We start from the raw sequence: 57,671 nt of genomic DNA, 5'->3' as shown, positions 1-57,671 counted from the left end.
TGGCTAAGGGTGGATACATCATCAAAATCAAACCGATTGCGATCGGGAGATTGACTGAATCGACACTCATTTGGTTTAAGCTGACTGAGGCTTGTGGCATAAAAATACCAATGGCAATGCCTACAGCCATGGCGATAAAAATCCAGAGCGTTAGGTTACGATCTAAAAAGGACAGTGTTTTCATGGCATTTTAATCACAACAATTTTTGGGTGCTAAGCTGTGCAGGTCTGGAAATAGGGTCACAGCTTGCATCTCCAAAACCGATAAAATCTCATGCCCCCAAGCTGGTAGTTGTGGATTGATACGGTAATACACCCATTGCCCCTGACGGCGATCTTGCAACAAACCCGAAGCACGTAATAACGCCAAATGACGCGAAATTTTCGGTTGGCTTAATTGTAGTTTTTCAGTCAGATCACAGACGCACAACTCCTGATGCTGGGCTACCAACATCACGATATTTAACCTTGTTTCATCTGATAAGCATTTAAAAAAATCAACAGCTTGCATTTCTCGATCCCCTTTCAATCTGTAATCTCGCGGCACCTATTTACTGAATTCGCTGACCATGTTCATCAATCACCTGTTCGCCATCTTCTTTGCGAAATGCGCCTTTTTGAGGGAATGGTAAAATGTCGAGTACAAGTTCCGATGGTCGACAAAGACGTGTGCCCAACGTGCTAACCACAAAGGGACGATTAATCAGAATGGGATGTTCAAGCATAAACTCGATCAGTTGAGCATCACTCCAATCTTCACGATCAAGTGCCAACGCACGATAAGGCTCAACATTTTGGCGAATTGCATCTCTGACAGTTAATTGTGCATCCCGAATCAATCCAACCAACTCATCATGGCTTGGTGGAGTAATAAGGTATTCAATCACGGTTGGTTCTACCCCAGTATTTCGAATTAAAGCCAATGTATTGCGGGAAGTACCACACGCGGGGTTGTGATAAATGATGATGTCTGACATGACGTGCTAATCTGATAAATTGAATGAAACCAATATATATGTTTTACCATATATATGTAAATCCATATATTAAAGCAAAATGAAGATACCTAAAAATATATGATTAAAGTCATATGAATAAGATTTTATAAATTTTCAATGATTACTGTTTGGCGAAGAGCGCTTTAGATTGATAACGGATGAAAACGCATCCTAAAATGAGCTAAATCGTTCTAACTCATCAATCAGTTGCTTCTTTAGTTCATCATCATAAAGGTTGAATTTTAAGGTTTGGGTATAATTATCAACAAAGATCAGACGACTAAATTCACTGTTGACCAAACCTTTAGCAACTAAGAAGGCCTGATAAGCCGAAAGTAACACATTCAAACGATGATTCAGCGGTTTTTGGTCTCGTATTGTGGGCACTTTATTCTGCATATAAACAACTCCTCAATTTTCTAAGTCCCGCCCCTTTATTTAAAATAATCTAAAGTTCTATGGATAAGTCGTTCTCAATTTTTGTTATTGCAGTTTTTATTATATAAATCACGATAATGTTTTTAGATGACACTTTTATGACAGCTCTAACTTTCAGCAAAAATCAATGAACATCAGCTAGATAAGTTTTCCTGTATAGACTATGCTGCTTAAGCCACTTAAAAGCGATATCTCACAATGAACGATACATGTCTTTTAACAGAATTAGATCTCATCATTAATTATTATGTGACGAGAAATGGCTATCGGCCGACCCGAATTATTTTAGGTTATAAGACCTATGGCACACTAATGCAGGATCAGCGTTTTGCCGATGAGGTCATAAACTCAGCCCTTGATCCCAATAAGCGTAAATATAAGAAACTGAAAATTAAAGTCACCAAGGATGATCACCAACTTGAGTTAGAATAATCTAAATCACCCAGCGTCAGTATCATTTTCCTATCGGCACCAAAGTATAGAAATTCCGAATCAAATAGTAGAAAATTGACAGCTATGAATATTTTAAATGTAGTCACGACATGATTATCAAAGCGTCTCAAGATGACCATCTTACTTTATTAAATATATGGGAAAAATCAGTCCGAGCGACCCATGATTTTTTACCAGAAACCATGATTGCTGAATTAAAACCGTTAATTTTGAATGAATATTTCCATCATGTTCAGCTAAATAAATATGTGATTGATCAACAGATTGTAGGATTTCTAGGTACCAGTGATGACAATATTGAAATGTTGTTTATTCTGCCTGAGTATCGAAGATCAGGGATTGGTAAAGCCTTACTCGATTTTGCAGTCAAACAACTTCAAATCTATAAAGTCGATGTGAATGAGCAAAATCTGCAAGCGGTTAACTTCTATCAGAAAATGGGATTCCATACTGTGAGTCGTTCCGAACTCGATGGTCAAGGTAACCCCTATCCGCTTTTACATCTACAAATTACAGCTTGAACGAACTTGAGCTAAGCTGAGTCTTGCTCAAAAATAAATACTTGCTCAATCCTCAGACCAAATGCATGTGCAATTTTAAAGGCTAATGACAGACTGGGATCATAGCGACCCTTTTCTATGGCATTAATAGTTTGCCTTGACACGCTCACATAATCCCCCAAGTCGCTTTGTGACCAACCTTTGTGCTTTCTTAAATCGGGTAAATTATTCTTCATCTATATTTCCAAGTTCCAACCGCTGTAGCAATAGACCAAAGCATTGCCATCATCGGCCAAATGATAAACATGGTTAATTTTGGAAATCCAACATTTTCTAAAAATCCATAGCTAAAGCTAATGAGAGCAGTGCCAACAAAAGCAAGACCCAAGGCTTGCAATTGTATCTTTTGCTGCAACTCATCAAAACGTTTGAATTGCTTAATAATGATCAATGCAATCATCAGTGCAGGCAATATTGGCATTAATGAAACAACAATTTTAAGCCATTGTATCTCAATAAAATTTAATGCCTTTAATGATCCCACCAAAACCACGATATATAGTGCAATTGCAGCAATCAACTCAAATAAATTCCGATAGTTTTTCATAACCCACCATGTAAAGTAAACTTTACATTAATATATGAGTTCAACTCTTCAATGTAAAGCTTACTTTACATATTTTTCATTCTTAAACAGAAAACTGGTCATCTGGTTCTCGTCGAATTGATCATTTTGAAAGACAAGTTAAGCAAATGAGTCACTGAGCAAATTTACTTTTTCTTCTAATATGCGCCTACTGAATAGTAACCTTCGAGCTTTAGGTTCACATGACTCAATCGCCAAAAGTTAAACGCAGTTTTCTCAAAACACAAACCGCGCAAAAAATGCTGAATAGCCCTGCGAGCCGTCAAGCACGCAAGATCCTCTCTAATGCGCGAGATCGTATTTTACGTGGACAACAGCTTGCGCTCTCAGGCAAAACACCTTTTGATATTGTGTACCAGCGTGAAATCATCAGCCTACGTCACTACACAGCTGCGACTGACAGCACGGTCAAGCATCGTATTCCATTGGTGATCGTGCCACCCTTGGCAGCCAATATGCTGATCTACGATTTGTTCCCAAATCGCAGCTTAGTCCGTTATTTTCTAGCCCAAGGTTTTGATGTTTATCTGATTGACTGGGGCACGCCGAGTCTACGTCAAGCCAAATATAATCTTGGCACTTACGTTAAAACTTTTATGCCAGACTTTATCGAAAAGATTCGAGAGCATAGTGGTCAACAACAGCTGTCACTGTTTGGTTGGAGTTTGGGTGGGGCGTTATCGCTTTGCTATACAGCCTTATCACAAGATAAAAATATTCAGAACCTGATGATTTTAGCCTCACCGATTAACACGCATAAATCAGGTTATATGGGCAAGTTTTATCAGCGTCTCACCGTTCCTGCACAGTGGATTCGCAGTAATACCAAATTCCGTATTCATCAAGTACCTAGTCGTGTCTTTCATATTCATGGCTGGCAAAATACCTTGGGGTTTAAACTCACCGATCCGATTGGAAACTTTAAAAACTATTGGGAGTTGTTAAAGAACCTCGATGATCGCCAATTTGTGATTAACCATGCCACCTCAAGCTCTTTTGTGGACAATATGCTGGCTTATCCTGGTGGTGTCATGCGCGATATTATTTTGCGTTTCTGGATTGATAATGAGTTATCGACAGGTTCTGTTCAATTTGGTGAGCAAAGCGCGAATCTAAAAGACATTGATTGTTCAGTACTGGCAATTGGCGGCAGCAGCGACATTATCGTCACCGCGGAAGCAGTACGCCCACTCATGGATTTAATCAGCAGCAGCGACAAGCTATTTGAAATTGTACCGGGTGGCCATATGGGTCTGGTCTCAGGCAGTCAAGCACCACAGTTGGTCTGGCCTGTGGTCACACAATGGTTAGCACCACGTTCTGATTAAGCGAGTTCATTCTAAAAACAAAAAGCTGCCATCATCGGCAGCTTTTTTAATATCGATCTCGCTTAATCATGCAAAATGCTGATAACGATGCAATACCAAACCTTCAACATTGACAGGTGTACCTAATAAATAACCCTGTAACTGGTTACAGCCGAGACTGGTCAAAATATCTGCTTGCTGTTGAGTCTCTACCCCTTCTGCAGTGACAATTAAACCTAATTTTGCAGCCAAATGGATAATGCTTTCCAGAATCGCTTCTTCTTTTGAATTTGGCTTGAGATCAATTAAGAAGCCTCGATCAATTTTGAGTTCATCGACAGGTAAATCTTTTAAATATAAGAAGCTTGAATATCCAGTACCAAAGTCATCAATCGCAATGCGGATGCCAAGCTTACGCAAACGCTCCAAAGTACGAATACTGGAATCAATATGATGCATAGCCGTGGATTCAGTAATTTCAAGAATGAGATGATGCGGTTGGATTTGGTATTGTTCTAATAATTGTTCGAGGACACTAAATAGCTTTTTATTTTCGAATTGTAATGCAGAGAGATTAACAGCAATTGGATAAAACGGACTATTACTTCGTTCCCATTTCTGGATTTGCTGACAGGCTTGTTCCAGTGCCCAATACCCCATTGGAATGATCAAACCCGTTTTCTCTGCCCCTTCAATAAACATTTGCGGGGTCAGCAGTCCCAGTGTTGGATGCTTCCAGCGAATCAGGGCTTCAACACCACAGACTTCATAATTGCATGTAAATTTAGGTTGATAGAACAGTACAAATTGTTGCTCATCGACGGCTTTGTACAGATCATTGATCAATTTAGACTGACTACGTACATCTTGCTGATCTGACATTGTATGGAACATGGTATAGGTATTACGGCCCTGATCTTTTGAGATCAGCATGGCAACATCAGCATTAATCAGTAAGTCTTGAACATTCGTGCCATGTTCAGGGTACATGGCAATCCCGACACTGGCAGAAATGTTAATATCTTTTGCCGCAATCAAATAGGTTTCTTGGATGCAATGCAAGATATCTTCTGAAAGCTGCATTGCTTCATTGAAATCGGTATCTTCCGAAATTAAAACAAACTCATCACCACCAATACGAAACAGCTTATGATTATCACCAAGCTTAGTGTATAAACGGTTTGCCATCTGAATCAGTAGTTGATCACCAATATGATGCCCAAAAGCATCATTCACGGATTTAAAACGGTCTAAGTCAATATATAAAAATGCTGCTTTCTGGCCATTTAAGCGATGATGATTAAACACCACTTCGGCATGTTCAGTCAGGTATAAACGATTCGGTAGCTTTGTAAGCGCATCATGTAAGGACTGAGTAGCAAGCTCTTTGTTGATGAGTGTAAGTTGCTCATTGCGTTCTTCTAACCGTGCTTCGAGTACGGCAACCGCAAAGCCTGCAACTAACACCAGACTGGTAATAAAGATAATCGTGAATAATAAGACGCTTTGTTCTGTCTGCTCAGAAGTCAGGATTTGCGCTAGGCTTTCATCAAAATAAGTCGCAGCCATACCCGTATAGTGCATGCCAACAATACTTAGCGCCATTAATATGGCAACCACTGCTTTGAGTAAAGTACGATAGGTAACTGCGGTTTTATATTTAAAAATGAAAAAGAAACTTAAGCCTGAACCACTGATTGCAATCAATACAGAACACAACACCAGTAAAGGATCATAATGCATGGCATGATTTTCAATGCTCAACGCGGCCATACCGGTATAGTGCATCCCCGATATACCGAGTCCCATAAATACAGCACCAAGGATTAAGCGTGGTATCGGCAAAGTCGGTCTTGAGGTCAGCCAAACAGCAAAAATGGAAGCAGCTGCGCCAATCAAATAAGAAAGTACAGTTAAATTAACATCAAAGTGATAGCCTTCCGGCAAATGGCTAGCCAGCATTCCCACAAAGTGCATTGACCATATCGCTAACCCCAAGATTAGCCCGCTCGCAATCAAAATGCTTTTTTCAAACTTTTTATAAGCACCTTTAAAAACGAGTTCTTCCATCGAAACTGCAGCGTAACATGTCGCGACTGCAACCAAAATGGAAACGATGACCAATGTGCTATCGTAATCAACGTGAACCATAAAGGACTTCCATGATTATTCAGTACTTTTTTTTATATGATGAGCAAAATGCCCGAAATCCGAACGACGTTTTACACCCAAAGAAGCCATGAATATGGTATTCATAAACTTTCCTTAACAATAACATCATCTAGCATAAGGTCAAGTCTTTTTCACTTTATAAATCAATAGAATAAAAGCACATTTTCATTTCAAACCAATGAAAAATCTTGTTTTTTTATTACATTTTTTTTACCAAAAGACTCATTTTATTTTGCTAAATCATTTTAATTTTTAAGTTATTTCAATTTGTTTGTTTTTAATCGTGCAGATACCCCAAAGCATGCAACACTTTTTAGTTTAAATCAGCGCTGCAAATGAGTAGCAACATGATCAAAACATAAACAATATAAGCTTATTTTTCAAGCTACATTGTTATAACTCTGTTATCACAGCCCATAAAAAAGCCCCTGTACAAACAAGGGCTTTTAAAGATTAAACTAAAACTTAGTTCTTCTCTTTATCTACGATTTTGTTCGCTTGAATCCAAGGCATCATCGCACGTAACTTGTTACCCGTTACTTCGATACCATGCGCTGCGTTTTGACGACGACGAGCAGTCATTGATGGATAGTTCAACGCACCTTCTTGGATGAACATCTTCGCGTATTCACCAGATTGGATACGTTTCAATGCATTACGCATTGCTTCACGAGACTGTTCGTTGATTACTTCAGTACCAGTCACATATTCACCGTACTCAGCATTGTTAGAAACTGAGTAGTTCATGTCTGCGATACCGCCTTCGAACATCAAGTCAACGATTAACTTAAGTTCATGTAAGCATTCGAAGTAAGCCATTTCTGGTGCATAACCAGCTTCAACCAAAGTTTCGAAGCCCATTTTAACCAATTCAACCGCACCACCACAAAGAACTGCTTGCTCACCGAATAAGTCAGTTTCAGTTTCTTCACGGAAAGAAGTTTCGATGATACCCGTACGACCACCACCTACGCCTGAAGCATAAGAAAGTGCAACGTTACGCGCATTACCAGAAGCATCTTGATGGATCGCGATTAAGTCAGGAACACCTGAACCACGTTGGTATTCAGAACGTACTGTGTGACCAGGTGCTTTCGGCGCAACCATGATTACGTCTAAGTCTTTACGTGGAACAACTTGGTTATAAAGAATAGAGAAACCATGAGCAAATGCTAAAGTTGCACCTTCTTTGATGTTTGGTTCAATCACGTCACGATAAAGTTGAGATTGGAACTCATCTGGCGTCAAAATCATGACTAAGTCAGCTTGAGCAACAGCAGCTGGAACTTCAGAAACTTTAAGACCTGAATTTTCAGCTTTTTTCCAAGAAGTAGAACCAGCACGTAAACCAACAGTTACGTCTACGCCAGAATCTTTCAAGTTAAGTGCATGTGCATGGCCTTGTGAACCATAACCAATGATTGCAACTTTCTTGCCTTGGATGATTGATAAGTCACAGTCTTTATCGTAAAAAATTTGCATCTGTTTTCTCCATGAAAACTTTAAAATATGTTGGGTATTTCCCCCTCACCCTAACCCTCTCCCCAAGGAGAGGGAACTCCTTCTCCCTCTGGGAGAAGGTTGGGATGAGGGTTTTTAAAAACTTAAATTGTTAAAACTTTTTCGCCACGCGCGATGCCTGATACACCAGAGCGTACAACTTCAAGAATGGTATTTTCTGCAAGCGCATCAATAAAACCATCAATCTTGTCCGTTGTACCAGCAATCTGAATGGTATAGGTCGTTGGTGTTACATCAACGATTTGGGCACGGAAGATGTCAGCTGTACGTTTAATTTCCGCACGTGCTGCACCCAAGGCTTTCACTTTGATCAACATCAATTCACGTTCAATGTGTGAACCTTCTGACAAATCAACCACTTTTACCACTTCAACCAATTTATTCAGTTGCTTGGTGATTTGTTCAATTTTGTGATCATCGCCATATGTCGTTAATGTTAAACGAGATAAGGTTTCATCTTCGGTTGGCGCAACATTCAGTGTCTCAATGTTGTAATTACGTTGAGAAAACAATCCCACCAAACGAGAAAGCGCACCAGCTTCGTTTTCAACGAGTACAGAAATAATATGTCTCATTATGTACGCTCCCCTTTGCCTAACCACATATCCTTCATGGACTGGCCTGCAATCAACATTGGATAAACATGTTCTGTGCGATCAACCATGACATTAATGAATACACATTTATCATTAATTGCCATCGCTTCAGCTAATTTAGCGTCGAGCTCATCCGCATGGTTAATCTGAATACCAACATGACCATACGCTTCCATTAACTTGGCAAAGTCAGGTAATGAATCTACATAAGAACTTGAATGACGTCCTTCGTAGTTCATATCTTGCCACTGCTTCACCATACCTAAGGCTTGGTTGTTTAAGCAGAGAATTTTTACATTCAAGCCATATTGCTTACATGTCGATAATTCTTGGATACACATCTGAATCGATGCTTCACCAGTAATACAAACCACTTGCTGATCTGGGAATGCTAACTTCGCAGCCATTGCATATGGCAAGCCAACACCCATGGTGCCTAAGCCACCAGAGTTGATCCACTGACGTGGACGTTTGTATTTGTAGTAGTTCGCACCAAACATCTGATGCTGACCAACGTCTGAAGTAATGATGGCTTCACCATTGGTCACACGATCTAATGCCTCAACCACTTGCTGAGGTTTCATTACACCATTTTGACCTGCTTCATAACGTAAGCCGTGTACTTTGCGCCACTCATTAATCTGAGACCACCATGCTGCAATTGCTTCAGGGTTTGGCTTAGATACATTCATTTGTTTCAATTGAGCCAACATTTCTTGAAGTACAGGTTCTACCGCACCCACAATTGGGATATGCGCCATAATCGTCTTCGAAATGGTTGCTGGATCAACATCAATATGAATCACTTTGGCATTGAGACAGAATTTTGCAGGGTTATTGGTTACGCGGTCATCGAAACGCGCACCAATGGCCAAAATCACATCTGCATTATGCATTGCCATGTTGGCTTCATAGGTACCATGCATCCCTAACATTCCCACGAATTGTGGATCGTTACCAGGGAAAGCACCTAAACCCATTAAGGTATTAGTGACTGGATAACCTAATAAATGTGCAAGTTCTGTCAATAAGCCAGATGCATTACCTTGAACAACACCACCGCCCGTATAAATCATTGGGCGTTTAGCCGTAATCAACTCATCAATCGCTTTACGAATTTGACCTGAGTGACCACGTGAAGGTGGTTGATATGAACGCATCTTCACTTTTTCTGGATATTCGTAGGCAAATTTTTCTGCAGGGTTGGTCGCATCTTTCGGAATATCAACAACGACTGGACCCGGACGGCCAGACGAAGCGATATAGAATGCTTTCTTAATAATTGCAGGAATTTCACTCGCGTGACGCACTTGGAAACTGTGTTTTACGATTGGACGAGAAATACCAACCATATCGGTTTCTTGGAACGCATCCTCTCCAATAAGATGGCTTGCAACCTGACCAGACAAAATCACCATTGGGATTGAGTCCATGTAGGCTGTTGCAATTGGAGTGACGGTATTGGTAGCGCCTGGTCCAGAAGTGACCAGTACCACACCTGTTTTACCTGTTACGCGTGAGTATGCATCTGCCATGTGACCAGCAGCTTGCTCATGACGCACGAGGTAATGGTTAATTTTGTCTTGTTGAAATAGCGCATCATAAATATGTAATACAGCGCCGCCTGGATACCCAAAAACATGCTCTACGCCTTCGTCCGCAAGCGCACGAACGAGCATTTCACCACCAGATAAAAGTTCCAACGTGATTCACCCTAGTATTTTGCACAATTTATGGGAGACATAAATTGTGTTCATTCATTAACTTTTGCACTTCTTATAAGTGTGCGTATTCTACTCGTTTTTGCTGCAATAGGAAAAATTTTCTGAGACTCATCAGCCGTATAAACTTGATGACATCTCGAATCAAAATGTGCTGGGATAAGCATATTTCAAAAAATCATTCTCTCGGCTAGAAAGAATGTCCATTGCAAGCCATGACATTTATTCGAAGGGTGATCAAATAAACACATATAAAACTTGAGAAAGCATTCTTGTTTCTTTCATAAGCAATGTCAAGAACAAAGAAAAGGATTTTAACGAATATTTTTTAGCTGCCGTTTTTTTAAACACATTTCACAGAATAATTTGGTCTTGTTAAACGCCCATTTATCAAAAAACTATTTTCTTTTTGCTTTAAAATAGGCATTGTAAACTGCTTATTTAGACACTTTGATCGAATATATTCAGCATTCTCTTGGGGAGATCAAATATGAAGACATCTTATTTAAAAACAATCTTATATACAATTTCAGCCGCTACTTTATTGCTTTGTTCTAGCCAAAACTATGCGCAACAATATTACAAATGGGTCGATGCCAATGGTTCTACTCATTACACCACTACGCCGCCGCCCAAAGGTGCAAAGCGTTTGGACAAAGTTTCAACGTATGGCAATAGCCATCAAAGCACCAATCCAACGAATCAACAAAGCCATCAAGCGAATCCTGAAGTCACACCGAATGTAACACAGCAAACACCGCCGACAGCGCCATCTACTCCAGCGAACTCAGTAAAACCACAAAGCCCTGCACCAGCAACATCAGAACGCTAAATAGCGATCTAAACCTGCAAGGTCATCTTCAACACGGCGGCCTTGCAGATAAAATCCCGATCTAAAAACTGACATTTCCTACAATTTTGCGCTATGCTGTGCAGCAATCTTAACTTTACTTTTTTGTTGTATCGCATATCCCTATGACGACTTCTCACATTGACTCCGAATATCAAGCAAGTGCCATTGAGCCTCAAGTTCAACAAGACTGGGACAATCGCAAAGTTTTTAAAGTTGCAGACACTGTAGAGGGCAAACATCGCTATATCCTGTCGATGTTCCCGTACCCAAGTGGCAAACTGCACATGGGGCATGTGCGTAACTACACCATTGGTGACGTGATCAGCCGTTTCCATCGTTTAAAAGGCGAAACAGTATTACAACCAATGGGTTGGGATGCATTTGGTTTGCCGGCTGAAAATGCAGCGATTGCACACCAAGTTGCACCAGCAAAATGGACTTTTGAAAACATTGCCTACATGCGTGACCAATTAAAAAAATTGGGTCTGTCTGTCGACTGGGATCGTGAATTTGCGACCTGTACACCAGAGTACTACCACTGGGAACAATGGTTATTCGTACAACTTTATAAGAAAGGCTTGATCTATCGTAAGCTATCAACCGTGAACTGGGACCCAGTAGACCAGACCGTGTTAGCCAACGAGCAAGTTGAAAATGGTCGTGGTTGGCGTTCAGGTGCATTGGTTGAAAAACGCGATATTCCAATGTACTACTTCCGCATTACCGACTATGCACAAGAATTATTAGACGATTTAGATACGTTAAAAGATGGCTGGCCACAACAGGTCTTGACCATGCAACGTAACTGGATTGGTCGTTCAACGGGAATGGAAATTACCTTCCCTTCTGCGAATCCAGCAATCTATGCAGATGGCCTAACCGTTTATACCACGCGCGCGGATACCTTGATGGGTGTGACTTATGTTGCTGTTGCAGCAGAACACCCAATGGCGCTGAAAGCGGCTGAAAACAATCCTGAACTTGCAGCATTTATTGAAGAATGCCGTATGGGTTCAGTTGCCGAAGCGGATTTAGCCACGGCTGAAAAGAAAGGTATGGCAACAGGTTTATCTGTTAAGCATCCAGTGACTGGCGCTGAACTTCCTGTCTGGATTGCCAACTATGTATTGATGTCATACGGTTCAGGCGCTGTAATGGCGGTTCCTGCACATGATGAGCGTGATTTTGAATTTGCCAATAAATTCAACTTGCCAATCAAACAAGTGATCGATGCCCAAGGTGCTGATGATGCAGCGTATTCTGCAACTGAATGGCAAGAATGGTATGGCTCGAAAGATGGCAAATTGGTTAATTCGGGCGAGTTTGATGGTTTAGCATTCCAAGCTGCTTTTGATGCCTTCCTTGCAAAATTAGAACCACAAGCTTTAGCAAATTCTAAGGTTCAATTCCGTTTACGTGACTGGGGTGTTTCTCGTCAACGTTACTGGGGTTGCCCAATTCCAATGATCAACTGTAACAGCTGTGGTCAAGTCACTGTTCCAGAAGATCAATTACCTGTGGTATTACCGACCGATGTGGTTCCAGATGGTTCTGGTAACCCATTGAACAAGATGCCTGAATTCTACGAAACCAAATGCCCAAGCTGTGGTGGCGATGCTCGTCGTGAAACCGATACCTTGGACACCTTTGTAGAATCCTCTTGGTACTATGCACGTTATGCATCTCCAGACTTTACTGGCGGTATGGTAAAACCTGAAGCAGCACAAAGCTGGCTTCCTGTGAACCAATATATCGGTGGTGTTGAACATGCAATCTTGCACTTACTTTATGCACGTTTCTTCCATAAATTGATGCGTGATGAAGGTGTGGTACAAGGTAATGAACCATTTACCAACTTGCTCACTCAAGGCATGGTGTTGGCAGATACCTTCTACCGTGAAGCAGAAAACGGCAAGAAAACTTGGTTCAACCCTGCTGACATCGAATTAGAACGTGACGAAAAAGGTCGTATCCTGTCTGCGAAATATTCAGGTGATGGTCAGGAAGTTGTGATTGGCGGACAAGAAAAAATGTCTAAGTCAAAAAACAACGGTATCGACCCACAAGCGATTATTGATCAATACGGCGCAGATACTGCTCGTGTCTTCATGATGTTCGCTGCACCACCAGATCAATCACTAGAATGGTCTGATGCAGGTGTTGAAGGAGCTAACCGCTTCTTGAAACGTGTATGGCGTTTGGCTGCAGGCTTCTTGGAAAAAGGCAATCAAGCAACAGCGATCGATACTGCAAACTTATCAAAAGATGCGCAAGATTTACGTCGTAAAACCCATGAAACCATCCAAAAAGTGGGTGATGACATCGAACGTCGTCATGCGTTCAACACGGCAATTGCCGCATTGATGGAATTACTCAATGCCAGCAATAAGTTCGAAGCAAAAGATGACAATGATGTAGCTGTTGCACGTGAAGCAATCACCACATTGCTCACCTTACTTGCACCATTTGCACCACATTTGAGTCAAACTTTGTTAACTCAGTTTGGTTTGGAATTAACGACGATCGAATTCCCGCAAGTGGATGAGTCAGCGTTAACCCGTAATACACAAACGATTGTTGTACAAGTGAATGGTAAACTTCGTGGTAAGTTAGACGTCGCAGTCGATATCTCAAAAGATGATTTATTGGCATTGGCAAAAGCCTTACCAGAAGTGCAACAATTCTTGACTGGCCCTACCAAGAAAGAAATTGTGGTACCAAATAAACTTGTTAACTTAGTAGTTTAATAATCCTTTCTAACCTCTCTTAAAAAAGAGAGGTTTCCCCCTTCTATAAGAAAAAGGGATTAGAAGAGATTTCATTCGAGGAATAAATATGCACTTAGCGCAACGTGCAGCTGCTATCGTACTCACTTTAGGCCTAAGTGCAGGCTTAGTCGGCTGTGGCTTTCATCTAAAGGGAAGTAATCCAACAGCAGCGCCACTGGTCTATAACAAACTCACGCTCGCCATGCCTGCGAGTACAAGCGAACTTGAAAATAAGCTTAGTATTTATCTCAGCGCGACCGGTGTTCAACTGAGTAATGCCAATGATGCTTATGTACTTCGTATATTGGATTACACCCCTCGCCGCCAATTACTGAATGGTAAATTGACAGAAGTGTTGTTACGTTTAACAGTGACCTTCCAGATTGAAGACCGCCAAGGCAAAAAAATTACCGAACCCCGTACCTTAACCGCTTCTCGTACCTATCAATACGACGTGGCAACGGTCAACACTGATAACCAACAAGAAGCTTATCTAAACCGTATTGTGATTGATGATGTGGCGCAGCAAATTACGCGTCAAATCGCAGCCAATCGTTTACCTAAAGCTCAACCTTAATTTGTCATTATGAAACTAGATTATGTTCAAGCGTTAAAACGTGTTGATGAGGCTCGCGGTGCATGGATTATGCACGGACAAGAGCCTTTGCTTGAACAGAATCTGCTCGACACTTTTCGTAAAAGCTGGCAACAACAAGACGTTGAACGCCAACGTTATGACATTAGTAGTGTCAATGACTGGAAAAATGTTTTTAACGCGCTCAACAGTTTGTCGCTATTTTCGCAACAACTTGCAATTGAAGTACATGGCAATATCAAACCCGATGCCAACGGCTTAAAACTACTTAAGAGTTATATTCAACATAATGAACATAACCTCTTACTGATTGTTTTACCGAAGCAAGACAGCAGCAGTTTAAAATCAGCTTTTTTCCAAGTGGTCGAAGCCAATGGTGTTGTGGTTGCGCTGACGGCGACCTACCCACAAGATCGACAACGCATCTTAAGCATCGAAGCCGAAAAACTGGGGATTCAACTGAATCATGATGCTTGGCAATGGTTGATGCAGCATCATGAACATAACTTGTTGGCTGCTAAAAACAGTTTAATGCGGGTTGCGGATACTTTCCCCGATATCCAACAGATTCAGATTGAACAATTGTATTCCTGCTTACAGGACCAATCGCGTTATACAACTTATGATTTAAGTGATGCCTTGCTTGCTGGAAACTTGGCGCAGTCAGTCAAGATTTACCAATATCTAATCGCTGCGGGTGAGCCTGATAGTCTGATTTTATGGACCCTAAGCAAAGAAATGCGCTTACTGATGCAGCTATTTGAACAGCCACATAATGCGATTCAACTTGGGATCTGGAAAACCAAAGTATCACAATATCAACAAGCTCTACGTCGTTTAAATCCGCGACAATTCCTAACTTGGTCTGATTTATTGTTGCGTATTGATGCTGCGATCAAAGGTATGTCCAAAGAAAATCCAGAACAGCTGATGCTACAAGCCTTAGCTGAACTGTGTGGTACTACACTGTTTGCTCAACCTGCTTAGAGCATTCATCTTCATCACATAATAAAAATAATGGATCAACGCATGTCATTCCATTTAAGCCCCGACCAAATCAAGCAGATCAAAAATCTATTCCAACAAGCCGACAGCCTGATCATCAGTGCAGGTGCTGGTATGGGCGTCGATTCGGGTTTACCTGACTTTCGAGGTAATCAGGGCATGTGGCAAGCCTATCCCGAGCTAGGTAAACAACGCATCGATTTCACCGAAATTGCCAATCCAGCCGCGTTTAAACGGCATCCACATTTGGCTTGGGGATTTTACGGGCATCGCTTGGCACTGTATCGTCAGACCACACCCCATTCAGGCTTTCTACAACTGAAGCAACTGGCAGAAATATTAGAACTCCCTACTTTTGTATTTACCTCGAATGTCGATGGCCAATTTCAAAAAGCGGGATTTAATCCTGATCACATTTATGAATGTCATGGTTCGATTCATCATCTGCAATGTCTGGACGCGTGTACACAGACCATTTGGTCCGCAGATGAATTAAGACCAGAAATCAATCATCAAGACTGTCAATTGCGAGGAGAGTTACCACAATGTCCGCACTGTGGCGGTCTGGCACGACCGAATATCTTAATGTTCAATGATATGCGTTGGTTAAGCCACCAACATGATCTGCAGGCAAAACGCTTAAAAGCTTTTCTAAAAGATTATCAGCGCCCTGTGGTGATAGAAATGGGCGCTGGTACAGCCATTCCAACCGTACGTTATTTTAGTGAGCAATTTGCGCCAGGTCTGATTCGAATTAACCTACGTGAATATACGCTCCCTACATCAGGTGGCATCGCCCTTGCAACAACTGCCGAACAAGGTGTGCGTAGTATTTATCAGATTTTTATAGAATAACTTATCGGCAAAAAAGCAAATAATTCTCATTCTAGATTAAAAATATTCACGCTTTATCCTTATTTCACTTTTATACTAAGTCCAGTTTTTCACTTTTGACCTGCTGCCATGCCAAAAACAAACGCAAAAAAAATCCAACCGCGTAAAATCATTATGATCGCTATCGGGGTGCTGATCATTGCAGCGCTCGGATGGATGTTCTTCAAACCTAAAGCTCAAGCACCACAATATATTAGCGCTGAAGTCTCTCGCGGCGATATCGAAGATTCGGTATTGGCAACTGGGGTACTGGAAGCCACCAAAATGGTAAGTGTCGGTGCGCAGGTATCGGGTCAGGTGAAAAAAATGTATGTGCAATTGGGTGACCAAGTCAAACAAGGTCAGTTGATTGCGCAAATTGACTCGATTCGCCAAGAGAACGAACTCAAAACAGCCGATGCCAGTATTAAAAATCAACAAGCGCAGTTGGCAGTACAGCAAGCCAATTTAGCCAAGGTTGAAGCGGAATATAAACGCCAACAAGCCATGTATAGCCAAGATGCCACTTCGCGTGCTGAACTCGAAAGTGCGTTGGCAAACTTTAAAACAGCTCAGGCACAAATTACCTCGATTAATGCACAAATCGAGCAATCTCGCCTAACCTTGGCTACGGCAAAAGAAAATTTAGGTTATACCCGTATCGTGGCACCGATGGATGGCACCATTGTGGCGATTGTGACGGAAGAAGGTCAAACCGTAAACGCCAACCAAACTGCACCGACCATCGTGAAATTAGCAAAACTCGATACCATGACCATCAAGGCACAGATTTCTGAAGCCGATGTCATGAAAGTTGAACAAGGTCAAACCGTGTATTTCACCACTTTAGGCAATAGCGATAAAAAACATTACGCTAAATTGCGCCAAGTGGAACCTGCACCAAATTCGATTAATACCGAAACCAGCAGTAGCAGCAGTTCATCAACGTCGAATGCTGCGGTGTACTACAACGCTTTATTTGATGTACCGAATGAAGACGGCAAACTTCGTATTGATATGACCGCACAGGTTTATATTGTGTTGGCAGAAGCAAAAAATGCACTGACTGTGCCTGCGGCAGCCATCCAAACTCAACGTGGTAACCGTGCTAAGGGTGGTCAAGCCAATGGTGCTTCATCAGCTGATCAAGCGAAAAAACCGGATGCTGACAAGACACAACGTCCAAAACGCCTAGAGCTCAGTGAAGAAGAAAAAGCGCTGATTGCTCAAGGTAAAGCATCAACAGGTATGGTTCGTGTCTTACAAGCTGATGGTACGGCTCAGCCGCAACCAGTATTGATTGGCCTGAATAACCGTGTCACCGCACAAGTGCTTAAAGGTTTAAAACAAGGTGATCAAGTGGTGATTGCAGATGCCTCAGACAGTTCAAATGAAGCAGCCAAACGTAGCAATCAACGTGCAATGAGAATGTAATATGACTCAAAATCAAACACATTCATCACAACCACTGCTTGAGGTCAGTCAGCTCACCCGTGAATTTCCTGCGGGTGAAGGCACCGTACAGATTCTCAAAGGCATTGATTTAAAAATTTATGCAGGTGAGTTGGTTGCGATTGTCGGGCAATCGGGTTCGGGTAAATCCACCTTGATGAACATCTTGGGTTGTCTTGATAAGCCCAGCGCAGGAAGTTACAAGGTCAATGGTAGAGAAACACGCCAATTAGAACCAGATGAACTGGCACAATTACGCCGTGAATATTTTGGTTTTATTTTCCAGCGTTATCACTTATTGGGTGATCTCAGTGCTTCAGGTAACGTTGAGGTTCCTGCAATTTATGCGGGTGTAGACAGTCATCTTCGCCAAGAACGTTCTGCTGAACTACTATCCGAACTAGGGTTAGAAGAACGTTTGCATCATCGCCCAAGCCAGCTATCTGGTGGTCAGCAACAACGAGTGTCGATTGCACGTGCGTTGATGAATGGTGGTGATGTGATTCTTGCCGATGAACCCACAGGTGCATTGGATAAGAACAGTGGTGTCGAAGTAATGCGCATTTTGCGTGAGCTGAATGCCAAAGGCCATACCATTATTCTGGTCACCCATGATCTCAATGTCGCGAAAAATGCGACCCGAATTATTGAGATCAGCGACGGTAATATTATTTCCGACCACGCCAACACGCCTGAACATAATGACCCCGAACTGGAGCATCAAACCTTAGAGCGTAACCCGCAGAAGAAAACCTCTGCTTGGCGTTCGTTCTTCGACCGTCTTGGTGAAGCCTTCCGTATGGCATTGCTTGCCATGAATGCGCACCGCATGCGTACCTTTTTGACCATGCTCGGGATTATTATCGGTATTGCATCCGTGGTCTCCGTAGTGGCGCTAGGTAATGGCTCGCAGAAGCAAATTTTAGAAAATATTAGTAGTCTGGGCACCAATACCATTACCGTGTATCAAGGTCGTGGCTTTGGTGATAACTCACGGACCTCACAAGTCAAAACACTAGTCCCTGCCGATGCCGAAGCACTGGCAGAACAACCCTATGTCGATGGGGTTAGTCCTTCTGCCAATACCAGTTTAACCCTGCGTTATAAAGATACTGAGGCAGCGGCAACGGTAAATGGCGTCAGTTCTGATTTCTTCTATGTCCGTGGTATGACCTTTAAATCAGGACAGCCTTTCGATAAGGCAAGTGTGACTGAACGTGCCCAAGATGTGGTGATTGATACCAATACTGAAAAGACCTTCTTTGCAGATGGCACCAATCCTGTCGGTCAAGTATTACTGTTAGGTAGTGTTCCAAGTCGAATTATCGGCGTGATTGATGCCCAGCAAGGCTTTATGGGAAATTCAGACAGCCTGAATGTTTACCTGCCCTACTCGACGGTCATGAGCCGTATGCTGGGGCAATCCAATGTACGTAGCATCATCGTGCGTATCAAAGATGAATACCCAAGTAGCGCTGCTGAAAACGCGATTCTAACCTTGCTGGAACAACGTCACGGTGCTCAAGATGTGTTTACCCAAAACTCTGACAGTATTCGTGAAACCATTCAGCAAACCACTGCAACCATGACCCTGTTAATTTCTGCAATCGCTGTGATTTCTTTAGTCGTTGGCGGTATTGGGGTTATGAATATTATGCTGGTTTCTGTGACTGAACGAACCCAAGAGATTGGCGTACGTATGGCGGTTGGTGCTCGACAAAGTGATATTTTGCAGCAATTCCTGATTGAAGCAATTCTGGTCTGTTTACTAGGCGGTATCTTGGGTGTACTGCTCTCTTTAGGGATTGGACAAATCATCGGACACTTTGCCAAAGGCATCATTGAAATGAGTTATTCGACCACTTCAATTGTTGCAGCCTTTGTCTGCTCAAGCATGATTGGTATTGTATTTGGCTTCTTGCCAGCACGAAATGCGGCACAACTCGATCCAGTTGCTGCTTTAGCGAGAGAATAACCAGCAAAAATTGATCTCAGAAATAAGATACTCGGGAATGTCATCCGCAACCTGCGTGGTATCAACAAGATATTGTTTCTGCGAGAAGTTAGATAAATGAAAAAAATAGAACAGGTTTTGCGGATGACGATGGTTTTGCCTACTTTTCCCGAAATGAGAAACATCGTTTCGTAAGGTAGGTCGAGCCGAAGGCTTAAACTGGAAATGGATGAGAACTCGATAAGACACTGTCTCGATAATCATGCTCTTTCAAATTATTAAGGGAATGACGATCAATGTTATTCAAACAACATAAAATCGCACTTGCACTTTGTCTCAGCACATCCTTAGCTGGCTGTTCTGCTGTGGTTAAAACACCCTATAACGCACCAACTGTCCAAGTGCCACAGCAGTTCCAGTACGATGCACAGAAAAGTAAAAATGTGAATCTAACTGATCAATGGTGGACGCTATTTAACGATGCCCAATTGAATCAATTGGTCGATCAAGTGCTCGCTAAAAATAGTGACTTAAGTGTCGCAGGCATTACTCTGCAACAAGCCCGACTACAAGCAGGTCTGGCTGAAAATAAACAAGGGATTAGAACCAGTTCTAGCGTTTCCGCAGGTCATAATTATGATCTGCGTTCTGGCGATGGCTCTGGTCGTGGTTTATCGACTAGCGTTGGCGTTAGCTATGAACTCGATTTATTTGGCAAGCTTGCCAGTCAAACTGAAGCAAGCCGATGGGAAGCCTTAGCCTCTGAGCAAGATTTACAAGCGACTGCACAAAGCTTGGTTGGCACGACAGCAAAACTGTATTGGCAGTTGGGCTATCTGAATGAACGCTATCAAACTATTCAGCAGAATCTCACCTCAACTCAAAAAACCTACTCTTTGGTACAGTCGCAATATAAAGCAGGTGCAGTATCTGGTTTGGACCTCACCCAAGCTGAACAATCGGTACAAAGCCAAAAAGCCAGTCTCAGTCAGATTGAACAACAGCGTGTTGAAGCACGAACTGCGCTTGCAGTCCTGCTGCATGAACCAGTACAACAACTGAATATTCAAGAGCCTGCGCAGTTACCTCGCAATGCCCTACCGAATATCGCGGTCGGACTCCCTGCTGATATTTTATCGCGCCGCCCAGACCTACAAGCATCTGAGTTACGCTTGCGTAAGACCTTAGCAAATAAAGATGCGACTAAAGCCAGCTATTACCCTTCAATCAATTTGACTGGGAATGTTGGTTCTTCAAGCACGTCTTTGACTCAACTGTTAAAGAATCCAGCTTTGACACTCGGTGCAAGTCTCAGCCTACCCTTTCTTCAATATAATGATATGAAAAAAGATATTGCGATCAGTGATCTTGAGTATGAAAAAGCTATTACTCAATACCGTCAAACGCTGTATCAAGCTTTTGCCGATGTTGAAAATGCGCTATCTAATCGCACTCAACTCAATCAGCAAGTGCAGTTGCAGCAACGTAATGTCGAGCTGGCAGATAAGACAGAACGTTTAACCGAAGTGCGTTATCGCAATGGTGCGATTGCATTAAAGAACTTATTGGATGCGCAGGAAACCACACGTAATGCACGACTCAGCTTGGTGGAAACCAAGCAGAATCAATACAATGCCTATGTGACCTTAATGCAAGCCATGGGTGGAAGTCCTGTTAAAGAGTAATCCCATCTAAACGTGTAAAGCCGATATTTTAAATACTCAATATCGGCTTTATATTCTTCATAAGCGTTCTAATTGCTGTATCGCTTTTTCAAAACCTTGAGATGCGGCTTGCTGATAATAGCTTTTCGCCTTTTCTTGGTCTGCTAAAACCCCACGACCATAGTAATAAAGATTGCCAAGATTAAAACTACTGTCGATATTGCCTTTCTTATTTGCTTGCTCGAATAAGGTAAAAGCTTCTGAATAATTCTGCTCTACTCCATATCCATTTTCATACATTTCTCCCATATTATTGATTGCAGAAGCATCCCCTTTTTGCATTGCTTGTATGAACCAATAACAGGCTTGTTCATAATCCTGAGTTACACCACGCCCTAAAGCATAGAATGCCCCTAGATTATTTTGTGCTTCGATCACACCAGCATGCGCTGCTTTTTGATACCAGAAAAATGCTTTGTCATCATTTTGATGAACATCTACGCCTTCTGCATAAAGTGTTGCGAGTCGATATTGTGATGAAGGATGATTGAATTGCGCGGCTCTTTCAAAATAGTCCAGTGCTTTATGGATATCTTTGTCAAAAACTTTTCCTTCAATATATACCAACCCCAATAAATTCAGTATCGATTGTTGAGAAATATCAGAACTTTGGAACTGTTCTAAATCAAGCAATGTTTTCTGAATATATCCTTGTGCTTTTTGGATATTCTCGGGGCTAGGCTCAAGTTCAACCAAACATACTGCATAGCCAACAGAACCAGCCAAGCTACTTAACTCAGCACTTTGCTGTAAATAAGGGAACGCCTTATGTGCATTTGGTTGAATGCTTTGACAACCATATAAATATAATAAACCTAAGTTATCTATAACTTGCTGATGACCTTCTGTGTCAAGCATGCTCTCCCATAATACAATTGCACGTTGAACATTTTCCCTATCCAAGTCATTTTCCATTAGCAATGCACTACCTAGATCAATTGTGGCTTGTATATGCCCTTGATCAACAGCCTTTTGTAGCCAATGCTGAGCTTGCGAAAAATCAACAGAGGTTCCTAAGCCATACATATACAACATACCTAGATTTGCAATTGCCTCAAGGTTATTACTTTCAGCTGCACGCTTGATCCAATAAAATGCTTGTTCAAAATTTTGGTTTGTGCCATGCCCCGTAAAATAACAACAGATTCCAACTAATCGCTGTGCATCTACATGTCCATTCTCGGCTAATGCCAACCATTTAATAAACGCCCTAACCTGATTTTTAGTAACGCCCAACCCGACGTAAAAAGCCCACGCCAACTGATTTTCAGCATCTACATTACCTAGATCAGCTGCTTTTTGATACAACTGAAAAGCGTATTGGTTGTCTTGAACAACATCTTCTCCGAGCTCATACAATCGAGCAATTTGAAACATCGCTTCATGACATTCTTCATTTAATTCCAACGCTTTATGAAAATATTCCAAGGCAAGTTTAGGATTTCTCTCAGCGACTAAACCATCCAGTGACATCGTACCCATTAACACATTCGACAAGGGAAAAATTTCAGCGACCTCAGACCAGAGTTCATAAGCTTTTTTATAATCTTGTGGCACGCCATCACCATCAAAATAGGCAAATGCGCTGTGATAAATTTGATAATTCTGCGTTAGAGCCTGTAACGATTCCTCGGTATATTCAATATCAGCATCTATAAGTTGTTGTCGAAGTTCATGTTCCAAACTTGATTGAGTATTTTGTTTTCGCTTTTCTGATTTTTCAATTCGGTCTACTCCCCAATAAATCATAATTGCAACAACAAAAACGACGATTAACCAAAACATTATTCCCCCTAAGTATTAATAATTATTCATTTTATTCCACCTAAATATTACATTATCAGAAACTTAGAACAATAACATTTCATCTAATTTATTTTCATTCTAAAGCTATTTAAATAGGTAGCATGAGATATTAAATTAAAATTAAACAATCCCCAATGAAATTGACTTCCCTATATAATTTAAATGCAACAATGGTTTAACAGTATAGAAAAACATAATAAATGAGTTCAAAAGATGAGTTATAGTTTTAGAATTCTACTATGTTGCTAAAAAACAAAGCCGCTATAAAAGCGGCTTTTTTAAATAAATTAGAGCAATCTAATTATTCATCATCCATCATGCTTTGGCTCATACCAACCGTATTAAAGCCACCATCAACATACATGATTTCACCCGTAATACCCGAAGCCCACGGCGAGCAAAGGAATAATGCTGCGTTGCCCACTTCTTCAATCGTCACATTACGTTTTAGTGGTGCAATCTTTTCATTGGCATCTAACATTTTACGGAAAGACTTGATGCCTGAAGCTGCCAAAGTACGGATTGGACCCGCAGAAATTGCATTGACACGAATACCATCTACACCCAAGCTTGATGCTAAATAACGAACACCCGCTTCAAGTGATGCTTTTGCCATCCCCATCACGTTATAGTTCGGCATCACACGCTCAGAACCTTGATAAGTCAAAGTCAACAAACAACCTTGGCGCGCTTGTAATAATGGCTTCGCTGCACGAGCCATCGCGATAAAGCTATAGGCACTAATGTCATGCGCAATTTTAAAACCTTCACGATCCGTTACATCAGTAAAGTCACCATCAAGCGTATGTGCAGGTGCAAAACCGATTGAATGTACCACACCGTCTAAACCATCCCAGTGTTTTGCCAATTCAACAAAAGCATTGTCAATTTCTGCGTCAACAGCAACATCACAAGGAAAAACCAGTGTTGAACCAAACTGTGCTGCAAAATCATCGACACGTTTTTTCAGCTTTTCATTTGGATAAGTAAACGCAAGCTCCGCACCTTCACGGTGTAATGCAGAAGCAATACCGAAAGCAATCGATAATTTACTTGCAATACCGGCAATTAAAAAACGTTTACCAGCTAAAAGTCCTTGTGACATCTTATTCTCACTCGAAAAATTTTCACCACATGATGCCAATAATCAGCGCATTGCGGAATTGCATAAACCATCTTTTTTACAATCTTGCATAAAAAAATCGCCTTCACTTGAAGACGATTTGTATTTTTACTTGAATCAGAACTTAATCATCACCGCGTAACAAACTCAATAAACGCAAGAATGAATAATACATCCACACCAAAGTTGCCAATAAGGCGATGGCACAGATCCATTCAAATGCTTTTGGTGCGCGTTGTGCAGCCGCATTTTCAATCAAGTCAAAGTCCAAGATTAGATTTAATGAAGCAATCACCGCAACAAAGGCAGCAAAGCCAATACCCAACCAGTTGCTTTCAAAGATATAAGGAATACTTGAACCAAAAGCCAAACGTAAAATGATTTGCACCACAAATACCAAAGCAATCGCAATCGAGGCAGAAATCACAACCGCTTTAAACTTTTCAGTGGCACGAATCACTTGGAATTTATATAAGGCAAATAAAACCAATGTGGTCACGAAAGTCGCAAGTAATGCTTGTAAAGGAACACCTGGATATTTCAACTGGAAAATAAACGATACTCCACCTAAAAATGCCCCTTCAAATAAAGCATAAGGAATCGCTAAAGCAGGTGCAGTATTGGATTTAAATGTGGTAATCAAGGCAAGGATTAAACCACCGACTGCGCCAATAATTGTTGCAGCATAGGCAATCGAAAGATTTGCTGTCATCGCACAGTAGAAAAATAAGGCCATGCCTAAAACAGCTGCAATCACCGTCAACAGGACGGATTTTTGAATCGCACCCTGAATGGTCATTGGCTCAGCCAAATCTTGATAGGTTTCTACCCGTGTTAAAATAGGGTTAGTACTTTGCATGTACGCTCTCTTTTTTATAGTTTGCAATTAAACATCGAGTTTAAGCGATTTTTTGAGCAAGCCCAAATTTTTTCACGCATTAAAAAAGGAGCCTCAGCTCCTTTTATGTATTACCCAATAATCGATTACTTATCGTTATTCATGATAAAAAAGTATTCGCGGTAGTATTTCAATTCTGCAATCGAATCACGGATGTCATCCATCGCCAAGTGAGATGCATTTTTCTTTAAACCACTCATAATTTCAGGTCTCCAGCGTTTCGCTAACTCTTTCACCGAAGACACATCTAAATTACGATAATGGAAGAATTGTTCCAATTCAGGCATCAAACGATGCAAGAAACGGCGATCTTGGCAAATCGAGTTACCACACATTGGTGATGATTTTGGACTCACCCATTTCTTTAAGAACTCAAGGGTTTGCTGTTCAGCATCTTGAGCCTTAAGTTTACTACGGCGTACCCGCTCAATCAGACCCGACTGGCCATGTTGCTTGGTATTCCACTCATCCATCGCATTTAGAATCAAATCAGATTGATGTACCGCTAAAACAGGTCCTTCAGCCAAGATATTCAAATGGTCATCTGTAATAATTGTTGCAATTTCAATAATCTTGTCGTTATCGGTATCAAGACCTGTCATTTCCAGATCGATCCAAATTAATCGTGTATCAGGGGTGCTACTCATGGATGGCGATTCTAAAGTGCTTAAAAACATCAATAGTAGCAAATTAATTACATCTTGGCTGTAATTCTATAGTGGCTTCGTGCTATTTTTGCGGTCTTCAAAGTGTGGATTTTTTGGGATATGAATGGCTTTAATTCGTAAGCGTCGTTTAACCGAACAACAGCAGCGTCGTATTGAGAAACAGCATAAATCACGTCAAGACGACATTGACACATCGCAAGATCTGGATGGACTGGTTGTTCAGCATTATGGTCGTCAACTCGAAGTACAAGCTTTATCTGTGCCTGAACAGCACCCTGAAAAACCACAAGTGGCTGAAGGTGAGCCAGAACCGTTCTGGAAACCGATTGAACTCGACAGTGTTTGGCGTTGTCATACCCGTACCAACCTAGAACTTTTGGTCACAGGCGATCGAGTTAAATGGCAGGCTGATCCAATTACGGGCTTGGGCATTATCACGGCGATTTATCCAAGACAATCTTTACTGACTCGCCCCGACCGTTATCACAAAGTGAAACCCGTCGCAGCCAATATCAGTTTAATTGTGATTGTATTTGCACCTTTACCAGAACCAGCGCCAACATTAATTGACCGTTATCTGGTGGCCTGTGCCGATGCCAATATTCCAGCATTACTGGTGCTGAATAAATCCGACTTACTCACTGAAAATGACCCGATTCTCACCTTGCTCAGTGAATATGAATCTTTAGGCTATGAAACCTTGATTTGTCATTCGCAAGGTGATTTATCTGAGCTTTCAAATCGCATTGACAATGAAACCGTTGCCTTCGTTGGACAATCAGGTGTCGGAAAAAGCTCACTGATTAATACCATCGTTCCCGATGCAGCACAGAAAACCAATATCATTTCTGAGAACTCAGCACTGGGTCAGCACACAACAACATCGACACGTTTGATTAAATTTGGAACAAACGGTGCGTTGATTGATTCCCCAGGAATCCGTGAATTTGGGCTGTGGCATCTCAGTTTAGAAAAGGTTCGTACCGGTTTTCCAGAGATTGAAGCGCATTTAGGGCTATGCCAGTTCCGTAACTGCACCCATACCCATGAGAAAAATTGTGCGCTGAAACAAGCGGTTGATGCTGGCGAAATTTTGCCGCGCCGTTTAGACAGCTATTTACGTTTACTGGATGAAATTCAGGAAGCACAGCAAAAAAGTTAATTTTCTTCGCTGCTTGCCCTTGAACTAAAGATTTTGATCACCATTGAGATAAGTTATACTCAGGGTCAATTTTGATTTTAACTTTAGGTGACTTGTGGAACGCTGGTTAGAGTTTATGGGGAATCACCCCTTCTTATTTGGTACGCTCGGCGTGTTAATCGTGTTGTTCTTTATTTTAGAAGGGCAACGCAATGGTCGTAAAATTTCACCACAATCTCTAGGTATTTTGGTCAAGGCAAAAAATGCCATCTTGATCGACTTACGTGATGGAAAAGATTTCCGTGATGGACACATCAGTGGCAGTCGTAACATTCCATACAGCCAGATTACAAGTCATATCGATGAATTAAAAGCAAGTGATCGTCCACTGGTCTTCATTTGTAACTTAGGTCAGGTTGCAGGCTCAGCATTGCAGAAAGTTGGTCATACCGACAGCTACCGCTTAGACGGCGGTATTAGCAACTGGAAAGCTCAAGGCTTACCTTTAGTGAAAAGCAAAACCAAAGCTTAAGGAGAGATAAAATGACTACGCAAAACGTCACCATTTATTCAACGCTTTCTTGCCCATATTGCGTACGCGCAAAACAATTACTTGAGCGTAAAGGCGTTGCTTATAAAGAAATTAATCTTTCTAATGAAGCACCAGAAGTTCGTCTTGAGTTAATGCAACGTACCAATCACCGTACTGTGCCTCAAATTTTTATCAAAGACCAATTTATTGGCGGTTTTGATCAACTTTATGCTTTAGAGCGTGAAGGGAAACTCGACCAATTATTAGCTTAACAACATCTAAATCCAAGATTTAAGGAAAAACAATGAGCGAAGAACAAGTTCAACCACAACTCGCGTTAGAACGTATCTATACCAAAGACATTTCTTTTGAAGTTCCAGGTGCACAAGTTTTTACCAAGCAATGGCAACCTGAACTGAACATCAATTTATCTTCTGCAGCAGAAAAAATTGATCCAACTCACTATGAAGTGTCTTTAAAAGTTGTGGTTCAAGCAAACAACGAAAATGAAACTGCGTTCATCGTTGATGTAACTCAATCAGGGATTTTCTTGGTTGATGGTGTAGAAGAAGATCGCCTCCCATACATCTTAGGTGCTTACTGCCCAAATATCTTGTTCCCGTTCTTACGTGAAGCAGTGAATGATTTAGTGACTAAAGGTAGCTTCCCGCAATTGCTGCTTACACCAATCAACTTTGATGCTGAATTTGAAGCAAACATGCAACGCCTACAAGCGGATGCAGATGCGCAAGGTCAAGCATAAGGCTTTAGCCGTGAATCAAAAAAACCACAGCAACTGCTGTGGTTTTTTTATCATAATAAAAAAGATCCGAATAAAACGAGAATAAACCATGACCACAACACTTTATCCGCTATGCCAACAGGTCTTTCCTGAACTAACACAGGTTCCTCATCCTGCTCATGCACACGATTTTCATCAATTTATCAATTGGGCCAACACCTTACATTCCAACATTCAATATGTTGAGTTAAAAGAATACTATGACAATGACACCGACAAGTGCTATCAACTACAACAAGCCCAAGTCGATATTGAACAACTGAATAATCGTATTGAAGCTGAGGTTGAACAAATCTTTGCTGAATATGCAGAGAGCGCCCCAGAACAGCAGAATGAAATTGATTTTGCTGAACATATCTATGCGATTTTATTTGACAATATCTATGCGGTTGCAGAACAACATGGTCTGGCCTTGCTGCTGATCTCGAATGAAAATCCTTATTGGATGCTGGTTCCCGACCAAACTGAGCAGATTAATGGCTTGATTGAGGCTTTTAATGCAACGTTTTCAGATGTTGAGCTCTATCACTATGTTTAATATTGAGTAGCCTTATTCCACAATGGTTCTAAAGGTCAGATTCACCCGTGCCGTACTGACTTTTTTGGTCGGTGGTAAACGATGCAGCCAATAGGTCTGCGTGGTGTCTTTCATCACCAATAAGCTACCATGTTCTAAATAAAGTTCGACTTTTTCTTTGCTCTGCTTATGTTTAAATGCGAATTTACGCTCGGCACCAAAACTAAATGAGGCAATCGCGCCATCTTTTTTTAAATCCGTTTCACCATCGCTATGCCACGCCATCCCCTCTTCACCGCTATGGTAAAGATTGAGCAAACAAGAGTTGAATGTCTCCCTCGTTAAACTTTCGGCCAGTTGTTTTAACTCCAGTAATTCCTGTGTCCACGGCAAAGCATATTTATTCATATTGGAATAGGTATATTCAAAGCGTCGATCTCCATACCACGCTACTTTACGTTTAGTCGTCAATAACTTTCCAAAGATCAGTGCCTGATCATTTTCCCATGCAATGGTCTGCATCAGTTGATCAAAATAATGATCTGCCGCTGCGGTCTGCACCACTTTGCCGTAGTACTGTACCGTGCCGTCATAAGGCAAATGATTCTGACTTGGATCAGCTTCAATATCAAATAGTTGCATCTTTCCACTTCTTATAGGCTTGCTGCATACAATGTCCACATGGTCGGAAACCTTGTGCAATTGCTTCTTGCTCATCGACAAAAAATACCCGATTGTTTTTCAGCATGCGCTTCCCTGAAGCACAGGTCAAACGGCCATAAATTTTAAGCTGTGCATTGCCTGCAAATACAATCTGGTGCTGTTTCAGTTTCTGATGTAACTCGGTCTGCGTTAACTCATAATGTCTCCACATCAGACTAACTCACCGCATCATGGAAAATGATGCCTAAGCTATAGCGCTCCCCTTGGTGAATTGGGCTGACACCATGCTTCATCTGCACCCGATAATAGCCTTGACTGCCTTTTTCAGGTTTAAATTGGGTGGTGAAAATCAGCAGATCACCCTGCTGTGGTTGCATCACCATAGCTTTGGATTGCGCTCTAGGAATTTGTTGGGTAAAAACCAATTCTCCGCCACTAAAATCCACATTCGGCTGACTCAATACAATCACTAGCTGTATCGGGAAATACACCTCACCATATAAGTCCTGATGAAGCGTATTAAAGCCGCCTTGTCCATATTTCAAAATCAGTGGTGTTGCCAACGTTTGTCCCTGTTGATGGCACTGCTGTAGAAATTCAGGATGAAAGGATGGAAAGGAGTGTTCTAACTTCAGCACCCGAAACCATGCATTGGCAATTGGTACCAAATAGGGATAGATCTCATGCCGTATCCGCTCAATCAGATTCGGCAATGGGTAGGTAAAATATTTATATTCACCTCGACCAAAACGATAACGCTGCATTTCTACGGTCTTACGATACAGTTCGGTTTGCGGATATGCCTGTTTCAGCATTTCACATAGCTCGGTCGATAGAACCTGCTCAATCAGGGCAAAGCCCTGTTGGTGCATTTGCTCAGTAATATCATCCCAATCCGCTGTTTGAATCTTATCAATCACGGTTTGGATTTGTGTCAATTCAGATGGCTGCATGAGTTTGCACACCTTCCCAACCGATCAATGCTGTTTTACGCAATGTTCCCCACTCATAGCCACCAAAAGCCCCTGTAGACTGAATCACCCGATGACACGGGATCAGAAATGCTACAGGATTACTGCCAATGGCTGTGCCGACCGCTCGTGCGGCTTTGGGATGTTCAATCGCCTTTGCCAACTCACCATAGGTAGAGAGCTGCCCCATCGGAATCTTGAGCAGACTTTGCCATACTTTAAGCTGAAACTCGGTGCCTTTTAAATGCAGTTTAATCTCTGCCAATTGTGGTTGCTCTTTTTGAAACAAGGCTAACGCACTTTGTTGAAATGCATCGATCTGTTCAATAATCACGGCCTGAGGAAATTGTGCTGTTAACTGCTGCAAAGCATCAGCCTGATTGTCCACAAAACTCAGCGCACAAATGCCTTTATGTGTAGATGCAATCAGCACTTCACCAAACAAGGTCTCTGCGAATTGATAATGAATCGTCAGGCTCTGTCCACCATGTTTATATTCGGCCGGGGTCATACCTTCAATCTGAATAAATAGATCGTGCAATCGACTGGTACTGGACAGTCCTGTGGCAAAGGTTGCATCAAAAATACTGCCCTGCTCTTGTTTTAAAATTTTCTTGGCATGTTCAACACTAATATATTGCAAAAACTTTTTCGGACTGGTGCCGACCCACTCAGTAAATAAGCGCTGAAAATGTGCTGGACTTAAATGAATATGTGCAGCGACCTCATCCAATTGTGGCTGTTGCTGAAAGTTCTGTTGAATATAGTCAATCGCTTGAGCAATACGCTCATAATTACGTTGTTGTGAGGACATATCATCACCTCTCATCATTCATGTTTTCACTGTAGCAACTTTGCCATTCCATGAAAATCTGAATCATGCTCAGTCTCACCTTTGTCTTTCTATCCACTCCAAGATCAATAAAAAAGCCGTACTTCTTGGAAGTACAGCTCTATCATGTCGATGAACGACCTTTATCGCTTAATGGGTGTAATATTTATGCCCTTGGTCACGTAATTCAGCAATCTTTTTGCCTTGCTTTTTGGCGTCATCCAGCTTGCCCGCTTGAACCAGCAATTTGGCTTTATCAATTTCTACAATAATTTGGTCAAATAAAGCGGTAGAGGCTGGCACTTTTTCAGTGGTATTCGGCGCCAATTTATACTGTTTTGAATGAGTCGCAGCAGCACGCATATTATCCAAAGCTGTGGTTGCAGCCTGTGGCGTTGCAGCTTGGTTAAACGCTTTATAATTCTTGCCCAGCGTTTTCATGTCATCTTCTAAACCCGCAGCCATTGCCGTATGGCTAAATGCAAACGCGGATAACATCACAACGGTGGCTAAAGTTTTTTTAATCATTCGGATATCCTATCAAAAACTGTGGCTATGCTTAATTTATTGACGCAAAACATCGTGCTTTGACTTTAGAGCATCAATGGCAATTGCTGATTTAGCATACATAAAAAATGCAACGAAATCGTTGCATTTTGATAAAAAAGATCGCGTTCAGGCTTTATAGGCGACGGCGTAAAGCATCGGCAATCGACTCAACCAACTGCTGCGAAATCTCTTGTTTTGATGCCTTTTCCAACTCACGCTTTTTCATATGATAAGACTGGGCAAAAAACACGGTCATCGCATTTTCGTCTGAGGCAAAACCGATATCTGGACGTGACACATCATTGCAGGCAATCATGTCCAATTTTTTCGCCACTAACTTACCAGCAGCGTATTCTTCAACATTTTGCGTTTCAGCAGCAAAGCCAACCATGAATGGACGTTGTTCCTGCTGTGCAATGGTCGCTACGATATCCGGATTTTTGACCAAAGCCACCGCAAGCTCATCACCGGCTTTCTTAATCTTATGCTCAGCCACTTGTGCCACACGATAATCCGCCACTGCTGCCGTTGCGATAAAGATGTCACAACCATCTTTCAGTTGGTTCATGCTGACATCAAGCATCTGCATCGCAGAACTGACATTCATACGTTGCACACCATTCGGCGTATCCAAACTGACAGGTCCTGCCACCAAGGTGACTTTTGCCCCTGCTGCATAACAAGCTGCTGCCAAGGCAAAACCCATTTTGCCAGTACTATGGTTGGAAATATAACGTACAGGGTCAATCGCTTCACGCGTTGGTCCAGCGGTAATGGTGACGCGCTTGCCTGCCAACAAACCAAATTTTTCGGCCAAGGCACGTTGTGCCTTATGGAAATAGGCAGCAACTTGACGCGCTAAATCTTCGGGCTCAGGCATACGACCTAAACCGACATCACCACAGGCTTGCTCGCCTGCATCTGGCATGATCACATGAACGCCATCTTCGACCAAGGTTTGCAAATTGCGTTGTGTGGCTTTTGCTGCCCACATTTGCTGATTCATAGCTGGTGCAACCCAAACAGGTGCTTTGGTTGCCAGATATAAAGTGCTGAGCAGATCATCTGCCAAGCCATTGGCAAATTTTGCAATCGTGTCACAGCTGGCAGGTGCCACCAGAACCAAATCGGCCCAACGTGCCAATTCGATATGTCCCATGCCTGCTTCGGCTTCAGGATCAAGCAATTCGGTATGCACAGGATTGCCTGAAAGTGCTTGAAAAGTGAGTGGGGTAATAAATGCTTGTGCGCCATGGGTCATGACCACACGGACATCAAAACCGAAATCTTTTAAACGGCGCACCAAGATGGCACTTTTATAGGCAGCAATACCACCTGTAACCGCTAATATAATGTTTTTATGGGGAATAACACTTAGATCGAAGCTCACAAACAGGATACCTTACTGTTGCAGTGGCGCTCACAATAGCATTAAATAAGTCGATACCCAAGTAGCACCCTCAACATTTCAGCACTGACGATAATCGAAAATCGTGCTGACATGATGCAATCTAAAAGCAAAAGACGTGCAATTATCTTTGCCCGTTAAAAAAATAATCACAATAAAATCAAAAGGAAATTAACGATTGAATCAATCTATTAAAACTTGGCCCGAGCAAGAGCGCCCAAGAGAACGACTTTTGTCCCAAGGTCCGCAAAGCTTATCCGATGCTGAACTGTTGGCGATTTTTCTGCGTTCAGGCTCAAAACAGCACTCTGCGGTGGAATTGGCGCGTATTTTGATTCAACATTTTGGCGGACTTAATTTGATATTTGATGCCAATTTTGAAGATTTATCACAATTTAATGGCATAGCCTCCACCAAATATGCGCAGCTGATGGCGGTAAAAGAATTAGGACGTCGTTATCTGAATAATCATTTCCAGCAACAACGGCTTTGTCTGGATACGTCAACCCTGGTGCTCGACTATTTACGCTATGAACTGCAAGGTGAAAAACAGGAAGTTTTTGCGGTGCTGTGCTTAGATGCCGAACTCAGAAAATTGCATTTTAAAAAGCTGTTCTTTGGCTCCCTTCATTCCTGCACGGTTTCACTGAATCAAACCCTACGCTATGCCCTGCAACAACAGGCCTGCCAAATCGTGGTGGCACACAATCATCCTTATGGCACTGCTCAACCATCGACCGAAGATATTTATCTAACCCAACAGCTCAAACAAGCCTGTAAACTGCTGGAAATTCACTTGATCGATCATTTTATTATTTCGCCAGAAGGCTATTTTTCATTTTCTGAACAACAACTACTCAACCCTATTAAAACCAAGCAATCTCGCCTTGACAAAGCTTAAATCAAACAGGAATATCAAGACATAAAATTAATGATTCAAATAACATGATTGTCCGTGACCAGCCGAGTATTTTTAAAGTTTTATTCTCATGGCGAGGGACAATTTTACCCAAAATTTTGCCCTCTCTCGGTTTCGTGATGCTGATCTCTGCCATCATTGGCGGGGTCGAGTATGTCAATCTATATCGTTTCCCGGAAATTCCATTAGTCGGCTTCACGTTGATTGGTGTGGTACTGTCCATTTTCTTGGGATTCAAGAATACCGCTTGTTATGACCGCTGGTGGGAAGCGCGTAAACTCTGGGGCGTGTTGATTGCCACGGCACGCCATTTTGACCGTGATTGCCGCGTGCTGACTCAAGCACGTCGTGAACGTATCATTCAAAATGTGATTGTATTTGCCAATGTGCTGCGCGATCGCCTGCGTCATCAAACCGCCAATCCAACCGAGCTGACTGAAACCAGTGGTCTGAGCCAACAAGCCTTGACCCAACTCTATCAGCAGCATAATGCGCCGCAGTACACCTTGAGTCTAATTCAATGGGAACTGTTACAGGCCATGAAAGAAGGCGAAATCTCGGATATTATTTATACCCAGATGAACCGCCATGTGGCCGCGTTAAGTGAAATGCAAACTGGCTGTGACCGGATCGCGAATACCCCAATTCCATTCGCCTATTCGGTTTTACTAAATCGTACTGTGTATTTCTTCTGCTTTATGCTGCCATTCAGTCTTGGCTCTTTATTGGGCTTGGTGACACCGCTATTGGTCGGTATTTTGGCCTATACCTTTTTAGGTCTGGATGCTTTAAGCACTGAAATAGAAGAGCCTTTCGGCACACAAAGCAATGACTTACCGCTGGATGCGATGGTCCGTTCAATTGAAATTGAATTATTGGGAACTTTAGGTCGACCAACCCCACCGCCAATTCAGGCGCATGACCATAACCTACTCTAATTTCAATGCCCTCCAATGAGGGCATTTTTATGCGGCTTAACATCAGTTAAATAAATTGGGACGGGACGATAGACTTAAAGCGTTCGGTAAACTGTCCATTCCAATAAGGATAATAAGGATAAGGCGGATAGACCGCACTGACCTGATTTAAACGTTCAATCTGTTCAATCGATAACTGAATATCTTTGGCAACAAGATTATCTTGCAGTTGAGTTTGATTACGCGCACCAATCAATACACTGGATACCGTTGGGCGCTGTAATAACCAATTTAAGGCAATTTGCGGAATCGTATAGCCAGTTTCTGCTGCAATCTGTTTGAGCACATCAATCACAGCATAGAGATGTGCTTCATTCACTGGCGGCGCAAATTGCGCGGTATCATGTAAGCGACTCTGTGCTGGAATCGGATTCTCCCGATCAAATTTACCCGTCAATCTGCCCCAGCCTAGAGGGCTCCATACCACCGCACCAATCTGCTGGTCATCATTTAAGGGCATCAGCTCCCATTCATAATCACGACCGATCAATGAGTAATAGACCTGATTCACCACAAACTTTTCATAGCCATATTGTTCAGCAATTGCTTGGGCTTTCATCAGTTGCCAGCCTGCAAAATTTGAAGCGCCGATATAACGGACTTTACCACTACGCACTAACTCATCTAAAGTTTTCATTAGCTGAGGTAATGCGGTGAAGCTATCGAACTGATGCAGCTGTAATACATCAATATAATCCGTTCCCAATCGAGTTAATGACTGTTCAACTGCGGACAATAAATAATGCCGACTAAATCCTGCATCATTGAGATGTTCTGAGCTACGAATACCGATTTTGGTCGAAATAATAGTATGCTGCCGTTCTGATGCAAGTGCCTTACCCAACATTCGTTCAGACTCTCCATCTGAATAAACATCTGCTGTATCAAAGTAATTAATGCCCGCATCTAAAGCAGCGCGAATCATCTGATTGGCTTCAGTCTGACTGGCTTGTCCCCAAGCAGCAAAGATTTGTCCTTGCCCACCTAGAGTCCCTGCACCAAATCCCAACTCTGACACTTTTAAACCCGAGTTTCCTAAAAAATGATATTTCATGATCTGTCTCTTCAAGCTGTGATTGCTTCAGTACAAAAATAGCGCTAGGGATCTATTGGAAAAACCACGATAATCAAAAAATACTTTTCTGATTTTACTGATAATGAATACCGAAGATTTTCAGTTTTTTATTCGAGTGGCTGACTTAGGCTCAATCAGTAAAGCCGCTCAGGACGCCAATATTTCGGTGTCAGTTGCCAGTCAAAAATTACAGCGCTTAGAACAAAACCTACAATTGCGCTTGTTTCATCGCACCACGCGGAAACTGACTTTAACCGAGGAAGGCCGTGCTTTACTTGAACATGGTCGGCATTGGATTGCTGATTTTATTCACTTGCAAGAATCATTAAGGCTTAAAGATCAGCCGCTCACAGGTACACTTCGAATTAGCACCTCAGCCACTTTTGGTACTCAGGTGTTAATGCCTGTGATTGCCACATTTTCCCACTTACATCCTGAGCTGAAGATTTACTTAGATTTAAATGATCAAAACATCGACCTGATTCAGCAAGGTATGGACTTGGCCATTCGCATTGGCCAGTTAAAAAGTTCCAGCTTGGTTGCCAAACGCTTGAGTACCAATCAACGTTTACTCTGTGCTTCACCTAGCTATCTGGAAAAATATGGTCAGCCCCATAGCTTGGAAGAGCTCAAATTACATCGCTGTATCTTGCAACAGCATGGTCAGGGTCTGACCGATCACTGGCATTTGATCAATGCAGAAGGTCAGGTTGAACAGGTTCATGTCGAGGGATATTTTGCAACCAACTCCGGTGAAGGCGTTCGGCAAGCGGCCTTAGCAGGTCTTGGCATTTCCAATCATTCGATCTGGCATGTGGCTGAAGATCTCGCTTCAGGAAGATTAGTACAAGTTCTACCTGACTATCCTGTTGAAACAACGGCAATTTATGCAGTATTTCCTCATCGAGAGCTGATCGCGCCTAAAGTTCAACGCTTTTTGGATTATTTAATCGATTACTTTGAGCAGCGTGAATAATAAAACTTTAGTACGTCAGACTAATTTTCACCTTGCAATATTGATTATGACATTCCTGCAAAACCATGAAACATCCATTGCGCACCCCATGCAAGCAGCATGAAAAAAACAAGGATAAGGCAAAGTTCTAATTTTTTCATATCACCGATGGTTTAAAGCTTTCCCAAATCCCTTTCTGCCCCTCTTTAAGACGTGGTGTCTGTCCCAATTTAATCCACGGCATATTCTCGCCATGAAAATCACTGCCGATCGAAACAGCTAAATCAAACTGTTGAATCATACGATCGACCATTTGACGTGTCGAAGCAGGTTCAATACTTGGTGGTAGTTCCACTGCATCGCCACCCGACTCGGCAAATAATTCAATCAAATAACGGATATTGGTGGCAGACAGGTCATATCGTGTCGGATGTGCAAGTACGGCGAATCCCTGACTGGCATGAATCACATCAATGGTTTCTTTTAAACCCATTCCCTCAAATTTCACAAAGGCTTTTTTACCTTCTTTCAGAAAACGGTCAAAAGCCTGCTGTGGGCGACTGACAATATTCTTTTCGACTAAAGCTTTGGCAATATGGGTTCGAGTGACACGATCTGCTTCCCCATCCACTTGGGCAATCACATCAGGATAGATATCAAAATCGATACATTTTTCTAAGAGCTGACAAATCACTTTTGCCCGTTCGGCACGGACTTTTTTCTGTTGCTCCAGCATCGCCTTGATCGGCGCTTCATCTTGCATATTCAGGGCAACAATATGTACACCATAACTCTTCTTGGTATTTGGTCGAGACCATTGACTAGAAATTTCAACCCCAGAAATGATGTGAATATCATGTGCTTGTGCATAGTCTTGCGCACGCAACAAACCATCCATAGTGTCATGATCTGTAACGGCTAAGGTATGTATTTTTAAATCAACAGCAGCCTGTACCAGTTGCTCAGGAGAGAAGGTACCATCGGAAATGAGTGTATGTGTGTGTAAATCGACACCGAACATGGTTTGTATTATGCTATCTGACCTATTTCATCATCGTACTGTAACATGAAAGCGTTGCTCGACTATCTTCCAATTATTATCTTCTTTTATTTCTATAAAACCACTGATCCTAAAGATAGTCATCATCCTTTGCTACAGTTGGTGGGTAGCTCTGGAAATCTCGATCAAAATCACATCCTTGTTGCAACATGTGCGCTACTCATTTCGACCTTAGTGGTTTATGGCTGCTTGTTCTTTTTCCAAAAATTTAAATTGGAAAAAATGCAGTGGTTTATTGTCGTCATGTCGGTCGTTTTTGGTGGAATCACCCTGATCTTTAGTGATGTGACCTATATTAAAATGAAGGCGATCATCATCAATATCGGTATCGGATTAGGCTTTCTGGTTACGCCACTATTCAATAAAGAACGTATGCCAATTATCCAAAAACTTTTAGGCTCGTTGTTAGAGCTCAGCCCTAAAGGTTGGTTAAAGTTGAACTGGGCGTGGTGTGGTCAATTCTTTTTACTTGCGGCTTTGCATTTCTTCTTTGGTTTTGTCTATATGCAAGGAAAATATTGGGGCGAATTCACTGCTTTTGGCGATATTATCGTTTCTATCAGTTACCTAGCTGCTATACTCTTTTTCTTACGAAAGCATTTTAAAACCACTGAATAGATTTTAAATCATCGAGCTACTGCCATGCCATATTTTGTGCTGACTTGTACTGATCGCGAAGGTACTTTGGAAAAACGTTTAGCCACCCGCCCACAACATATTGAACGTCTACAAAAGTTAGATGATGAAGGACGTTTAATTGCGGCAGGTGCGCATCCGAAAGATCCAAATGATCCACAAGCTGGTTTTTTTGGCAGTACCATCATTGTCGAGTTTGATAGTCGTGAATCCTTAGATGCTTGGATTCAGGAAGAGCCATTTTTAAAAGAAGGGATTTACTCAAATATTGACGTAAAACCTTTCAACAAAGCTTTTCCAAAAGGGTAAATCATGCAAGTTGTCTTAAAAAGCGTATTGGCTTTATGTTTATTTAGTTCTACTGCATGGGCAGTTGAGCCAGCAACACCTGCGGCTCCAGCAGCTAACACAACTCCAGTGCAACCCAATGCCACAACTGCTGCGCCAACCAATGCAACCACCGCAGTAGCCAAACCTTTGACCGCTGAACAAATTGCCAAAGCCAAACAGCAGCAAGATGCAAAAGTCAAAGCCATGATTCAAGATCAAGCCAGCCGCTTGAAACAACTGGAACATGCCAATTTAGAAGCACTTTCGCAGAACCAAGAATTACAGTTAAAAAATGACAACCTGACCGTACAAGTTCAAGTATTACAAAGTGAACGCAGTGCGCAAATGTTTTTATATGGCGCAATGACCATTGCTGTGGGCGTCATTCTCGGCTTCTTAATTGCCAGTTATGTTCACACTAAACGTCGTCGTCAGTGGTAAATCCCAACATTTTATTTATGTCTCAATCTGCAAAATTACAAACAGCCGAATTAGACTGGGAACTGGTCGATGGTATCGAAGTTCCCATTTCTAAACAATTTGGCGATGTCTACTTTTCCAAAGATAACGGTTTACTTGAAACACGCCATGTGTTTTTAAATGGTAATGACCTAACTGAACGCCTATCAGAACTAAAAGATTTTCAATACTTTTGTGTTGGCGAAACAGGTTTTGGTACGGGCTTAAACATTCTGACCCTGTGGCAACTTTGGCAGCAGGTTCGTCCAGATAATCACAGTCACTTACATGCCATCAGTGTTGAAAAATTCCCATTGAATAAAGCGGATCTAATCCGCGCACTGAATGTCTGGCCTGAACTTAAGCCACTTGCAGAACAGCTGATTCAACAATATCCCCTGCCTATCGCAGGCTGCCACCGCTTAAGTTTTCCTGAAGAACGTTTTAGTATTGATTTATGGTTGGGTGATGCTCAGGATATTTTTCCAAGTATCCCAAAGACTCAAGCCGTGAATGCATGGTTTCTCGATGGTTTTGCTCCATCATGCAATCCAGATATGTGGCAGGAAAATGTACTCAATCACATGGTACGTTTATCTGAGTTTGGAACGACCTTTGCGTCCTTTAGTGTTGCTGGTGTGCTGAAACGTGGACTGAAACAGCATGGTGTGCACATTAGCCGCCCACGAGGTTTTGGTCATAAACGTGAAATGTTAAAAGCTATTTGGTTAGATACGTCATTCGAAACATCCACTCTGGCTGATTCAGAACCAAACCGTACAAGCTCACAAGCTACATTGAAAACGATACAACGCCAGATCGCCATTATTGGCGCTGGAATCGCAGGTTTAAGCACAGCATGGGCATTTGCTCAACGTGGTCATCAAGTCACGATCTACGAGCAAAATGAGCCTCTCTCCGGGGCATCAGGCAATCCCCTTGCGCTACTCAATCCCAAGCTGTGTCCAATTGAACAAGCACATGAACATTTGATGACCCTAAGCTGGCAACATGCATTGAATTTTTATCCTAGATTCAAAGCATTTAGATCCATTCAAGTCCAACAAATGGCTTTAAAAAATGCGGATGAATTACTCAGCTTAGCGGAACAGTATCCTTCGGGCGTGTTATCCACTCAAGATCAGCAGGATGCAATACCTGAAACTGATTATCCAAGCTTGACGCTACATCAGGCTGGTGCTGTTTCTCCACAGCAACTGCGTGATGAAATTCTGCAGCATCCGAATATCAAAATCGAAAAGGCAAAAATTTCTCGCTTAAATAGCGCAGACAACCAAACAAAGCTTTGGCAAGATCAACAGCTCATCACAACAGCCGATGATGTGATTGTGTGTTGTGCCAAACAAAGTGCTGAGCTGTTTGAAAACTACCCCGTGTTAAAACCAATTCGTGGACAAGTCAGCTGGGTTGAGAATCGCGAACAAGCTTTAGCTCTAGATCAAGCCTATAGTTATGGCGGTTATTGTATGCAACTGGATGCCGCTCAATTGATTCTAGGTGCATCTTTTTATCCCAATCGAGACGATGTTGAAGTTTTAGCAGAAGATCATGTGCATAACTACGAACTTATCCACAGTGTCTTCCCTGAATATGCGCAACAGCTTCCATCCACTGAAACATGGCAAGGCCGTGCATCTGTGCGTGCACAAAGTCTGGATTACTTTCCTCTAGTTGGAAAAATGCAAAATCACCAGCAAATCTATACTTTTGCAGGTTTAGGTTCAAAGGGATTCTTGTTTGCGCCGTTGTGTAGCGAAGTATTAGCGGCTTTAGTACTCGGAGAACTTTGTCCAATTCCACAATCATTATTGGATAAACTCAATCCACAGCGTTTTCAAAAGAAGATTAAAGCAAAGAAACCGTATTATTCTGGTTAAATATCTTTTAATTTTAGAATAACTGACATCTAAAATTTTGAATTGGCCAAAATACAGCTGTATTTTGGCCAATCTTTTGAGTGCTTTAAGCGCCTTGTTCTAAAGGCAAGCCTGCATCACGCGCTGCGCGTGTGCCACCCATTAACACAACATATTCACGAGAACCATCCATACCGTCTAACAGTTCTGCTGCACGCGGAGCTTTACTTCCGCCACCACATAAAATATAAATCGGCTGATCCGCTGCAACTTGAGTCAAACTATCCGCAGTGATATCAGTAATTGGACGATTCACCGCCCCTTTAACATGAGCCTCTGTATACGCTTTGGTATCTCGGACATCCCAGATGACAGCGCCTTCTGGGAACTCAAATGTTGTAATTTCTTGTTTACGGATCATTGTGCACTCCTTTGATGTAAACAACACTTGGCAAATGAAGAAAACCCCCTTAGCATCTCAAATATTCTTTCCCTTTGTAAAGGTCTAACCATGCCTTCTTTTGATATTGTTTCTGAATTAGAGTTATTTGAAGTTAATCACGCTGTACAAAATACAGAAAAAGAGATCGCAACACGTTTTGACTTTCGTGGACAAGACGTTTCAATTGAGTTAAATGAGAAAAATAAAGAAATCAAAATCTCAACTGAAAGCGATTTCCAATGTGAGCAAGTTTATACCATGCTCGAAAATCACTTCTATAAACGTAAAATTGATGTACAAGCTTTAGATCCGCAAAAAGCCACAGCTTCTGGTAAAAATGTGGTGCAAGTGATCAAGCTGAAAGATGGACTTGACTCAGATACTGCAAAAAAAATTAATAAAGCCATTAAAGAAAGTGGCATCAAAGCGCAATCTTCTATCCAAGGAGACAAAATCCGTGTCACGGATAAAAAGCGCGATACTTTGCAACAAGTCATGAACTTTTTACGTGAACAACAATTTGGTCTGCCGCTGCAATTTAATAATTTCAAAGATTAAGCAATAGGTTCACTATGGCAAAAGATAACCGCCTTTATAAGCTGGTTAAAACCACGTCTAAATTTCCGAAAGGAATCCGTAGCACGCTCTGGAGCAAAGCTTTTGGTCGTGTGGTTCCGATGGTTGGAACAGCAAATATTCGCTATTTAGAAGTGGATAAAGACCACGTCACTGTTCGCATTGAAAACCAACGCAATATGCAAAATCATATTAAAGGCGTTCATGCGGCTGCGATGGCTTTATTGTCTGAAACGGCAACGGGCTTTTTAACCGGTTTACATGTACCAGATGATCGGATTTTGTTGATCAAATCATTGCATGTTGACTATTTAAAAGTTGCTCAAGGCGGTTTAACAGCAACTGCAACATTATCAGCAGATCAACAAAAGTTTATTGCGGATAATGATAAAGGCGAGTTATTGGTGCCAGTGACCGTGATTGATGATGCAGGCAATCAACCAATCCAATGCCAAATGCTTTGGGCTTGGTTACCAAAACGTAAAAAATAATAACTGACCTAGACTATTCTAGTGACAGTATTAGCATCAGGATGCAAAGATCACTTTTTGTGTTCTGATGCTAAAAATGAAAAAAATACGTCTGCTTTCTCATTTTTTTATTGCGCTCAACCTCGCGACTTATTCTGCTCAAGTGCTCGCCGCTGATGCTTCGGCTTCGATCCCTTCCAAACAGATCCCATCTTTAGCTGAACAAAACAAGAAAATCGTGGTCGATTTTTATGAAGGTGTTTTCTTAAAACACCAAGTGAAACAATATGCCGATCGTTATATTGGGGATCAATATATTCAACATAATCCGAATGTACCTGACGGTAAGGCACCATTTGTAAACTTCTTTAGCCAAAAATTTAGCAATAACCCTCAGGCAAAAAATGTCATCAAGAAAGCAATTGCGGAAAGAGATTTAGTCGTTCTGCATGTGCATTCTACAGAGAATGACAGCGACCGAGGCCGAGCGATTATTGACATATTCCGTGTAGAAAATGGAAAAATTGTAGAGCATTGGGATGTGATACAAAATATTCCTGAAAAAAGTCAGAACTCCAACAGCATGTTCTAAGCAGCACACAAAAATAAAGCCCAAACGAATTTGGGCTTTATTTTCTAAAGACTTAAATAAATTTTTCAATCATAGTCATCAACTGCTGCAAATATGCTGCATCGACCTCATCAAATTGATTCAGTTCATCACTATCGACATCCAATACGCCAACACACTGACCATTTTTCATCATGGGCAAGACGATCTCAGAGCGAGAGGCAGAACTACAGGCAATATGCCCTGGAAACTGATCTACATCTGGCACCACAATCACTTGCTGCTGTTGCCATGCAGCGCCACATACGCCGCGACCTTTGCCAATACGGGTACAGGCGATTGGGCCTTGAAATGGGCCTAACACCAACTCATTCTCTTTGACCAAATAAAAGCCAATCCAAAACCAGCCAAATTGCTGTTTTAACGCCGCGCAGATATTGGCGAGATTGGCAATCACATCGCTTTCATCTTCAACAATTGCCTGAATCTGAGGAAGGATACTTTGATATTGCTCGGCCTTATGACCATGTTGCAAAACTAATTCTTCTGCCATGCTTCATTCCAAATCAAAAATAGTCTTGGCTTCATTCACTCGATAAAAGAGAACTTAGCTTGCTGCAAATGCCTGTTTAATCTCTTCTGAGATTAAACGTTTCTTGCCATTCACATCCACCGCAACAAAGGTAAATACGCCTTCGGTAATGCGCACTGGCTCACGAGAATCATCATGACTGTTCCATACCTCAATTTGAACTTGTACTGAACTACTGCCAACTTTCAAAATTTTGGTATAACAGCTAATCACATTCCCGACCTTTACAGGCACCAGAAAAGTCATCTGATTGATCGCAATCGTTGCACAACGACCTTTACTAAAACGTTCAACATGAATCGCTCCTGCGAGATCCATCTGAGAGACAATCCAGCCGCCAAAAACATCACCACTCCAATTGGTATCTGCTGGCATGGCAATGTTTTGTAGTGATAAAGTCCCTTCTGGATGAGTTGGGCGTTCGCTCATGTTAATGTCCTTGGTGTTGCTGTAATTGCTGGTCTAGCCATTGTTGTAACTCGGGTGCGCGTAAGGCTCCGCTGATTCTCGCCAATTCCGTGGTCTTATTCATCAAGACCAAAGTCGGAATACTACGCACATTAAATGCAGCACTTAAACGTGGATTAGCTTCAGTATCAATTTTGGCAAAAACCACATATGGATTTTGCTTTGCCACTTGAGCAAAATGTGGTGCCATCATCTTGCAAGGACCACACCATTCAGCCCACAAGTCAATCAATACAGGCAGATCTGAATTGCTGATGAAGTTACTGAAATTTTGTTCATTGAGTTCTATCGGCTCTAAAGGCAATAACGCTTTATGGCATTGTCCACAGTTAGGATGAACTGCTAATTTTTCTTCGGGTACACGATTTTTTGCACCACATGATGCACAGACAATAATCATCTACATCACTCCAATATGTTGATGTAAAAATTCTAATTGGGTTGTGACTGCTTTTTCAAACCAAGAACCATGATAAACATCAAAATGTTTCATTTCCCACTCATGATAACTCACAAATGGCGCAATATTGGTCGCAGCTTCTCGACTCGATTCGATTGGAATCAAAGTATCATGCTTTGCTGCAATAAATAAAACAGGGATATTAATTTTACGAACAAACTGGATCGGTCGATAACGCATTAAATTAAAGAAGACCCGCGCAGGAACTTCCCCACTCCAGTAATAATCTGGATTTACAATCGAGTGATATCCGTAGTAACTATCTGAGGTCGGTAGGAAACACAGCCGAAATTGATCGACCACAGGTAAGGTTTTAGGTACCAAGCCCATCTTAGAACCCATATAATCCTGACTGGAACGCTTTAATGCTTCAGGATAACGTTGCAAAGGGTAAAGCTTGGCTGTCTCAGCCCCATCAACATAGGGGACTTGTACCATGACCGCCTGAATGTTTTTCAGGTCTGTTGCTAGACTTAAGGCATATCCACCACTGAGTGAGGTTCCCCATAAAATAATCCGTCGACTATCAATCAGCTTGCAATTCGAAGCATATTGAACAATGGTTTTCCAGTCATCAAGCTGGGCACTGAGTGAAACCAATTCACGTGGTTTCCCTGTACTGCCGCCCCAATAACGATAATCAAATAAAATGACTGCATAACCTGCTTGGGCAAAACGCTGTGCATATTGAACCAGTTTAAATTGACGCAAACCTGCAAAGCCGTGCGCCATGATAATCACAGCAGCTTTGGTATTGGCTTTAGGTAAATAGAAATCCGCAGCGATGGTTTCATCACCACTTGCAACATACAACGGCTCAACGGTATAGGTATGCATGCGCGCTCCATTGCCTTATCTTTTAATTATCATCACTTATTTACTATAGACATTTAAACTCAAGATCGAGCTTAATGCTATGATAGAGCATAAAATGTTTTGTTTGTTTTTGGAGTGACAAGATGACAGAGAATGTTGGTTTTGCAGGTCAAATCGGCCCTGAGCATGTTGAGCAAGTGGTTGAAAAAGGATTTAAATCGATTATTAATAACCGTCCAGATCTGGAAGGTGGTCCTGAACAACCTACAAGTGCCCAAATCGAAGAATCTGCGCGCAGTGCAGGCCTAGACTATGTCTATCAACCAGTTGTTGCTGGGCAAATCACTGAACTCGATGTCCGTACATTCGCCAATCATTATAATGAACTGCCAAAACCAATTTTAATGTTCTGCCGTACAGGTAACCGTTCAAATAATTTATATCAAATTGCTAAACAAATGGATTTACTGGACGATTAAATTCATTACATTTTTTTACCTGATCCAAATAGTTAAACCTTTGTTTTTATAAGATGATGGTTCTTTTTCAATAGATCAAGAACCATGTCAAAACTCGCCATTGTCCTGTTATGTATTCTCTCTATCTCAGCTTGTAGCTCTTTCCAAGTTCGCCCGACAGCGACGGTGAGTGTGGGTACAAGTTTATAAAAAAACAGCACCGAAGTGCTGTTTTTTTATTCTTATTTTTTTAGTCAGAACATGTCATTGACTGAGTATTGTAAGGACTGATTTCATTAGGTGCATAACTACCATCCGTAGCAAAATCAGACTTCAATGCAGGTAAAGTAAAATTGGTATAGCCACGAACTGGGGTTTGCGCAAGAGTTGCTTTTGCACCAATTTGGACATTCAACCAATGTGCATTTGCTTTAGGGTATTCAATTTGGAAGTCAAAACGCCCATAGTTATCTGTGCGGTAAGTAGCTGTTGCAGGATGATTTGCGTCACTACCTATCAAACGGACAACACGTAAAGCTTTACCATTTGCTACCCATGAAGTAGAAGCTGGATTAATTGCACAACCGTATACTGTATTATTTGTTGTACCTAAATCTGGAGTAGCTCCACTTAATGCATAGTAATCATCTCCAGGCTTAACCCAAGCTTTTAAATCATTAAATGGATATTCACCTTTTAGTTTGAATGGCGTTACTGTTCGATCCCAAGGATCTTTTTGAATAGCAAACAACCATTTACCTAATGAATATGATGTCGGACGAGTGTCTAATACAACATCCTGATTTGCGACAGGTTTACCATCTACATCTAATAATTGAACCGAACCTTCTAAGGTATAATAAATACCATTATTGGTTGAACCTATTTGTGTTGGATTCACATTAACATCAATTGAGCCAATCGTTACAGGAACCTCTGATGGGACAACATCTACTGTATAACTTTGACGACGTTCAGTATTCTGAGTATCTTTTACTACAGCTTCAACAACTAGATCATTCGTTACAAAATCATAACCAGTTGCACGTAAAGACTCGTCTATTACTACAGTAAATTTCACCCAACCATTTGTATCACTCTCAAGCGTCGAGGCTCCCTTAATATACGCTCCATTTTGTTGGTAAGCTGGAATTGTTAAGGTAACCGCCTTGCCTGATTGGCTTGAGCCATTCATATCAGTAACAAGGACTGAAACATCTACAGCATCACCACGAACATTTAACTTATCTTTAGATGCCTTAATTTTTAAATCAAGTTGTGGCGCTAGGGCTGTCGGTGTATGAACTTGAAGCTGTGAATTCTGTGAAACCGCCACACCATTCTCATTAGTATGAGTTGCCGTCAGTACAATATTTGGAATTGGAGACACTAAACCAGCAACTGCTTTCATTGAAAGTTCAAATACAGCCTCACCAAACTCATTCGTCACAATCTGTGATGATCCTTTAATTGAAGTAGCCGTTCTAGGGTCAGCAATAGATAAAGTTACAGGTTGATTTGCAACCCCACCCTGATTGCTATCTAATAATTTCACCGTGACTAATGCAGTATCTCCTGCAGAGCTAAGTGACACGCGATTACTATCAATTGTTAAATGATATGGATTGATTGCATCCTGAACAGTGAACGTTAAATTCGTTGGGATTTCATTACCACGAGGGTCGCGAATTATTCCTGTCACTACAATGGAGCTTAATGTTGCTGAACTTACCCCTTTAGGGATAATCAAATCTACTGCAACTGAACCATTTGCTTGTATAACTACAGCTTCGCTGGATAATTTTACGCCAGCGGCAGTCGCTTCTGAATTGAGACTTAAACGCATTGGAATGCCTGCTGCAGTATTAAGCCCCATTTCATCTTTAACAGAAGCATAAACTTTTACAGTTTGTCCCGCAGTTACTGTTTTTACATCAGCTACCAAACGTGGATTTAATGCATTTGCAGGCGCAGTAATACCAATTGAACTAGTTTGTTGTAGGCGATCACCATTATTCAAGTTGGTACCAACAATGGCAAAAATAATGCCATTTTTGATCAGGCTCTCATCATATTTACCTTCAGAAACAGTGACAGTAAATTCAGCTTCGCCTTTACTATTAGTTGTTGTTGGTACGCCACTTAATGACACACGACTAGAAACTAGAGAAGATAAAGCAACTGTGATTGGTGTATTCGGAATTGCATTACCTGCCGCATCTTTTGCGATTACTTTAACTCGCGTTTCACCACCTAAAACTGAAAGATTCGGATTTACAGAAGTAATTTCTAGATTGGCCAAATCTTGAAGTACTACAGTAGGTTTAGATAACTCAATTTTCTGTACAGCGGAATATTGTGTACCATCTGGACGTTTCCCCACAATTGCAACTGTCAAATCATTTGCATCTAAATTATCTATTTGAGTTGCTGTTTTTGGATCAATATTAATCTGGAATGTTGCCTTACCATTGCTATCAGTGACCTTTGAAGTCGGTGTGAGAAGTGTCACGCCATTTGGCAAAGCTGCTTCATTTAAGCCAATTCCAACGACTTGGCCTGGCAATACATTACCATCTATATCTTTAGCATCTACTGTAATGGTAATTACTTTTGCCGTACCATTTAAAGTTACAGCATAATTAGATATAGCTACATTCAAGTAATCCAATACTTTTGGCAATGAAGTAAACTTAATCCCAACTTTATCTATTTTATTTGTAATTGCTGAACTCACAGTAAATTCCACACCAGAGTGTGCTAATACTGCCTGCTCTGGCGTGCCATCATATTTATAACTATATGTAAAGGTCACATAACCTTCTGCATCTGTTATCTGCTCAGCTTGGCTCACTAAGCTCAACTGCAACGTTTTCATGTCAGCGTTCGATAGTGATGGCGTAATATTTACACGTGCGTTAACTAAAGGATTACCTTTATTGTCTAATGCCTTGGTTCTAACCACGATATTTTGATTCTGTACAGAACTATATGCATTTACAATTGGATCAATCATCAACTGTTCAACTTTGCTATCCACTTCAGCATCAACAGTTAAAGCAGATAACTCAATATGTCTCGAAACAGATTTCGTATCTGCTCCAGTAGGAGTAATCTTTATATCAATACCTTGCATTAAAGTATTAAAATCGCTTTGATTTTGAGGTTTAACTTTTAAATTGAATATAGCAGTACCATTACTGTCAGTTGTAACCTTTGTTGGCGATCCATATGACACTCCTTTTGTGAGTGAAATACTATCTGTTACGCTTAAACCAACTTCTTGATTAGTTAAGGCATTACCTTGTTTATTAACTGCTTTTACTCTTACTGTAATTAATTTTTCAACACCTAAAACAATAGATTTAACACCATCCGTATCAACTGATAGATAATCAAGTTCTGGTAAATCACGTGTAGCAAAATTTAACTTAACTGCTTGCGTCTTTGCTGAATCAGAAATAGAAGAAAACGTTAAAAGAATCCCTTCATTTGCAGCATTTTGTTGCTCTGGTTTTGTATTATATTTATATTCAAAAGTATAAGTAGTATAACCTGTATCATCAGTTTGTTTCTCAGCCTGATCCTTCAAGCTCAAACCTAAACTTTGTAACTGTTCGTTTGAGGAGTTGAAAAGAATTTTCTCATTCTTTAAAGGGCTACCTTTAATACCAATAGCTTTTACCTTAACTGTAATTGTTTGATCTTTTTTTGGATCAAATGATTCAAGAATAGGATCTATCTGCAAATATTGTAGGGCCTCTGTCGAAATTGCTGCATCCTCTACAGAAATTTCTATTTTATTCTCAACATTATTACCAGCCTTAAATGTTGCAATAATTCCAGCATTCACTAGCGCATCGATTGTCTTTTGCGTCGGTTTTGGGACTGAAGTAATTGTTTTTAATTTAAAGGTAACAAAGCCATTTTCATTTATATCTCGAGTTGCAGCGCCTTCAAATGTTACCCCATTCGATTGAGCTTCCGAATTTAAACTTAGTGTTATTTTACCCTTTGAAGCTCCTAATCCTTTAAAGTTAACTGCTTTGACTTTAACTTCAACAACACCATCAACGGCATTAACTTTATATGATGACGCAACTTCTAACCGTTGAATCGCCTCTTGATCTTCTACTGTTTCGTCTGCAGTTACAACTTGAACGGTTGCCTTACCATTAATATTCTGACTATTTTCAGTATAAGTAGCTGTAAGCTCAATTCCATGTTGAGCCAAGGCGATTGGGTAATCTGAATTACTAGTTAGCGTAAATTCTGCATAACCCTGTGTATTGGTTATAGCTTCTATCTTATCAAGTTTCACACCATAAGAATCTGCAATAGCATCAACAGCTAACTTTACTTTAGTATTTGATAAAACATCACCATTACTATTTTTAGCAAAGACACGAACTTTGGCCGTACCTGCTTTTGCTTTAATTGAAGCTTCTGGCGTAATAACCTCTAAAACATTAACAATTTTAGAAGTATCTTTAAAAGTTAAAGAAGTCACCTCTTGCTTTTCGGCACGATTTTCATCAATCAGTTTAAACGTGAGTTTCTGTGAACTTCCAATAAATGCTGAAATATCACCAGCTGTAAGTCCCGCATTTGGAATTATTTTGAAAGTTGCTTTACCTTGCGAATCAGTTGTAATAGATGAACCAGGCTCTATAGCAAACTTACCATTCATTTCCTGAGGAAGGCTTAACTCAATTGTCTGTCCTGCTTTTGCTCCACCTTTAGTATCCGTAACCACTACAGGAAGATCAACAGAACCATTTGGTAAATTTAGGGTCGCTCCCTGCGGAACACTTAGATTATAATCACTTACGATTGTAGTCGTTTTTTTAATATTTAAAGTATATGGAATAGAAATCTTGGTGCCATCAACAACAGCTGTGAGTTGAACCTTACCTGAGTCCGCTTGTAATACAGGAATATTCAGAGTAAAGACTGCAACACCGTTTGCATCAGATGTTACTTTAGAATTTGTGCTAGCTACACCTAATTTGTCAGAATCAGCAATGCTTAAACGAACATCTTTGCCAGCAACACCACCTTTATCGACATTCAGAACTTTAACGGCAACTTTAACCTGACTATTGTCCTGTGCAATTTGTAAAGTCTTGCCTTCTGTATCTTGCAATATAATATTAAGACTATCTGCTACTTTCGAAGTATCAGTTTCCGACTGATTGCCCCCTGTATTATTTCCATTACTATTATTATCCCCAGATGAATTATTATTTCCATAATATCCACCCCCTCCACAAGCAACCAATGCAACTGATGTTGCTAATACTGTTGTATTTACCCCGATTTTTTTTAAACCCTTGAAATATGTCATAACAATAATTTCCATCTTATTTAATATTTAGCCTTACAATACGATTAAGACTTTTGTACAAAAATTTACTCGAAATAATATATTTTATCAATTCGTAATACCAGCTTTATTCCTTAGGAAAGTGAACTGCTTAACATTAATATCTGTTATTTTTGTCTGAAAATTCCGCGCAATAAAAAACACCCCCAACGGTTGGTTGGGGGTGTTTAGATTTAAAAGCTGGCGATGACTTACTCTCACATGGCAAGTGCCACACTACCATCAGCGCTAAGAGGTTTCACTTCTGAGTTCGGGAAGGGATCAGGTGGTTCACTCTTGCTATTGTCGCCAGCAAACTGTTGTGGTGCTTTCGGGTCTTAATCACGATGTATTCATCGTATGCCTTACTTACGGTCCAAAGAGTTATTAACGGATTAGATTATTGAGTCGGTATTGTAACTAGTTTATTCACTAAATCAAGTTATGTATTGAATTTATCTTGAATACAACAACTGTTTGGGTGTTGTATAGTCAAGCCTCACGAGCAATTAGTATTGGTCAGCTTCACACGTCACCGTGCTTCCACACCCAACCTATCAACGTCCTAGTCTCGAACGGCTCTTTAGAGGAATAAATTCCTAGGGAAATCTTATCTTGAGGTAGGCTTCCCGCTTAGATGCTTTCAGCGGTTATCCCTTCCGAACATAGCTACCCGGCGATGCGACTGGCGTCACAACCGGTACACCAGAGGTTCGTCCACTCTGGTCCTCTCGTACTAGGAGCAGATCCTCTCAAATTTCCAGCGCCCACGGTAGATAGGGACCGAACTGTCTCACGACGTTCTAAACCCAGCTCGCGTACCTCTTTAAATGGCGAACAGCCATACCCTTGGGACCTGCTTCAGCCCCAGGATGAGATGAGCCGACATCGAGGTGCCAAACACCGCCGTCGATATGAACTCTTGGGCGGTATCAGCCTGTTATCCCCAGAGTACCTTTTATCCGTTGAGCGATGGCCCTTCCATACAGAACCACCGGATCACTAAGACCTACTTTCGTACCTGCTCGACTTGTGGGTCTCGCAGTTAAGCGCGCTTTTGCCTTTATACTCTACGCGTGATTTCCGACCACGCTGAGCGCACCTTCGTACTCCTCCGTTACTCTTTAGGAGGAGACCGCCCCAGTCAAACTACCCACCAGACATGGTCCTCGCCCCGGATTACGGGGCAGAGTTAGAACCTCAACATTACCAGGGTGGTATTTCAAGGACGGCTCCATTAGAACTAGCGTTCTAACTTCAAAGCCTCCCACCTATCCTACACAAGTAAGGTCAAAGTTCAATGTCAAGCTGCAGTAAAGGTTCACGGGGTCTTTCCGTCTAGCCGCGGGTACACTGCATCTTCACAGCGATTTCGATTTCACTGAGCCTCTGCTGGAGACAGCGCCGCCATCATTATGCCATTCGTGCAGGTCGGAACTTACCCGACAAGGAATTTCGCTACCTTAGGACCGTTATAGTTACGGCCGCCGTTTACTGGGGCTTCGATCAAGAGCTTCGCTTACGCTAACCCCATCAATTAACCTTCCAGCACCGGGCAGGCATCACACCCTATACGTCCACTTTCGTGTTTGCAGAGTGCTATGTTTTTAATAAACAGTTGCAGCGGCCTGGTTTCTGTGGCTGCCAATAGCTCAGGGAGCAAGTCCCATCACCGTCAGCAGCGTACCTTCTCCCGAAGTTACGGTACCATTTTGCCTAGTTCCTTCAGCAGAGTTCTCTCAAGCGCTTTGGTCTACTCGACCTGACCACCTGTGTCGGTTTCGGGTACGATTCCTGTGTAACTGAAGCTTAGAGACTTTTCCTGGAAGCATGGTATCAGCCACTTCACTGTACAAGTACAGCTTGCTATCAGTTCTCAGCATAGAGTACCCCGGATTTGCCTAAGATACATGCCTACAACCTTCCACCTGGACAACCAACGCCAGGCTGACTTAACCTTCTCCGTCCTCTCATCGCATTACACAGAAGTATTGGAATATTAACCAATTTCCCATCGACTACGCCTCTCGGCCTCGCCTTAGGGGTCGACTCACCCAGCCCCGATTAACGTTGGACTGGAACCCTTGGTCTTTCAGCGAACGGGTTTTTCACCCGTTTTGTCGTTACTCACGTCAGCATTCGCACTTCTGATACCTCCAGCATACTTCTCAATACACCTTCATCGGCTTACAGAACGCTCCCCTACCACTTGACTAATGTCAAATCCGCAGCTTCGGCACATAGTTTTAGCCCCGTTACATCTTCCGCGCAGGCCGACTCGACTAGTGAGCTATTACGCTTTCTTTAAAGGGTGGCTGCTTCTAAGCCAACCTCCTAGCTGTCTATGCCTTCCCACATCGTTTCCCACTTAACTATGATTTTGGGGCCTTAGCTGGCGGTCTGGATTGTTTTCCTCTTGACTACGGACGTTAGCACCCGCAGTCTGTCTCCCGGATAGTACTCATTGGTATTCGGAGTTTGCATCGGTTTGGTAAGTCGGGATGACCCCCTAGCCGAAACAGTGCTCTACCCCCAATGGTATTCGTCCGAGGCGCTACCTAAATAGCTTTCGGGGAGAACCAGCTATCACCAGGCTTGATTAGCCTTTCACCCCTATCCACAAGTCATCCCCTGGCTTTTCAACGACAGTGGGTTCGGTCCTCCAGTTAGTGTTACCCAACCTTCAACCTGCTCATGGATAGATCGCCTGGTTTCGGGTCTATACCCAGCAACTAAACGCCCTATTAAGACTCGATTTCTCTACGGCTCCCCTATTCGGTTAACCTTGCTACTGAATATAAGTCGCTGACCCATTATACAAAAGGTACGCAGTCACCGAACAAGTCGGCTCCCACTGCTTGTATGCATGCGGTTTCAGGATCTATTTCACTCCCCTCACAGGGGTTCTTTTCGCCTTTCCCTCACGGTACTGGTTCACTATCGGTCAGTCAGGAGTATTTAGCCTTGGAGGATGGTCCCCCCATATTCAGACAAGGTTTCACGTGCCTCGCCCTACTCGTCATCATTGTGTGTGCCCTTTCGTGTACGGGAATATCACCCTCTACGTTCGCACTTCCCAGAGCGTTCCACTAGAACACACACAACTTAATGGGCTGCTCCCCGTTCGCTCGCCGCTACTAAGGGAATCTCAATTGATTTCTTTTCCTAAGGGTACTGAGATGTTTCACTTCCCCTCGTTCGCTTCATAAGCCTATGTATTCAGCTTATGATACCCGCCTTATAGCGGGTGGGTTCCCCCATTCAGAAATCTCCGGATCAAAGGATATTTGCCGCCTCCCCGGAGCTTTTCGCAGGCTATCACGTCTTTCATCGCCTCTGACTGCCAAGGCATCCACCACATGCACTTAATTACTTGACTATACAACCCCAAACAGTCGTTAACACATACAAGTGAGTGTTATCGTTGCAAACTTAATTACTACTATTCGTTGTCTGTGAACTTAATCACCATACAGCTTCAATCTAAATTCATATACCAAAACGCTTGATTCAGTGTTTTTGCTAGTTCTCAATCTCATTCTTTCGAATGAATTGAGTGAACAATTTATTTCAGACTCAATTTTCTAATCTGTTAATGATTAACTACCACCTCGTCGGTGAGTAGTAAACTGTGATAAATCACAGAAGTTAATAAGCTAACTGCTTACTAAATTCTGTAATCTTTAGCTCGTACTCCGTAAAGTACATGGTGGAGACTAGGAGAGTCGAACTCCTGACCTCCTGCGTGCAAAGCAGGCGCTCTACCAACTAAGCTAAGTCCCCAGCTTATCACTTAATGAACGACATATCTTTCAATCCAAGCTACTGCAATCAGATTTGGTGGGTCTGACAAGACTTGAACTTGTGACCCCACGCTTATCAAGCGTGTGCTCTAACCAACTGAGCTACAGACCCTCAGATACATCTTCGAAGAACAACTTGTTGTGGATTCTTACCAGTCACCAATCTTTCGTTAAGGAGGTGATCCAGCCGCAGGTTCCCCTACGGCTACCTTGTTACGACTTCACCCCAGTCATCGGCCACACCGTGGTAAGCGTCCTCCTTGCGGTTAGACTACCTACTTCTGGTGCAACAAACTCCCATGGTGTGACGGGCGGTGTGTACAAGGCCCGGGAACGTATTCACCGCGGCATTCTGATCCGCGATTACTAGCGATTCCGACTTCATGGAGTCGAGTTGCAGACTCCAATCCGGACTACGATCGGCTTTTTGAGATTAGCATCCTATCGCTAGGTAGCAACCCTTTGTACCGACCATTGTAGCACGTGTGTAGCCCTGGTCGTAAGGGCCATGATGACTTGACGTCGTCCCCGCCTTCCTCCAGTTTGTCACTGGCAGTATCCTTAAAGTTCCCGGCTTAACCCGCTGGCAAATAAGGAAAAGGGTTGCGCTCGTTGCGGGACTTAACCCAACATCTCACGACACGAGCTGACGACAGCCATGCAGCACCTGTATGTAAGTTCCCGAAGGCACCAATCCATCTCTGGAAAGTTCTTACTATGTCAAGACCAGGTAAGGTTCTTCGCGTTGCATCGAATTAAACCACATGCTCCACCGCTTGTGCGGGCCCCCGTCAATTCATTTGAGTTTTAGTCTTGCGACCGTACTCCCCAGGCGGTCTACTTATCGCGTTAGCTGCGCCACTAAAGCCTCAAAGGCCCCAACGGCTAGTAGACATCGTTTACGGCATGGACTACCAGGGTATCTAATCCTGTTTGCTCCCCATGCTTTCGTACCTCAGCGTCAGTATTAGGCCAGATGGCTGCCTTCGCCATCGGTATTCCTCCAGATCTCTACGCATTTCACCGCTACACCTGGAATTCTACCATCCTCTCCCATACTCTAGCTGACCAGTATCGAATGCAATTCCTAAGTTAAGCTCAGGGATTTCACATCCGACTTAATCAGCCGCCTACGCACGCTTTACGCCCAGTAAATCCGATTAACGCTCGCACCCTCTGTATTACCGCGGCTGCTGGCACAGAGTTAGCCGGTGCTTATTCTGCGAGTAACGTCCACTATCCAGTAGTATTAGTACTAGTAGCCTCCTCCTCGCTTAAAGTGCTTTACAACCAAAAGGCCTTCTTCACACACGCGGCATGGCTGGATCAGGCTTTCGCCCATTGTCCAATATTCCCCACTGCTGCCTCCCGTAGGAGTCTGGGCCGTGTCTCAGTCCCAGTGTGGCGGATCATCCTCTCAGACCCGCTACAGATCGTCGCCTTGGTAGGCCTTTACCCCACCAACTAGCTAATCCGACTTAGGCTCATCATTTAGCGCAAGGTCCGAAGATCCCCTGCTTTCTCCCGTAGGACGTATGCGGTATTAGCATTCCTTTCGGAATGTTGTCCCCCACTAAATGGCAGATTCCTAAGCATTACTCACCCGTCCGCCGCTAAGTGATAGTGCAAGCACCATCACTCCGCTCGACTTGCATGTGTTAAGCCTGCCGCCAGCGTTCAATCTGAGCCATGATCAAACTCTTCAGTTTAAAATCATTAGTAGCTTATGGCTACAAATCTTGGCTCATCAATTTTCTGACTAAAAATTCGCTCAAATAAACTTCGAGAAATTTTTACCATTCAATCAATGAAATATTTTCGATCGATCAACCAGTAAAAATCCACACAAGTTGTTCTTCTATTCTCTTAATGATCT

At 42.0% G+C, this 57,671-nt stretch carries 55 protein-coding genes, 2 tRNA genes and 3 rRNA genes (1 of these 60 running past the window's edge); 27 read left to right on the top strand and 33 right to left on the bottom strand.

Features of this window, described 5'->3' with window-relative positions; genetic code table 11:
* The 4 genes from arsB to F902_RS20770 form a co-directional block, all read right to left on the bottom strand.
* Positions 1-184 carry the 5' end (the start) of an ACR3 family arsenite efflux transporter gene (gene arsB / locus F902_RS20785; protein WP_005206843.1) on the bottom strand. Its footprint begins 842 nt before the window's first position, so 184 of the gene's 1,026 nt are visible here — the first part of the coding sequence; its start codon is at positions 182-184; the stop codon falls past the left edge of the window.
* A 6-nt stretch (positions 185-190) separates the two neighbouring features.
* A complete protein-coding gene (locus tag F902_RS20780; protein WP_005206842.1) occupies positions 191-511 on the bottom strand; it encodes a metalloregulator ArsR/SmtB family transcription factor in 321 nt (106 codons plus the stop codon).
* Positions 512-551: 40 nt separating this feature from the next.
* Entirely contained in the window at positions 552-977 is a 426-nt protein-coding gene (gene arsC, locus F902_RS20775) for an arsenate reductase (glutaredoxin) (RefSeq protein WP_005206840.1), read from the bottom strand.
* A gap of 192 nt (positions 978-1,169) precedes the next feature.
* A complete protein-coding gene (locus F902_RS20770) occupies positions 1,170-1,397 on the bottom strand; it encodes a hypothetical protein (RefSeq protein ID WP_005206838.1) in 228 nt (75 codons plus the stop codon).
* Positions 1,398-1,634: 237 nt separating this feature from the next.
* Here F902_RS20770 and F902_RS22820 point away from each other — a divergent pair, with 237 nt between their 5' ends.
* Together F902_RS22820 and F902_RS20760 are read left to right on the top strand one after the other, a co-directional pair.
* On the top strand, positions 1,635-1,868 hold the full coding sequence (locus F902_RS22820; RefSeq protein WP_004804338.1) for a hypothetical protein: 234 nt from the start codon (positions 1,635-1,637) through the stop codon (positions 1,866-1,868).
* Positions 1,869-1,978: 110 nt separating this feature from the next.
* On the top strand, positions 1,979-2,410 hold the full coding sequence (locus F902_RS20760) for a GNAT family N-acetyltransferase (RefSeq protein ID WP_005206836.1): 432 nt from the start codon (positions 1,979-1,981) through the stop codon (positions 2,408-2,410).
* 11 nt (positions 2,411-2,421) lie between these two features.
* Here F902_RS20760 and F902_RS20755 read toward each other — a convergent pair whose 3' ends face one another.
* Together F902_RS20755 and F902_RS20750 are read right to left on the bottom strand one after the other, a co-directional pair.
* The gene (locus tag F902_RS20755; RefSeq protein ID WP_005206827.1) at positions 2,422-2,625 is read right to left on the bottom strand and encodes a helix-turn-helix transcriptional regulator; all 204 of its coding nucleotides are present in this window, start codon (positions 2,623-2,625) and stop codon (positions 2,422-2,424) included.
* On the bottom strand, positions 2,622-2,996 hold the full coding sequence (locus F902_RS20750; RefSeq protein ID WP_005184912.1) for a hypothetical protein: 375 nt from the start codon (positions 2,994-2,996) through the stop codon (positions 2,622-2,624). The genes F902_RS20755 and F902_RS20750 overlap by 4 nt, the downstream gene beginning before the upstream one ends.
* A 221-nt stretch (positions 2,997-3,217) precedes the next feature.
* Between F902_RS20750 and F902_RS20745 the strand changes: the two genes are divergently transcribed.
* On the top strand, positions 3,218-4,363 hold the full coding sequence (locus tag F902_RS20745; RefSeq protein WP_005206825.1) for an alpha/beta fold hydrolase: 1,146 nt from the start codon (positions 3,218-3,220) through the stop codon (positions 4,361-4,363).
* Between the two features lie 66 nt (positions 4,364-4,429).
* On the opposite strand, the gene F902_RS20740 is transcribed toward F902_RS20745, so the two are convergent.
* The 4 genes from F902_RS20740 to F902_RS20725 form a co-directional block, all read right to left on the bottom strand.
* Positions 4,430-6,493, bottom strand: a complete 2,064-nt coding sequence (locus tag F902_RS20740; RefSeq protein ID WP_005206824.1) for a putative bifunctional diguanylate cyclase/phosphodiesterase — start codon at positions 6,491-6,493, stop codon at positions 4,430-4,432.
* A gap of 486 nt (positions 6,494-6,979) precedes the next feature.
* Complete coding sequence (ilvC, locus tag F902_RS20735; RefSeq protein ID WP_004655853.1) at positions 6,980-7,996, bottom strand: ketol-acid reductoisomerase; 1,017 nt, start codon at positions 7,994-7,996, stop codon at positions 6,980-6,982.
* A gap of 122 nt (positions 7,997-8,118) precedes the next feature.
* The gene (gene ilvN / locus F902_RS20730; RefSeq protein ID WP_004804329.1) at positions 8,119-8,610 is read right to left on the bottom strand and encodes an acetolactate synthase small subunit; all 492 of its coding nucleotides are present in this window, start codon (positions 8,608-8,610) and stop codon (positions 8,119-8,121) included.
* Positions 8,610-10,334, bottom strand: a complete 1,725-nt coding sequence (locus tag F902_RS20725) for an acetolactate synthase 3 large subunit (RefSeq protein ID WP_005206822.1) — start codon at positions 10,332-10,334, stop codon at positions 8,610-8,612. Before F902_RS20725 ends, ilvN begins: the two co-directional genes overlap by 1 nt.
* Before the next feature lie 508 nt (positions 10,335-10,842).
* Here F902_RS20725 and F902_RS20720 point away from each other — a divergent pair.
* The 8 genes from F902_RS20720 to F902_RS20685 all read left to right on the top strand — a co-directional run bounded on the left by F902_RS20720 (position 10,843) and on the right by F902_RS20685 (position 21,537).
* Positions 10,843-11,184, top strand: coding sequence for a DUF4124 domain-containing protein (locus F902_RS20720; protein WP_005206820.1), 342 nt, complete (start codon positions 10,843-10,845; stop codon positions 11,182-11,184).
* 143 nt (positions 11,185-11,327) lie between these two features.
* Positions 11,328-13,952, top strand: coding sequence for a leucine--tRNA ligase (leuS, locus tag F902_RS20715; protein WP_005206817.1), 2,625 nt, complete (start codon positions 11,328-11,330; stop codon positions 13,950-13,952).
* An 88-nt stretch (positions 13,953-14,040) separates the two neighbouring features.
* A complete protein-coding gene (locus tag F902_RS20710) occupies positions 14,041-14,550 on the top strand; it encodes an LPS-assembly lipoprotein LptE (protein ID WP_004804322.1) in 510 nt (169 codons plus the stop codon).
* Between the two features lie 9 nt (positions 14,551-14,559).
* On the top strand, positions 14,560-15,555 hold the full coding sequence (gene holA, locus F902_RS20705) for a DNA polymerase III subunit delta (RefSeq protein WP_005206815.1): 996 nt from the start codon (positions 14,560-14,562) through the stop codon (positions 15,553-15,555).
* Between the two features lie 42 nt (positions 15,556-15,597).
* On the top strand, positions 15,598-16,428 hold the full coding sequence (locus tag F902_RS20700; RefSeq protein WP_005206814.1) for an SIR2 family NAD-dependent protein deacylase: 831 nt from the start codon (positions 15,598-15,600) through the stop codon (positions 16,426-16,428).
* A gap of 108 nt (positions 16,429-16,536) precedes the next feature.
* On the top strand, positions 16,537-17,880 hold the full coding sequence (locus F902_RS20695; RefSeq protein WP_005206813.1) for a MacA family efflux pump subunit: 1,344 nt from the start codon (positions 16,537-16,539) through the stop codon (positions 17,878-17,880).
* Position 17,881: 1 nt separating this feature from the next.
* Positions 17,882-19,873 (top strand): MacB family efflux pump subunit, encoded by a 1,992-nt coding sequence (locus F902_RS20690; RefSeq protein WP_005206812.1) that lies wholly within the window; start codon positions 17,882-17,884, stop codon positions 19,871-19,873.
* Positions 19,874-20,148: 275 nt separating this feature from the next.
* Positions 20,149-21,537, top strand: a complete 1,389-nt coding sequence (locus F902_RS20685; protein WP_005206811.1) for an efflux transporter outer membrane subunit — start codon at positions 20,149-20,151, stop codon at positions 21,535-21,537.
* 57 nt (positions 21,538-21,594) lie between these two features.
* Here F902_RS20685 and F902_RS20680 read toward each other — a convergent pair whose 3' ends face one another.
* The 4 genes from F902_RS20680 to orn form a co-directional block, all read right to left on the bottom strand.
* Positions 21,595-23,361: a tetratricopeptide repeat protein gene (locus F902_RS20680; RefSeq protein WP_005206810.1), complete on the bottom strand. Its 1,767-nt coding sequence runs from the start codon at positions 23,359-23,361 to the stop codon at positions 21,595-21,597.
* Between the two features lie 322 nt (positions 23,362-23,683).
* Positions 23,684-24,487: an enoyl-ACP reductase FabI gene (locus F902_RS20675; protein ID WP_005184938.1), complete on the bottom strand. Its 804-nt coding sequence runs from the start codon at positions 24,485-24,487 to the stop codon at positions 23,684-23,686.
* A gap of 142 nt (positions 24,488-24,629) precedes the next feature.
* The gene (locus F902_RS20670; RefSeq protein ID WP_004804311.1) at positions 24,630-25,364 is read right to left on the bottom strand and encodes a Bax inhibitor-1/YccA family protein; all 735 of its coding nucleotides are present in this window, start codon (positions 25,362-25,364) and stop codon (positions 24,630-24,632) included.
* A gap of 125 nt (positions 25,365-25,489) precedes the next feature.
* Positions 25,490-26,050: an oligoribonuclease gene (gene orn, locus F902_RS20665; protein ID WP_005184949.1), complete on the bottom strand. Its 561-nt coding sequence runs from the start codon at positions 26,048-26,050 to the stop codon at positions 25,490-25,492.
* A gap of 124 nt (positions 26,051-26,174) precedes the next feature.
* On the opposite strand from orn, the gene rsgA reads away from it, so the two are divergent.
* The 5 genes from rsgA to F902_RS20640 all read left to right on the top strand — a co-directional run bounded on the left by rsgA (position 26,175) and on the right by F902_RS20640 (position 29,084).
* A complete protein-coding gene (rsgA, locus tag F902_RS20660) occupies positions 26,175-27,233 on the top strand; it encodes a ribosome small subunit-dependent GTPase A (protein WP_004804309.1) in 1,059 nt (352 codons plus the stop codon).
* A gap of 94 nt (positions 27,234-27,327) precedes the next feature.
* Positions 27,328-27,744: a rhodanese-like domain-containing protein gene (locus tag F902_RS20655; RefSeq protein WP_005206809.1), complete on the top strand. Its 417-nt coding sequence runs from the start codon at positions 27,328-27,330 to the stop codon at positions 27,742-27,744.
* A gap of 11 nt (positions 27,745-27,755) precedes the next feature.
* Complete coding sequence (gene grxC, locus F902_RS20650) at positions 27,756-28,016, top strand: glutaredoxin 3 (RefSeq protein WP_004804307.1); 261 nt, start codon at positions 27,756-27,758, stop codon at positions 28,014-28,016.
* A 32-nt stretch (positions 28,017-28,048) separates the two neighbouring features.
* The gene (secB, locus tag F902_RS20645) at positions 28,049-28,507 is read left to right on the top strand and encodes a protein-export chaperone SecB (RefSeq protein WP_004655889.1); all 459 of its coding nucleotides are present in this window, start codon (positions 28,049-28,051) and stop codon (positions 28,505-28,507) included.
* Positions 28,508-28,595: 88 nt separating this feature from the next.
* Positions 28,596-29,084, top strand: a complete 489-nt coding sequence (locus F902_RS20640; RefSeq protein ID WP_005206808.1) for a hypothetical protein — start codon at positions 28,596-28,598, stop codon at positions 29,082-29,084.
* A 12-nt stretch (positions 29,085-29,096) separates the two neighbouring features.
* On the opposite strand, the gene F902_RS20635 is transcribed toward F902_RS20640, so the two are convergent.
* From F902_RS20635 to coaBC, 6 genes are all read right to left on the bottom strand, one after another.
* Entirely contained in the window at positions 29,097-29,705 is a 609-nt protein-coding gene (locus tag F902_RS20635; RefSeq protein WP_005206807.1) for an alpha-ketoglutarate-dependent dioxygenase AlkB family protein, read from the bottom strand.
* Positions 29,692-29,937: an Ada metal-binding domain-containing protein gene (locus tag F902_RS20630; RefSeq protein ID WP_005206806.1), complete on the bottom strand. Its 246-nt coding sequence runs from the start codon at positions 29,935-29,937 to the stop codon at positions 29,692-29,694. Before F902_RS20630 ends, F902_RS20635 begins: the two co-directional genes overlap by 14 nt.
* Positions 29,938-29,941: 4 nt before the next feature.
* Positions 29,942-30,679 carry a 2OG-Fe(II) oxygenase gene (locus tag F902_RS20625; protein WP_005206805.1) on the bottom strand — a complete coding sequence of 246 codons (738 nt, stop codon included), beginning with the start codon at positions 30,677-30,679 and terminating at the stop codon, positions 29,942-29,944.
* Positions 30,666-31,511, bottom strand: coding sequence for a methylated-DNA--[protein]-cysteine S-methyltransferase (locus F902_RS20620; RefSeq protein WP_005206804.1), 846 nt, complete (start codon positions 31,509-31,511; stop codon positions 30,666-30,668). The genes F902_RS20625 and F902_RS20620 overlap by 14 nt, the downstream gene beginning before the upstream one ends.
* Before the next feature lie 168 nt (positions 31,512-31,679).
* Entirely contained in the window at positions 31,680-32,057 is a 378-nt protein-coding gene (locus F902_RS20615) for a cytochrome b562 (protein WP_005206803.1), read from the bottom strand.
* Between the two features lie 154 nt (positions 32,058-32,211).
* On the bottom strand, positions 32,212-33,468 hold the full coding sequence (coaBC, locus tag F902_RS20610; RefSeq protein ID WP_005206802.1) for a bifunctional phosphopantothenoylcysteine decarboxylase/phosphopantothenate--cysteine ligase CoaBC: 1,257 nt from the start codon (positions 33,466-33,468) through the stop codon (positions 32,212-32,214).
* 196 nt (positions 33,469-33,664) lie between these two features.
* Between coaBC and radC the strand changes: the two genes are divergently transcribed.
* Both radC and F902_RS20600 read left to right on the top strand, forming a co-directional pair.
* A complete protein-coding gene (gene radC / locus F902_RS20605; protein ID WP_005206800.1) occupies positions 33,665-34,387 on the top strand; it encodes a RadC family protein in 723 nt (240 codons plus the stop codon).
* Positions 34,388-34,431: 44 nt separating this feature from the next.
* The gene (locus tag F902_RS20600) at positions 34,432-35,343 is read left to right on the top strand and encodes a bestrophin family protein (RefSeq protein ID WP_004655906.1); all 912 of its coding nucleotides are present in this window, start codon (positions 34,432-34,434) and stop codon (positions 35,341-35,343) included.
* A 46-nt stretch (positions 35,344-35,389) separates the two neighbouring features.
* Here the strand turns inward: F902_RS20600 and F902_RS20595 are convergent, their stop codons facing one another.
* Positions 35,390-36,436: an aldo/keto reductase gene (locus tag F902_RS20595; protein ID WP_005206799.1), complete on the bottom strand. Its 1,047-nt coding sequence runs from the start codon at positions 36,434-36,436 to the stop codon at positions 35,390-35,392.
* 103 nt (positions 36,437-36,539) lie between these two features.
* On the opposite strand from F902_RS20595, the gene F902_RS20590 reads away from it, so the two are divergent.
* Positions 36,540-37,433: a LysR family transcriptional regulator gene (locus F902_RS20590; protein ID WP_005206797.1), complete on the top strand. Its 894-nt coding sequence runs from the start codon at positions 36,540-36,542 to the stop codon at positions 37,431-37,433.
* A gap of 136 nt (positions 37,434-37,569) precedes the next feature.
* Here the strand turns inward: F902_RS20590 and F902_RS20585 are convergent, their stop codons facing one another.
* Complete coding sequence (locus F902_RS20585; protein WP_005206796.1) at positions 37,570-38,433, bottom strand: PHP domain-containing protein; 864 nt, start codon at positions 38,431-38,433, stop codon at positions 37,570-37,572.
* A gap of 45 nt (positions 38,434-38,478) precedes the next feature.
* On the opposite strand from F902_RS20585, the gene F902_RS20580 reads away from it, so the two are divergent.
* Genes F902_RS20580 through mnmC form a run of 4 tightly spaced genes read left to right on the top strand, consistent with a single transcriptional unit; the run spans position 38,479 to position 41,795 of the window.
* On the top strand, positions 38,479-39,090 hold the full coding sequence (locus tag F902_RS20580; protein ID WP_004804291.1) for a septation protein IspZ: 612 nt from the start codon (positions 38,479-38,481) through the stop codon (positions 39,088-39,090).
* A 24-nt stretch (positions 39,091-39,114) separates the two neighbouring features.
* Complete coding sequence (locus F902_RS20575; RefSeq protein ID WP_005206794.1) at positions 39,115-39,417, top strand: YciI family protein; 303 nt, start codon at positions 39,115-39,117, stop codon at positions 39,415-39,417.
* A gap of 3 nt (positions 39,418-39,420) precedes the next feature.
* Entirely contained in the window at positions 39,421-39,879 is a 459-nt protein-coding gene (locus tag F902_RS20570) for an SH3 domain-containing protein (protein ID WP_005206793.1), read from the top strand.
* Between the two features lie 17 nt (positions 39,880-39,896).
* The gene (mnmC, locus tag F902_RS20565; RefSeq protein ID WP_005206792.1) at positions 39,897-41,795 is read left to right on the top strand and encodes a bifunctional tRNA (5-methylaminomethyl-2-thiouridine)(34)-methyltransferase MnmC2/FAD-dependent 5-carboxymethylaminomethyl-2-thiouridine(34) oxidoreductase MnmC1; all 1,899 of its coding nucleotides are present in this window, start codon (positions 39,897-39,899) and stop codon (positions 41,793-41,795) included.
* A gap of 85 nt (positions 41,796-41,880) precedes the next feature.
* Here the strand turns inward: mnmC and F902_RS20560 are convergent, their stop codons facing one another.
* Complete coding sequence (locus F902_RS20560) at positions 41,881-42,195, bottom strand: rhodanese-like domain-containing protein (RefSeq protein WP_004804287.1); 315 nt, start codon at positions 42,193-42,195, stop codon at positions 41,881-41,883.
* 90 nt (positions 42,196-42,285) lie between these two features.
* On the opposite strand from F902_RS20560, the gene F902_RS20555 reads away from it, so the two are divergent.
* The 3 genes from F902_RS20555 (at position 42,286) to F902_RS20545 (ending at position 43,854) form a co-directional block, all read left to right on the top strand.
* Positions 42,286-42,774, top strand: coding sequence for a YajQ family cyclic di-GMP-binding protein (locus F902_RS20555; protein ID WP_004655922.1), 489 nt, complete (start codon positions 42,286-42,288; stop codon positions 42,772-42,774).
* 14 nt (positions 42,775-42,788) lie between these two features.
* Positions 42,789-43,283: a DUF4442 domain-containing protein gene (locus tag F902_RS20550; protein WP_005206791.1), complete on the top strand. Its 495-nt coding sequence runs from the start codon at positions 42,789-42,791 to the stop codon at positions 43,281-43,283.
* A 67-nt stretch (positions 43,284-43,350) separates the two neighbouring features.
* Positions 43,351-43,854 carry a nuclear transport factor 2 family protein gene (locus tag F902_RS20545; RefSeq protein WP_005206790.1) on the top strand — a complete coding sequence of 168 codons (504 nt, stop codon included), beginning with the start codon at positions 43,351-43,353 and terminating at the stop codon, positions 43,852-43,854.
* Positions 43,855-43,906: 52 nt separating this feature from the next.
* Here F902_RS20545 and F902_RS20540 read toward each other — a convergent pair whose 3' ends face one another.
* Genes F902_RS20540 through F902_RS20525 form a run of 4 tightly spaced genes read right to left on the bottom strand, consistent with a single transcriptional unit; the run spans position 43,907 to position 46,190 of the window.
* The gene (locus F902_RS20540) at positions 43,907-44,386 is read right to left on the bottom strand and encodes a GAF domain-containing protein (protein WP_005206789.1); all 480 of its coding nucleotides are present in this window, start codon (positions 44,384-44,386) and stop codon (positions 43,907-43,909) included.
* 54 nt (positions 44,387-44,440) lie between these two features.
* The gene (locus F902_RS20535; protein WP_004655929.1) at positions 44,441-44,854 is read right to left on the bottom strand and encodes an acyl-CoA thioesterase; all 414 of its coding nucleotides are present in this window, start codon (positions 44,852-44,854) and stop codon (positions 44,441-44,443) included.
* A gap of 1 nt (position 44,855) precedes the next feature.
* On the bottom strand, positions 44,856-45,293 hold the full coding sequence (gene trxC, locus F902_RS20530) for a thioredoxin TrxC (protein WP_004655931.1): 438 nt from the start codon (positions 45,291-45,293) through the stop codon (positions 44,856-44,858).
* On the bottom strand, positions 45,294-46,190 hold the full coding sequence (locus tag F902_RS20525; protein ID WP_005206784.1) for an alpha/beta hydrolase: 897 nt from the start codon (positions 46,188-46,190) through the stop codon (positions 45,294-45,296).
* Positions 46,191-46,312: 122 nt separating this feature from the next.
* On the opposite strand from F902_RS20525, the gene F902_RS20520 reads away from it, so the two are divergent.
* Positions 46,313-46,648 (top strand): protein tyrosine phosphatase family protein, encoded by a 336-nt coding sequence (locus F902_RS20520; RefSeq protein ID WP_004804274.1) that lies wholly within the window; start codon positions 46,313-46,315, stop codon positions 46,646-46,648.
* Positions 46,649-46,877: 229 nt separating this feature from the next.
* Here the strand turns inward: F902_RS20520 and F902_RS20515 are convergent, their stop codons facing one another.
* The 6 genes from F902_RS20515 to F902_RS20490 form a co-directional block, all read right to left on the bottom strand.
* Positions 46,878-51,974: an Ig-like domain-containing protein gene (locus F902_RS20515; RefSeq protein WP_005206782.1), complete on the bottom strand. Its 5,097-nt coding sequence runs from the start codon at positions 51,972-51,974 to the stop codon at positions 46,878-46,880.
* 217 nt (positions 51,975-52,191) lie between these two features.
* A 5S ribosomal RNA gene (rrf, locus tag F902_RS20510) occupies positions 52,192-52,306 on the bottom strand.
* A 174-nt stretch (positions 52,307-52,480) separates the two neighbouring features.
* Positions 52,481-55,371: ribosomal RNA gene (locus tag F902_RS20505) — 23S ribosomal RNA — on the bottom strand.
* A 328-nt stretch (positions 55,372-55,699) separates the two neighbouring features.
* A tRNA-Ala gene (locus F902_RS20500) sits at positions 55,700-55,775 on the bottom strand.
* A gap of 55 nt (positions 55,776-55,830) precedes the next feature.
* Positions 55,831-55,907: transfer RNA gene (locus F902_RS20495), tRNA-Ile, on the bottom strand.
* Positions 55,908-55,966: 59 nt separating this feature from the next.
* Positions 55,967-57,504: ribosomal RNA gene (locus F902_RS20490) — 16S ribosomal RNA — on the bottom strand.
* The 16S, 23S and 5S rRNA genes sit together here with 2 tRNA genes alongside, the layout of an rRNA operon.
* Positions 57,505-57,671 lie beyond the last annotated feature (167 nt).

Source organism: Acinetobacter higginsii, assembly GCF_000369525.1.
GTDB lineage: Bacteria > Pseudomonadota > Gammaproteobacteria > Pseudomonadales > Moraxellaceae > Acinetobacter > Acinetobacter higginsii.
This window is presented reverse-complemented; position numbering and strand designations above follow the sequence as displayed.

Coding starts and splice junctions, on each gene's coding strand:
- F902_RS20710 (WP_004804322.1), top strand. CDS start 14,041: ATGCACTTAGCGCAACGTGCAGCTGCTATCGTACTCACTTTAGGCCTA.
- F902_RS20745 (WP_005206825.1), top strand. CDS start 3,218: ATGACTCAATCGCCAAAAGTTAAACGCAGTTTTCTCAAAACACAAACC.
- secB (WP_004655889.1), top strand. CDS start 28,049: ATGAGCGAAGAACAAGTTCAACCACAACTCGCGTTAGAACGTATCTAT.
- F902_RS20555 (WP_004655922.1), top strand. CDS start 42,286: ATGCCTTCTTTTGATATTGTTTCTGAATTAGAGTTATTTGAAGTTAAT.
- F902_RS20570 (WP_005206793.1), top strand. CDS start 39,421: ATGCAAGTTGTCTTAAAAAGCGTATTGGCTTTATGTTTATTTAGTTCT.
- F902_RS20580 (WP_004804291.1), top strand. CDS start 38,479: ATGAAAGCGTTGCTCGACTATCTTCCAATTATTATCTTCTTTTATTTC.
- F902_RS20545 (WP_005206790.1), top strand. CDS start 43,351: ATGCTAAAAATGAAAAAAATACGTCTGCTTTCTCATTTTTTTATTGCG.
- F902_RS20600 (WP_004655906.1), top strand. CDS start 34,432: ATGATTGTCCGTGACCAGCCGAGTATTTTTAAAGTTTTATTCTCATGG.
- F902_RS20640 (WP_005206808.1), top strand. CDS start 28,596: ATGACCACAACACTTTATCCGCTATGCCAACAGGTCTTTCCTGAACTA.
- F902_RS20625 (WP_005206805.1), bottom strand. CDS start 30,679: ATGCAGCCATCTGAATTGACACAAATCCAAACCGTGATTGATAAGATT.
- F902_RS20585 (WP_005206796.1), bottom strand. CDS start 38,433: ATGTTCGGTGTCGATTTACACACACATACACTCATTTCCGATGGTACC.
- F902_RS20560 (WP_004804287.1), bottom strand. CDS start 42,195: ATGATCCGTAAACAAGAAATTACAACATTTGAGTTCCCAGAAGGCGCT.
- F902_RS20740 (WP_005206824.1), bottom strand. CDS start 6,493: ATGGTTCACGTTGATTACGATAGCACATTGGTCATCGTTTCCATTTTG.
- F902_RS20690 (WP_005206812.1), top strand. CDS start 17,882: ATGACTCAAAATCAAACACATTCATCACAACCACTGCTTGAGGTCAGT.
- trxC (WP_004655931.1), bottom strand. CDS start 45,293: ATGATTATTGTCTGTGCATCATGTGGTGCAAAAAATCGTGTACCCGAA.
- F902_RS20720 (WP_005206820.1), top strand. CDS start 10,843: ATGAAGACATCTTATTTAAAAACAATCTTATATACAATTTCAGCCGCT.
- grxC (WP_004804307.1), top strand. CDS start 27,756: ATGACTACGCAAAACGTCACCATTTATTCAACGCTTTCTTGCCCATAT.
- F902_RS20515 (WP_005206782.1), bottom strand. CDS start 51,974: ATGACATATTTCAAGGGTTTAAAAAAAATCGGGGTAAATACAACAGTA.
- F902_RS20680 (WP_005206810.1), bottom strand. CDS start 23,361: ATGTTTTGGTTAATCGTCGTTTTTGTTGTTGCAATTATGATTTATTGG.
- F902_RS20535 (WP_004655929.1), bottom strand. CDS start 44,854: ATGAGCGAACGCCCAACTCATCCAGAAGGGACTTTATCACTACAAAAC.
- F902_RS20620 (WP_005206804.1), bottom strand. CDS start 31,511: ATGTCCTCACAACAACGTAATTATGAGCGTATTGCTCAAGCGATTGAC.
- F902_RS20590 (WP_005206797.1), top strand. CDS start 36,540: ATGAATACCGAAGATTTTCAGTTTTTTATTCGAGTGGCTGACTTAGGC.
- F902_RS20525 (WP_005206784.1), bottom strand. CDS start 46,190: ATGCATACCTATACCGTTGAGCCGTTGTATGTTGCAAGTGGTGATGAA.
- F902_RS20520 (WP_004804274.1), top strand. CDS start 46,313: ATGACAGAGAATGTTGGTTTTGCAGGTCAAATCGGCCCTGAGCATGTT.
- leuS (WP_005206817.1), top strand. CDS start 11,328: ATGACGACTTCTCACATTGACTCCGAATATCAAGCAAGTGCCATTGAG.
- F902_RS20760 (WP_005206836.1), top strand. CDS start 1,979: ATGATTATCAAAGCGTCTCAAGATGACCATCTTACTTTATTAAATATA.
- F902_RS20630 (WP_005206806.1), bottom strand. CDS start 29,937: ATGTGGAGACATTATGAGTTAACGCAGACCGAGTTACATCAGAAACTG.
- mnmC (WP_005206792.1), top strand. CDS start 39,897: ATGTCTCAATCTGCAAAATTACAAACAGCCGAATTAGACTGGGAACTG.
- F902_RS20670 (WP_004804311.1), bottom strand. CDS start 25,364: ATGCAAAGTACTAACCCTATTTTAACACGGGTAGAAACCTATCAAGAT.
- arsC (WP_005206840.1), bottom strand. CDS start 977: ATGTCAGACATCATCATTTATCACAACCCCGCGTGTGGTACTTCCCGC.
- F902_RS20695 (WP_005206813.1), top strand. CDS start 16,537: ATGCCAAAAACAAACGCAAAAAAAATCCAACCGCGTAAAATCATTATG.
- rsgA (WP_004804309.1), top strand. CDS start 26,175: ATGGCTTTAATTCGTAAGCGTCGTTTAACCGAACAACAGCAGCGTCGT.
- F902_RS20595 (WP_005206799.1), bottom strand. CDS start 36,436: ATGAAATATCATTTTTTAGGAAACTCGGGTTTAAAAGTGTCAGAGTTG.
- F902_RS20750 (WP_005184912.1), bottom strand. CDS start 2,996: ATGAAAAACTATCGGAATTTATTTGAGTTGATTGCTGCAATTGCACTA.
- orn (WP_005184949.1), bottom strand. CDS start 26,050: ATGAGTAGCACCCCTGATACACGATTAATTTGGATCGATCTGGAAATG.
- ilvN (WP_004804329.1), bottom strand. CDS start 8,610: ATGAGACATATTATTTCTGTACTCGTTGAAAACGAAGCTGGTGCGCTT.
- F902_RS20780 (WP_005206842.1), bottom strand. CDS start 511: ATGCAAGCTGTTGATTTTTTTAAATGCTTATCAGATGAAACAAGGTTA.
- ilvC (WP_004655853.1), bottom strand. CDS start 7,996: ATGCAAATTTTTTACGATAAAGACTGTGACTTATCAATCATCCAAGGC.
- F902_RS20685 (WP_005206811.1), top strand. CDS start 20,149: ATGTTATTCAAACAACATAAAATCGCACTTGCACTTTGTCTCAGCACA.
- F902_RS20700 (WP_005206814.1), top strand. CDS start 15,598: ATGTCATTCCATTTAAGCCCCGACCAAATCAAGCAGATCAAAAATCTA.
- F902_RS20615 (WP_005206803.1), bottom strand. CDS start 32,057: ATGATTAAAAAAACTTTAGCCACCGTTGTGATGTTATCCGCGTTTGCA.
- F902_RS20755 (WP_005206827.1), bottom strand. CDS start 2,625: ATGAAGAATAATTTACCCGATTTAAGAAAGCACAAAGGTTGGTCACAA.
- F902_RS20550 (WP_005206791.1), top strand. CDS start 42,789: ATGGCAAAAGATAACCGCCTTTATAAGCTGGTTAAAACCACGTCTAAA.
- F902_RS20675 (WP_005184938.1), bottom strand. CDS start 24,487: ATGTCACAAGGACTTTTAGCTGGTAAACGTTTTTTAATTGCCGGTATT.
- F902_RS20770 (WP_005206838.1), bottom strand. CDS start 1,397: ATGCAGAATAAAGTGCCCACAATACGAGACCAAAAACCGCTGAATCAT.
- holA (WP_005206815.1), top strand. CDS start 14,560: ATGAAACTAGATTATGTTCAAGCGTTAAAACGTGTTGATGAGGCTCGC.
- F902_RS20575 (WP_005206794.1), top strand. CDS start 39,115: ATGCCATATTTTGTGCTGACTTGTACTGATCGCGAAGGTACTTTGGAA.
- F902_RS20635 (WP_005206807.1), bottom strand. CDS start 29,705: ATGCAACTATTTGATATTGAAGCTGATCCAAGTCAGAATCATTTGCCT.
- F902_RS20540 (WP_005206789.1), bottom strand. CDS start 44,386: ATGGCAGAAGAATTAGTTTTGCAACATGGTCATAAGGCCGAGCAATAT.
- F902_RS22820 (WP_004804338.1), top strand. CDS start 1,635: ATGAACGATACATGTCTTTTAACAGAATTAGATCTCATCATTAATTAT.